The sequence below is a fragment of the Burkholderia sp. ABCPW 11 genome (assembly GCF_001523445.1).
Classification (GTDB): domain Bacteria; phylum Pseudomonadota; class Gammaproteobacteria; order Burkholderiales; family Burkholderiaceae; genus Burkholderia.
The window spans coordinates 56773-112009 of sequence record NZ_LOVM01000073.1 but is presented as its reverse complement, the minus strand read 5'-3'; the positions used below and the strand labels follow the sequence as shown (position 1 = coordinate 112009).

Here is a 55237-nt window from a genome sequence, read left to right as displayed (position 1 = left end):
TGCTGATCGGCGCGCATGCGAGGCTGCGTGCGGCGCGGCCCGGCTGGCCAGTGTTCGGTGCGGCCGCCGAAGTGCTGCGCGCGCTCGTGCGGCCGGCTTCGGTGCGGCGCGAGGAGGCCGAGCTGCGCGAGGAGGCGCGCGCGATCGTCGCCGGGTTCGGTGAACGGCTCACGCCGCGCATCGATCATCCGGCACACAGCCTGTCGTATGCGAACCGGCGGCGCGTGGAGATCGGCCGCGCGCTCGCGCTGCATCCGCGCCTACTGCTGCTCGACGAGCCGACGGCCGGGATGAACGAGACGGAGACCGCCGAGATGCTGCAACTGATCCGGTCGCTGAAGGCGCGCGGCCTGACGATCCTGCTGATCGAGCACAAGCTCGAACTCGTGATGCGCGTGTCCGACCGTGTGATGGTGCTCGACAACGGCGTGAAGATCGCCGAAGGCGTGCCGCGCGACGTACGACACGATCCGCGCGTGATCGAGGCCTATCTCGGCCGCCGTCATGCGGGCGGCCCGTCGGCCGATCGTGCCGTGCAGGCGGCTGCATGAGCGTACTTTCTTCGAGACCCGATACGACCATGACGGACGCGCTGCTGAAACTCGAACACCTCGACACGTTCTATGGGCCCGTGCAGGTGCATTTCGACGTGAACGTCGAAGTCGGCCGCGGGCAGATCGTCAGCCTGCTCGGCGGCAACGCGAGCGGCAAGTCGACGACGATGAAGCTGATTCTCGGGCTGATGCGGCCGAAACGCGGCGTCGTGCGTTTCGACGGCGACGACGTGACGGCGCTCGCGACGCCGCAGCGCGTGCGGCGCGGGATCGCAGCCGTGCCGGAGGCGCGGCGGCTGTTCGGCGACATGAGCGTGCGCGAGAACCTGCTGATGGGCGCTTACACGCGTGGCGATCGCGCGGCGGTGACCGACGACTACGAACGCGTGCTCGAGCTGTTTCCGCGTGTGCGCGAGCGGCTCGCGCAGCGCGCGGGCACGCTGTCGGGCGGGGAGCAGCAGATGCTCGCGATGGCACGCGCACTGATGGCGCGGCCGAAACTGATCTGCATGGACGAACCGACGATGGGGTTGTCGCCGCTCTACGTCGACAAAGTGCTCGAACTGATCGACGCGATCAACCGGCAGGGCGTGACGGTGTTCATGGTCGAGCAGAACGCGAGCCTCGCGCTGGAGATCGCGCACTACGGATACGTGCTGCAGACGGGGCGCGTCGTGCTGGAAGGGCCGGCGAAGGCGTTGCTCGACGATGAGCGCGTGCGCGATGCGTATCTCGGTGGGGAGGCGGTGGCGGTGTAGGGAAGGCGAACCCCACGCGTCCGCCGTGCGGTTTCATCGCTTCCTGTACGACCGCGGGGCGAACCCGACCCGGTGCGCCGTTCCTTGCCGTCCGGTGCGATCCGTACGAACGGCTGCAAAGCGGCGTCCCAATGCTCGCGCGGAATGCCTGGGCCGTCGTCGGTGGCGGTCAGCGTCACGGTATCGTCGACGTTGCCCGAGATCGCTATCGACATGGCGATGTCGTCCGCGTGCCCGTGCGGCCGCGCGTTCGGCTGCGTTTCGTATTCCCGGGCAGCCGTACTCACCACGCGAACGACAGCAGGGTCAGAAGTTCGACGGAGGGCAGCGTGACGACGAGAAACAAAACGATCATCGATCGGTTCCGCTTGTCGGATACGGCGAATGCGATTGCGAGTACTACCGTTGCGAGCCATCCTGCAAGGCAGTAGAAGGATAATCGTATGATGAGCGACCAATCCCCGGGGCCGTCGAGAAAGTCGATGTCTGGCCAAGCCAGGCGCCTGAGCCAGCCTGCGGTTGCAATCAACAGCATTTGCACGAGCCCGAGGGTGATGTAGCGGACGGTCATTGATCTGTGCGCTTCGGATAGTGATTTTTCTTCGCCAGCCGCTTTGATTTTTCGAGCGCTGCCAGTAATTCGGCTGGTGTCACAGGTGTCGGCAGCCAGCGTGGGTCATGGGCGAGAATGCCGATCGATTCAAGCACGTCGGCGACGTTGGATGAGCAACTGTTGTCGAAGACACTATAAGTGCTGGAATGGGGGTGTGTGCTTTTGAACGCTCGATCAACGGCGACACGTCGTTCGAGTTCCTTCCGGACCTTCTCTTTTTCAACGGGCGAAAGTCTCACGATCAGACCAAGGTTATCCCGCCATAAATTTCCACCGGTTCTTATCGAGCCGTTTGCCAGCGACACGATTCCACCATGCAAGTAGGTACGCTTGTCGATCTTGACGTATTCTTCATGCGCGCGGCTATACACGATTCCGTCAATTTCGATTGCCACGTGACCCCATTGAGAACCTCGACTGCGCAGGCGTGAATCGCTGACGATGACTTCGACGCTTGTCGTGTCGGCGATCACCTTTTTGATGGCTTTGTCCGTGGTAGGCGTAGTCTCCTCGATTGCGATCAGCCGATATTTCACGCCATCCGGAGATATGTGTGTGCGATTCCCCATGGTTATCCTGCTACGTACAGTTTGATTCGTTCTGGCTGCGGTCCGGATTCGATTTGCTGGGTACGTCCAGAGTGATCCGTCGTGCCGTACACGAGGCTGCCGTTTTCGAACTGCATGGCATACGCGGTATGAGACAGAATTACTCCGGTCGGATCGCATAACACGAATCGCTCATTGAACGATTCGGCGCCCCCGAACGACGAACTTGCCTCCCTGAAGGCCGCCGTGTCTGGGAGATCCGATGAGCGTCGGCTCGATCGCAGAAAAATGCCGGGATTGCTTCCGACAAGGACACGGTTATCCCCACAAGGGCACATCACGATGTCTCCATCGACGGCGACATTGCGTCCTTTATCCGAGATACCCTTCCCGGTGGCGACTATCTTGAATGCTCCCTTGCAAGTGCCGCAGGTTGCTTTTTCTCCGTCCAATGCGACCTTTTTCCTACCATCATAGATGGAGGACGCGTGAGCGATCACCGATCCGCGAGTCGTAGTCGGATCGCCGTCACGTACGGCTGCTTTACGCATAATCAGAACCTATGTGTCACCAATGTAGAGACGGTGGCGCTATGTTTGAGCGTTTATCACGCACTCGTCTGGCAGCGCGAATTGGTAACGGCATCATGTCAGTTCGAAACGGCTACACGCAATAAGACGAATTCGAATATTTGATTCAGATCGCGATGATTTCATACTCGTTTAGCGAATCATCGAGAGCAGTGAAAAAATTGGATGTCGCATTGCAGTACGGCTGGATAACTTCAGACGTGTGTACGTCAGGGCAATTCGCCCGCATGTCCGTCGCCATCCGTTCCGGTACCACGCGGAAACGTCAACACCACCGCGAACCCGCCCGTATCGGGAAACGCGAACCCCACGCGCCCGCCGTGCGCCTTCATCACTTCCTGCACGATCGCGAGCCCGAGCCCCGACCCCGTGCGGCGCTCGCTGCCGTCCGGCGCGATCCGCACGAACGGTTGCAGGGCCGCGTCCCAGTGCTCGCGCGGCATCCCGCGCCCGTTGTCGGTGACGGTCAGCGTCACCGCCCGATCCGCGTTGCCGATGGTCGCGACCGACACGACGATGTCGTCCGCATGGCCGTGCAGCAGCGCGTTGTGCAGCACGTTCGACAGCGCTTCCTGAAGACTGATCGCATCGCCGTCGATCCATGCATGCGGCGCATCGCTCGCGAACGCAACGGCCACGTCGCGCTCGCCGGCGAGCGGAATCGTACGGCCCAGCACCTCTTTCGCGAGCGCGACGAGTTCGACGGGTTGCAGCGGCACGGCCTCGGTGCGATGAATCACCATCGCATGATTGAGCAACTGACCGGTGAGCCGGCCGACGTCCGAACAGGTCGCGCGCAGCGCATCGAGTCGCGCCGCACGGCGCACGGGATCGGCTTCGCCGTCGAGCAGCTCGATCTGTGCATCGAGCCGCGCGAGCGGCGTGCGCATCTGGTGGGCGGCGTCGGCGATGAAGCGCTGCATCGCGTTGATCCGCTCCGCGAGCCGTCGCATCAGCCCGTTGATCGACCCGATGATCGCGTCGATCTCGCTCGGCGTATCGACGGCCACGGGCCGCAGGTCGGCCGGGTCGCGCGCGGCGATGATCGTGCCGATCCGCGCGAGTGGGCGCAGGCCGCGCCGGATCGCGAGGCCGCTCGCACCGATCGCGAGCACGCTCATCAGCAGGATCAGCGTCCACACCTTGATGCTCATGTCGTTCGTCAACTGCTGGCGCGCGTTGGTTGTCTGCGCAACCGTCACGAGCGCCCAGCCCGGCGTGCTTTCCTCGGGCATGTAGCGGGCGATCGTCGCGGTGCGGATCGGGTGCCCCTGGTAGACGGCATTCGCGAACGCGGGGCCCTGCTTCGCGGCGGCGAGCGTCGCGGCGCTCGCGAGATCGTTGTAGCCGGCCACGACCACGCCGCGCGAATCGACGACCTTGTAGTAGACGAGGTCGTAGCGCGACAGCGTCGACAGCGCGGCGACCGGCGGATTCAGCGCGAGCACGCCGCCTTGTACATAGAGGTTTTCCGCGACCTGGATCGACGCGCCCGCCAGCAACTGGTCGTACGCGCGTTCGGCCGCGACGCCCGCGTAGTAGCGCGCGATCGCCGCGAGCGCGAGCGCGCCGGTCGCGACGACGAGCGCGATGAACAGCAGCGTGCGCCCGAACAGCGTCTTCGGGAACCAGTCAATGCGCGGCAATCTGATACCCCATCCCGCGCGCGGTGCGGATCTCGACGGAGCTGCCCTGCAGCTTCCGGCGCACGCGCGTCACGTATTGCTCGACCGCGTTCGCGGTCGGTTCGTTGCCGAAGCTGAACAACTGATTCAGCAGTTCTTCCTTCGAGAAGATGCGTTGCGGTCGGCTCGCGAGGATTTCGAGCAGCGCGAATTCCTGGCGCGACAGCGACAGCGGCTGCCCGTCGAGTTCCGCGAGGCGGCTGCTGCGGTCGATCACGAGGCCGCCGAGCGTCAGCACGTCGTTTGCGTGACCGCTGTTGCGGCGCAGGAGCGCTTGCACGCGCGCGTCGAGTTCGCGATAGTCGAACGGCTTCACGAGGTAGTCGTCGGCGCCGAGGCCGAGGCCGCTCACGCGGTCGTCGATCGCCGAGCGGGCGGTGACGAGCAGCACGGGCGTCGTGCTGCCCGACGCGCGCAGGTTGCGCAGCACGGTGAAGCCATCCATGCCGGGCAGGTTCGCATCGAGCACGACGAGATCGAAGCGCTCGACGCGTAGCAGCCCGTTCGCGGTCGCGCCGTCGGTTTCGAGATCGACGGCGTGGCCGAGCCGGGCCAGGCGGCTGCGGATCGCCGCGCCGATTTCGGCATCGTCCTCCACGACGAGAATGCGCATGGTGCCGTTTGCAGGTAGGTGGATTAGGGGTTTTCCCGGGGCCGGGATGTCAGCATTTTCTCAGACTCGGTCGATAACCTGTGTCGAGCCGGAAGCAGGATGCAAGGACGGCATTAATACCAGAAATATTCAAGGAGACGGCAACATGCAGCATGTCACGGGCACGACGAACGCGCGCCGCGGCGCCACGCCGGCCTGCGCGTGGCCGCTGGCCGCGCGCCGCACGGCGGCGCGCGCATGACGGCGTCGCCGCGCCGCCGCGCACTGATCGCCGCCGGGTTCGGCGTGCTCGCCGCGCCGGCGCTGGTGCGCGCGAAGCCGCGCACGGTGCGGATCTCGAAAGGCTATGGCGTGCTGTACCTGCCGCTGCTCGTGATGGAAAAGCAGCGGCTGTTCGAGCGGCATGCGGCGCGCCACGGCGTGCGCGACGTCGCGGTCGAATGGGTGCTGCTCGACGGCGGCAATTCCGTCAACGACGCAATGATGGCCGGCACGCTCGATTTCGCGGGCGCCGGCGCGCCGGGGTTCATCGAACTGTGGGCGCGGGCGCGCGGCATTCCGAACGTCGAGGTGATTGGCATCAGCGGGCTGTCGACTACGTCGCTGTCGCTGAACGCGAACCGGCCGGGCCTCGTGTCGCTTCGCGACTTCACGCCGTCGGACCGGATCGCGGTGCCGGGCATCCGCACGTCGCTGTCGGCGGTCGTGCTGCAGATGGTCGCGAGCCGGCAGCTTGGCGCCAGGCATTTCGCGCAGCTCGATTCGATCACCGTGAACCTGCCGCATCCGCAGGCGATGCAGGCGCTGATCCGCCGCGAGAACGGCGTGACCGCGCATTTCACGTCGCCGCCGTTCTCGACGCTCGAATTGCGGCAGCCGGGCATTCATCGCGTCGTGAGTTCGGTCGACGTGCTCGGCCCGCTGACGCTCGACGTCGTGTTCGCGCCGAAGCGGCTCGTCGATGCGCAGCCTGCGCTGGCCGTCGCGTTTCTCGGCGCGCTCGACGAAGCGAACCGCCTGATCGCGCAGGACCCGCGCGCGGCGGCCGCGCTCTACGCGGCGTCGTCGGGCGTCGGCGTGTCGCACGACGACGTGATGCGAATGCTCGCCGCGCCCGACACGCGGTTCTCGGTGCTGCCGAACCAGCTGATGGACTACGTCGAATTCCTGTACCTGGCCGGTACGATCAAGGCGAAGCCGCGCGCGTGGCACGAGATGTTCGCGCCGATGCTCGACGACTACCGGTCGGGTTGAGCCGCGTTTGCCGCGATCCGATGCCATGCATCGAACCACCCGACGCCAGCGCGTTCGTCGCGCGCGACGCCGTTTCAACCGATATACAACCGATACGCAACCGATTCACGCAAGGAGCCTGAAGTGAACGCTACCGATACCCTGGACCCCGCGTCCGCCGAAGAACGGCGCATCATGTCGAAGATGGCGCGGCGCCTGATGCCTATCCTCGTCGTGATGTTCCTGATCGCGTTCATCGATCGGCAGAACGTCGGGTTCGCGAAACTGCAGATGGTGCACAGCCTCGGCATGACGGAAGCCGCGTTCGGGCTCGCGTCGTCGCTGTTCTTCATCGGCTACCTGCTGTTCGAGGTACCGAGCACGCTCGCGCTGCATCGCTACGGCGCACGCGTGTGGCTCGCGCGGATCATGCTGACGTGGGGGCTCATCACGGTGCTGATGGGCTTCACGACGTCGATGCCCGTGTTCTGCTCGCTGCGCTTCCTGCTCGGCATCGCCGAGGCCGGCTTCTATCCGGGCGTGATCTATTACCTGACGCTGTGGTTCCCGCAGAGCTACCGCGCGAAGGTGCTCGGCATCTTCACGCTCGGCAGCGCGCTCGCGAACATGCTCGGCTCGCTGGTCGGCGGCGCGCTGCTGAGCCTGAACGGCGTGTGGGGGCTGGCGGGCTGGCAGTGGGTGTTCGTCGCGACGGGCATTCCGGCGGTGATCGTCGCGATCGTCGTGTTTCGCGTGCTGCCCGCGTCGTTCCGCGAAGCGCCGTTCCTCGACGAGCGCGAGAAGCAGATCGTCGCGGCCGCGCTGGAGCGTGAGAAGCCGGCACAGGCCGAGCACGGTCAGCCGTGGAAGGCGCTGCTCGATCCGCGCGTGATGCTGTTCGCGGCGACCTACATGCTGATGTCGACGTCGCTGTACGGCGTCACGTACTGGCTGCCGACGCTCGTGAAATCGTTCGGCGTGTCGAGCACGACGAACGGGTTCCTGAGCATGCTGCCGTGGGCGCTCGCGGTGTTGCTGCTGCTGTGGCTGCCGGCGAAGCTGCGTCGCGCGAAGAGCATCCTGCGTACGATCGCGATCGTCGCGGCGCTGGGCGCGCTCGGCTTCCTGTTGAGCCTCGTGCTGCCGTCGACACCGCTGCGCTTCATCGCGCTCGTGCTCGGCGGCGCGTGCATTCCGCTGTTGTACCCGTGCTTCTGGTCGATGCCGCCGCGCTATTTCACCGGCGCGCGGGCGGCTGCGAGCGTCGCGGCGATCAACTCGATCGGCAACCTCGGCGGCTTCTTCAGCCAGAACCTGATGCCGTTCGCGGGCAAGATGACGGGCACCGCGTTCGGGCCGATGATCGTGCCGATCGTGTGCCTCGCACTGCTCGGCATCGGCGCGCTGGTCGCGTGGACGCGGTCGGAGCGCGGGATGGTGGCGGCGCAGGCTTGATGGGGCCGGGTCGATCAGCCATTCGAGATCGTTCTTCAGCGTCGCGAGCGTCTGCGCCAGTTCGTCGTGCAGTTCGCGCGCGATGCGGCGCTGCTCGGCTTCGCGCGCGCTGGCGCTGATCGCGGCGATCCCGCGCAGCTCGTCGCGCGACGCCTGCAGCGCCCGTTCCGCGCGCACGCGCTCCTCGACTTCGCGCCGCAGGTCGCGGTTCGACGCGCTCAGTTGCGCAGTGCACGCGGCAGCGCGCTGTTCGAGCCGTTCGTTCGCATCGTTCAACTGCGCGCTTTTCTGGATGTGACGCAGTCCGTCCCGCATGACCACGTGATCGTCAGCCAGAATTACCTTGATCATCTTCCAGCGACCCTCTTCGGGATGACGCGCGTTGCCGTCCGGTTGTCGCCGCGGCCGTTCTTCTGACCAATATGTGCCTCCGAACCCGAAAACGGTACGCGTTCGCGAAATCCCCGGGAAAGGGTACGGTGCGACGCGCATCCGAACAGGGTATTCCGTGGTGATCGCTGTACCAGATCGCGGCCGGCGCGGCATCACGGGAGCCGTCCCCCGACCCGTTCCGATTCGGGACTAAACTGGTGCCCGATGCCACCCGCGCGAACCGAGGAGCCCCGCAATGATCGACCTTGCCGATATCCTGCCGTCCGCACTGCCCGCCGCCGTCGCATGGGCCGAAGCGGAGGCGGCGCGCGGGCTCGCGCTGGGTGCGCCGCTGACGCCGGCCCAAGCTGACGACGCGCGCACGGTGGGCGTCGTGCAACCGGACCGGATCCGCGTGGTGGCGGTCGATCGCATGCCGTTTCCCGACACGCAGACGCTCGCTGCGATCGCCCGCGACACGGGGCTGCTGTCGCCCGGGACGATCGGCCTCACGCTCGGTCACGCGGTGTACGTGCTGCGCGGGCACGACACGCGCCGCCTGCTGACGCACGAATTCCGGCACGTGCATCAATACGAGGCCGCCGGCTCGATCGGCGCGTTTCTTGCGCGCTATCTGCACGAGATCGCGACGGTCGGCTACCACGACGCACCGCTCGAGGCCGACGCGCGGCAACACGAGTTCGATTGATCCCTGACCCCGCCACCGGCGCGAGCGTGCGCATGTCGCGATGAACGTCTCCAATCCCCCTGCCGGCCCGCCGTTCGCGCACCGGGCCGCCCCGTCCGGGAGTATGCGATGAGCGACACGATCCACGCGTGGATCGGCGCGATCGGCGCGCATCCGCTGCTCGTGCTGGCGATCGTGTTCGTGGCTGCCTGTGCCGAGGCGATCGCGCTGATCGGCACGATCGTGCCGGCCGGCGCCGTGATGTTCGCGGCCGGTGCGTTGATCGGCGCGGGCGCGCTCGACGCATGGGCGACGATCGGCGTCGCGGCCGTCGGCGCGGTGATCGGCGACGGGATCAGCTACGAACTCGGGCGACGTTACCGCGGGATGATCCGCAACGCGTGGGCGCGCTTCGGCTACGCGAGCGCCTACGCGCGCGGCGAGGAGTTCGTGCTGCGTCACGGGACGAAGAGCATCGTGCTCGCGCGCTTTCTCGCGCCGGTGCGTGCGGTCGTGCCGGTCGTCGTCGGCTGCGCGACGCTGCCGCGCCGGTCGTTCTATCCGGTCAACGTGATCTCGGCGCTCGTGTGGGCGCCTGTCCACATCGCACCCGGCATCCTGTTCGGCGCGTCGGCCGCGCTCGCCGCGGCGATCAGCGTGCGGGTCGCCGCGATCCTGCTGGTCGTGGCTGCGCTGGTCGCGCTCGTGTGGATCGGCGTGCGCGTCGCGCTGCGGCGCGGATGGCCGTTGTTGTGCCGCGCGCTCGCCGACGCCGTGCATGCATGCGCGCGCCGCTGGCCGCGGTTCGGCGCGCGGCTGCACGACGGCATCGCGTACCTGCGCGGGTTGCCGGGCGCGGTGCCCGTGCTTGCGCTGTTGTTCATCGGCTGCGTGTGGCTGTTCGCGGGGATCGTGCAGGACGTCGTCGCGAACGATCCGCTGATGCATACGGACATCGCGCTGTATGCGTTCCTGCAGAACCTGCGCACGCCGCCCGCGGACGCCGCGATGAGTGCGCTCGCCATCCTGCATGGGCACGACACGGGGCTGATCGTCGCGGCCGCGTTGCTCGTCTGGCTGATGATCCATCGCTGCTGGCTGACGGCCGCATGGTGGCTCGCGACGGTCGGCGTCGCCGTCGTGCTCGTGCCGGTGTTCGGCCCGGGCGTGCCCGGCGCGACGCCCGCGAGCCTGCCGCCCGGTGCGCTGCACGTGCCGCTGCCCGATGCCGACGCCGCCTTCGCGATCCTCGCGAGCAGCGGCCTCGGCTGGCTGATCGCGCGCGACCGGCCCGCGCTGTGGCGCATTCCGGTCGTGACGGCGGTCGTGCTGTGGATCGTGCTCGGCGGCTTCGCGCGGCTGTACGTCGGCGATACCTGGCTGTCGGGCCTGCTGGGTGGATGGAGCCTCGGGCTCGCGTGGTTCGCGTTGCTCGCCGGCGCCCATGCGTACTGGCGCGTGCGCGAGCACGTGCAGCCGCGAGGCGCGCTCGTCGCAGTCGTCGTCGTGCTCGCGACGGCCGGCGTATGGACGGTGCCCGCGCAATGGCAGCGCGATCGCGCGGCGCGTCCGCATGTCGGCGATGTGGTCGCGATGACCGTCGACCAGTGGCTGCGCGGCGGGTGGCAGCGCGTGCCGACGCGGCGCACCGAGATCGGCGGCGACCGCGAGGAATATCTGCCGCTGCAATGGAGCGCGACGTCGGACACGCTCGTCCGTCATCTCGCGCAGGCCGGCTGGCAGCGCGCGACGCCGTGGTCGCCGGCCACCGCGCTGCGCTGGCTGGCGCCGCAGGCGCCCGTCGACACGCTGCCCGTACTGCCGCGCTATACCCATGGCGAAAGCACGCGGCGCGTGTTCGTCCGCGTCGATCCGGCCCACCCGGAAAGCCGCTTCGTGCTGCGGTTGTGGCGTTATCCGTACGTGTTGCAGGATGCGCTCGGCATGCGGCCGCTGTGGTACGGCGCGCTGTATCGCGAAACGCTGCGCCGGCCGGCGCGGCTGATGACGCTCGTGCACACGACGACGATCGACGATGCGGCAGCGATTGCGCACGCGTTGGCGGTCGAGCCTAGGATCGAGCATCCGCCGGCGGGGACGACGGCCGGGCCGGACGAGATATTGCTGGTCTGGATGGTGAAGCCGTGAATGGGCAGGGCGTGACGTGCGGCCCTCAAGCGTGCGACGGCTGCGCGGGAACGACGGACAGGCGCAGGCCGACGGTCTTGAGCACCGCGAGCAGGGTTTTCAGCGTCGGGTTGCCGCTCGGGGACAGCGTGCGATACAGCGATTCGCGGCTGATGCCGGCCTCGGCCGCGACGGCGCCGAGCCCGCCATACGCTTCCGCGACCGTGCGCAGCGCGAGCAGCCCGGCCGCGCGGTTCTCCGGATCGTCGAGCGATTCCATCGCGACGCGCAGATAGGCGACCGCGAGCTCGCGATCGGCGCCGAGTTCGGCGACTTCCGCGTCGTGGTGCGATACCGCGCCTTTGAGCTTGTTCATGTTTGCCTCCGTTTCCAGTTCGACCAGTGTTCCTTGGCGCGCCTGATGTCGTCGGACTGACTGGCCTTGTCGCCGCCGGACAGCAGCAACACCAAGGCGCTGCCGTGCCGACCGAAATACACGCGGTAGCCGGCGCCGACATGGACGCGCAGTTCGATCACGCCTTCGCCGACCGGCTCGCAGTCGCCGAAATTGCCGGCCTGCACACGGCGCAGGCGTTCGCGGATTCGTGCCTGCGCGAGCTTGTCACGCACGGCGTTCAGCCATTCGGTGAAAGGCTCGCGACCGTCGTCGCGCTGATAGCGAAGCAGTTCGAACCTGGAAGGCATTGTAACTTATAAACTACAAATAAGTAAATGGAGTGAGACGTCGCATCGCAATGGCTGGGTGGCCGACGCGCATGCGGCGTCTCCATGGCTCGGGATGTCAGGGCATGGCGCTCGCTTCCCGGCCGACGATCATTTTTTCATCCGGTGTGGCGCGTGACGATTCGGCCAAACGGCCGGTATCGATGGTGCGATGAAGGGGCGCGCGCCGCGGCCGAGCGGCTCGGCTTCGGCGATCCGTCCAGCTTTTCGCAGGCGTCCACGCGCTGACACGGCGTGCCGCCGGGCGCGTATCGCGGTGCGGCGCAGCGCGGCGCTGAGAGCACGCGACCCGCGATGAATCGCGGTACGATCGCTCGTTTGCCGTCTTGCCCGTCTACATCACCCTCACGAGAGCCCCCGCATGATCACCATCCGCCCGATGACTGACGACGATTTCGCGCGTTTCTTGCCGACCTACCGCGCCATCGTCGCTGCTCAGGAAACCTACGCATTCGATCCCGACCCGACACCGGAAGCGGCACGCGCATTGTGGCTCGACGCGCCGCTCTGCACGTGGATCGCCGAGGAGGACGGCGTGGTGCTCGGCTCGTATTACCTGAAGGCGAACGCGGCCGGCCCCGGCAAGCACGTGAGCAACTGCGGCTACATGGTGAGCGAGGCCGCGCGCGGACGCGGCGTCGCGCGCCTGATGTGCGAGCACTCGCAGCAGGTGGCGCGCGAGCGTGGTTTTCTCGCGATGCAGTTCAATTCGGTGGTTGCGACGAACGAGGTCGCGGTCGCGCTGTGGCAGAAGCTGGGATTCGAGATCGTCGGCCGGTTGCCGCGCGCATATCGTCACGCGCGGCTCGGCTTCGTCGACTGCTTCGTGATGTTCAAGTGGCTCGGCGACGCGGCGGCCGCCGAAGCCTGAGCAATCCGCCGCTGAGTCAGACGGCGAACGTGCCGTCGAACACGATCCGTTCGTCGAACGCGAGCGTGCCGCGTGCGAAGATCAGGTCGAGATGGTGGCTGCCGTTTTCGCCGCCGCCAAGCCCCAGATGCAGCCCCGGGTGGCGTTCCTCGAACCCCGCGTTGCGGCCGTACAGGCCGCGTATGCCGAGGTTCGTGCCGATGCCGAATTCCTCGATCCGCCGGTGATTCGCGTGCCGATCGAGATAGGTCGAGAAATCGCGCCGGAAGCCCGCATCGTCGGTGTCGAAATCGACGATCATGCTGTGTTCGACATGCAGCGTGGCGAGCCGCTCGGCCACCTTGTACTTGATCGCGAACGGCACGGTGCCGAGAAACGTGCCGCTGAATACGACCGAGCCGTTGAGGTCGGTCACGTGCGTCGCGATCTCGCCGGGCACGACGTCGAGGTTGCCCATGCCGTCCACGCTCGTCCATTTCTGGTCGGGCGCGAGCGAGCCCGTCAGCGCGTTGCCGGCTTCGTCGACGAAGCGGATCTGCGATGCGCGCGCGGCGGCCTCGATCAGCCGGCCGTTGCGTGCGGCGATGTCGTCGAGCGATTCGGCGAACGCCTCGTCGAGATGCGGGCCGTAATCCTTGAACAAAACCGACTTGCTCCAGTGCTCGACGATCGCGGGGCGGATCGCGGCGAGGAACGGCGGCCCGCTCGGCGACGGCGTCGGCAGGCACGACGAGTCGTACAGCAGCACGAACAGGTCGGCGTCGACGAGCGCGGCGGCGATGTCGGCGGGCGGGGTGCTTTCGAGGCAGAGGGTGGTCGCGGCGAGTGAGTCGGGCAGGGCGGAAAAGGCGCGCAACGCGACGTCGCGATTGCGGGTGTCGTAGCCGACCAGCAGTTTTCCCGATTCGCCGCGTGCCAGCTTGTCGCGCAGCGCCGGGTGAAAGCCGAGCGCGCGGTGCAGGTTCAGCATGCGTATCTCCGGAAGCGGCGGAAGGGCCGCGGCCCTTCCGCGAGAACGGGTGGCCCGCTCAGACCGGCCAGAGCGCGGTGCCGAACGGCACCACGGCGTCCTCGACCATCATGTCGACGGCCTCGGGGTGCGTGTCTTCCTGCATCCAGTCAAGCAATTCGATCTGCTGAGTTTCCTGCATGTCAATTCTCCTGTGGTGAACATGAGTGATTCAACATGAAAGCGCGGCAAAAAATATTGCCGCTCCTCGTTCGGGATTTCGTGAATGCCGGACGAGTGGCGTCGATATTAGTCTGATGATTTTTCGAATGCAATGCGTTGCAATGTTTTTAGCCGTGACGTGCTAAACATGAGTCATTTGCGGTTCAAATATTGGAAAAACCGGATAAAACGAGCGACAGATCGCGCATCATTTTTTTATTTGAAGAAATCCGGATCGACGAAATCAATTCGGTTATTTTTAATTTGAATTCAATTGCCCGGATTGCTGCGCTTTATGTCATTCGCGAAAATCGCGTGCGCGATCGCCTGACGCTCGAACCGGTCCGCCGATTCATGTGTCACGCAGCCTATCCGCACGTCATCCCAGCAACGCCTTTCCGATCGCTTTGGTCGGTTCGGAGCGCAGCACCAGCGAAGTCGTGACCGCGCCGAAGCGGGCAATCGCGTCGATGAGGGTTTCGAGCTGGCCCGGTGTCGGCACCAGCACCTTCAGCAGAAAGCAGTCGTCGCCGGTCATGCGGTGGACTTCGATGACATGCGGCATCTCGGCGAACGTGCGCAGCGCCGGTTTGATGTGCTCGTGAGTCGTTTTGAGCCGGATGATGGCCATCATGCCCAACCCCAGCGCCGCCGGATCGATCCGTGCGCCGTAGCCGGCGATGATGCCGCGTTCTTCCAGCCGCTTGACGCGCTCCGAGGTCGCGGGCTGCGACAGCCCGATGCGCCTGCCAACCTCCGATAGCGGCGTTCGCGCGTTCTCCTGCAGCGCTTCGAGGATCGCAAGATCCAGGCGATCCAGTACTTCATCCGGCATGACGGTCCTCCGGTACCGTTGATTCATCGGCATTTTGTCTCAATAACCGATGACTTGCCATTCCGTGCCGGCCGGCGCGTGGTCACACTCTGGCTTTTCGTTGACGGAGGGTGTGATGGATCAGGCGATCGTGATCGTGCCGGGTATCGGCAATTCGGGAGCGGATCATTGGCAGAGTCATTGGGAGACGATGTTTCCCGGCGCCGCGCGTATCGCGCCGGCTTCGTGGGATGCGCCCGACCTGGCCGACTGGACAGCGGCGCTGGACGCGGCCGTGGCGAGCGCGGCGGCGCCCCCGCTCGTGATTGGTCATTCGCTGGGCTGCTTGTTGTTCGCGTATTGGCATGCGGTTTCGGCGCGCCCGGTGCGCGGCGCGTTTCTCGTGGCCGTGCCCGATCCGGCAGGGCCGCGCTTTCCGGTTGCCGCCGCCGCGTTCGCGAACCTGCCGAGCGGTCGGTTCGGGCGCATGCCGGTGCTGGCGATCGCGAGCACGGACGATCCGTACGATCCGTCGGGGCGCGCGCTGGAATGGGTCGCGGAACGGGGCGCGACGCCGCTTCTGCTTGGCGCACGCGGCCATCTGAACGCGGCGTCGGGGTTGGGCGGGTGGCCCGAAGGGCGCGCGCTGTTCGAGGCATTCGTGGCCGGACTCGGGCGGTAGTGCGTGCCAGCGTCGGCTGACGGGTTTTTGCCGGCAGCGCATGCCGGCTTCACGGCGGCTCAAGTATGATCGACCGACGGCGGCGAAAGCCCCGGAATCGAACAACGATGGAGACACTCCCGATGCCCGCAGTGCCGCAACCGGAGCGTGCCGGCCGCTCGCGGCCGGACGCCGGCGCAACCGATCCCGGCCGCATGGCCGCGTGGCGGCTCGCAATCCGTCTGTCGCTCGGCAGCGCGATCGCGCTCGGCCTCGCGCGCTTTTCGTATGCGCTGCTGCTGCCGCCGATGAAGGCCGATCTCGGCTGGACGTTCGCGCAGGCCGGCGCGCTGAACACGGCGAATGCGGCCGGCTACCTGATCGGTGCGCTTGCCTTTCCGCTGCTGTCGCGCCGCTGGCGCGCGGGCACGCTGCTCGCGGCCGGCTGTGTGTTGACCGCCGTGCTGATGGCCGCGGGCGGGCTCACGTCGGACATGCACGCGCTGCTCGCGCAGCGGCTGGCGACGGGTATCGGCAGCGCGTCGATCTTCATCAGCGGCGGCGTGCTGGCCGCGCGGCTCGCATCCGCAGCGCCGCGCGACGCAGGGCTGCTGCTCGGCCTCTATTACGGCGGCACCGGATGGGGCATCGTCGCGTCGTCGCTGCTCGTGCCGGCGACGCTCGTGCACCGTGTACACGGCTGGCAGCCGGCGTGGTTCGCACTCGCGGTCGCGTGCGTGCTGTTCTCGGCGGTGGCCGTGTCGGCCGCGCGCCGCATCGAGCATGGACATGCGGCGCCGGGCGGGCAGGGCGACGGCGCGAAACCGGCAGCGACCGCGAGCCCCGCCCGCTTCTCACTCGCGCTGGCCGGCTACGGCCTGTTCGGCGTCGGCTATATCGGCTACATGACGTTCATCGTCGCGCTGCTGCGTGGTGCGGGGATGAGCGGCACGGTCGTCGCCGCGTTCTACGTGATGCTCGGCGTCGCGACCGTCGTGTCGGCGCGGCTGTGGTCGGGGCTGCTCGACCGGATGCGCGGCGGCCAGGCGCTCGCCGTGCTCAACGCGCTGCTCGGCGTCGCGACGCTGATGCCCGCGCTGTTCGTGCATCCGGCGGCCGCATTCGCGTCGGGCTTGCTGTTCGGCGCGACGTTCCTGTCGGCGGTTGCCTCCACGACGGCCTTCGTGCGGCACAACCTGCCGCCCGACGGCTGGGCGAAGGGCATCAGCGCATTCACGACGGTCTTCGCGTTCGGGCAGATCGCGGGGCCGGTCGCGATCGGTTGGGTGTCGGACAGTGCGGGGCTCGCACGCGGGCTCGTGTATTCCGCGCTGACGCTATTCGCGGGCGCTGCATTCGCGGCAGGGCAGCGCGCGCTGCGGGCGTCCGCGTAGTCCGCTCGAACGCGCATGCCGTGCCGCGTGCCGCCATCGACGTACCGCGAACGATGTCGTCCGGTGTGTCGCGCCCGTTTGCACCGAATGGCGTTTTTTGAGGGTTATACGACCTTTGCGCCATCGGCCTCCCGTTCCATACTTCACCTGGACGATCAAGCCGGAACCAGCCTGCAAACGCCATCGCGCGTCGCGTATTCGGCCCGATCGATCACGGACATGAAAAGGAACGGAAGATGAGGCTCGAGAACAAGTCGGCGTTGATCACCGGTGGCACCAGCGGCATCGGTCTCGCCACCGCGAAGCTGTTCATTGCGGAAGGTGCGCGCGTCGCGGTGACGGGGCGCGACGAGACCGTATTCGAACGCGTGAAGGCGGAGCTCGGCAAGCATGCGGTCGTGCTCAAGGGCGACGTGCGGTCGCTCGACGACATGCGCGCGATTGCTGCCGAGGCCAACGAGACGTTCGGCGGTCTCGATGTCGTGTTCGCCAATGCCGGCTGGGCCTTCCCGTCCGCAGTCGACGACATCGACGACACGCTCTATGACGACATCATGGACGTCAACGTCAAGGGCGTGGTGTACACGCTTCGAGCAGCGCTGCCTTACCTGCGCGAAAGTTCATCGGTAATCCTAAATACATCGTTCGTCGCGCAGACCGGCAAGCACGGCATCTCGCTGACCGCGGCGGCGAAGGCTGCCGTGCGATCGTTGGCTCGCAGTTGGTCGTACGAATTTCTCGACCGGAAAATCCGTTTCAACGCAATCGCGCCCGGCCCGATCGATACGCCGCTGCTCTCGAAGTGGGGCAAGCCTGACGAATGGGTGCGCGACCGCAAGACCGAATTCGCGGAAGCGAATCCGGCGGGCCGAATGGGCAAGGCCGACGATATCGCATACGCGGCGCTCTATCTCGCCAGCGACGAATCGTCGTACGTCGTCGGCACGGAGCTGGTCGTCGATGGCGGCGCGTCGCAGCTTTGAGTTTGCGCTTCGCGCTTCCCGGGCCCGGCACGCCATCCCGGCTCATCCCCATCCCGATTTCACGTTCGCCGCGCCGTTCGCCGTGGCGGTTATTTCATCCGGCCCGGCGAGGTTGCGCTCGCCGATGGGCCGAAGTGCAAGGAGCAATCATCTTGACCGACAGTAGCGATAACCATGCCTCTGCCAGGCAACTCACGCGGGCAGGCCGTTCGCGCCGCGATGTCCTGAAGTTCGGCAGCGCCGCCACCCTCGGCGCCGCACTGGGCGGCGGCGCGTTGCTCGGGCACGCCACGCCTGCGCTGGCGCAGACGGGCAGCGCAGGGCTGCTCGCGCCGAACGAGCCGTTCGATATCCTGATCGTCAATTATGACGGCGGCACGCTGCTCGACTTCGCGGGCCCCAGCGAGATTTTCCACCGGTTACCGAATACGAACGTGCGCTATGCGAGCCTCGATGGCGGCGACGTGACGCTCGAATTCGGCGTCGTGTACGGCAAGACCGAACGGCTGGCCGACATCGACAAGACCGACATGATTCTCGTGCCCGGCGGGTCCAATTTGTCGGCGCCGATGCGGCCGGCGTATCAGGCGCAGATCCGGCGCCTGGCGGAAAGTGCCAGACATGTGACGTCGGTGTGCAACGGCTCGCTCGTGCTCGCCGCGACGGGTGTGCTCGACGGCAAGCGCAGCGCCTGCCACTGGGCCTTCCTCAACAAGCTGTCCGAGTATGGCGCGATTCCCGTGCCCGATCGCTTCGTCGAGGACGACGACGGCCGCTTCATGAGCGGCGGCGGCGTGACGGCGGGCATCGATTTCGCGCTGCGCGTGGCGGCGAAGCTGCGCGGCCGGCAGGCGGCCGAATACACGCAACTCGTCGTCGAATACGATCCCGATCCGCCGTTCCACTCCGGTCATCCGAGAGATGCGCGGCCCGAACTCGTCGCGATGGTCGACAAGAAGCTGCCCGGCGCATCGAAGGGACTCGCACGCGTTCCCGGCGTTCGTTGACGCGCTTGCGGGCCATGCGTGCGAATCACCTCCTCTTCAATTCAAACCCGATTCGGAACTCACTCGATGCGACAGATTCATCTTCGTACTGCTGCGTTTGCAGCGTGCATGTCCTTCTTTGCATTCACGGCGCCGGCTATCGCCGGTGGCGCGCAACGCCCGCCCGAAGCGGCCATCAAGGCCGAGAACACGCGCTGGGCGGATGCCTTTGCGCGAGGGGACTACGACGCGATAAGCCGCCTCTATACCGACGACGGTACGCTCTTGCCGCCGGGAGGCGACAAAGTCACGGGCCGCCGCGCGATCGCCGAGTACTTCACCAACGGGTATGCCGGATCGAAACCCGGCACCGTATCGTTCAGCAACGACGAGTTCTACGGTGACGACCGGGTCGTGACGGAGGTATCGGACGTGGAGGTTCGAGACGGTGAGGGAAAGCTCAAGATCCGCGCCAAGCAGACGCTCGTCTTCCTGAAGCAGGGCGGCACGTGGAAACTGCATCGCGACATGTGGAACGCTTACCCGCCGGTCAAGGACTGACTATCGCTGACGGCCGGCGAATTGGCGCGCTACGTGCTCACGCGCCCATAGCCGGTTAGCGGGAAGTGGGCCATGCAGCGCGCCGATCGGCAGGCGACCGATCAGCGCGCTGCGTTCGACCTGCTCTCGCGACGAACCGCTTGCGGCGGGTGTCCAAGCAGCTTGACGAACGCTCGGCGCATCCGTTCCGGATCGGTGAATCCCACCGCCAGCGCAATCTGTTCGATCGGTTCGCTGCCGCCCTGAAGGCGCAGCCTCGCTGCTTCGACGCGCAAACGCTCGACGGCCCTCGCCGGCGTTTCGCCGGTTTCCCGGCGAAACGCACGCCCGAACTGCCGCACACTCAAGCTGGCGGTATCGGCGAGCCGCTCGACCGGCAACGCTTCGGCCAGATGTTCCCGGGCGAAATTCAGCGCGATGCGGATGCGATCCGATTCCGGCTCCATCCGCGACATCGCGGAGAATTGCGACTGCCCGCCGGGCCGCCGATACGGAACGACCAGCAGCCGCGAGACCTCGCGCGCGATCTCCGCGCTCATGTCCCGTTCGATCATGCCGAGCGCGAGGTCGATGCCGGACGCGATGCCCGCCGACGTCCAGACATGACCATCGACGACGTAGATACTGTCGCCGTCCACCCGCGTGCGCGGGAAGCGTGCCTGCAATTGCGCGGCGTAGCGCCAGTGCGTCGCCGCTCTCAAGCCGTCCAGCGAACCGGTTTCCGCCAGCAGAAATGCGCCCGTGCACACGCTGGCCACCCGCGACGCGTTGGCGGCCAGCTTGCTGGCGGCGGCGATATTTTCCGGTGTCTGCATCGGGGCGATATCGCCGCCGACGAACACGACGGTGTCGAACGCGCGCCTGCCGATCGGTTTCGTGTCGATCGAAAGGCCGGTATTGCCGGGAATCGGGCCGCCGGAGGGCGAGACGACGTGAAGATCGTAGGGCGTGTGGCCGGCGGCCGTGGCCACCTGATTGAAGGCCGACAGCGGCCCGCCGAGATCGAGCGCGTCGTAGCCGCGGCAAACGAAGAATCCAATTCGATGCATGACGAAGCAATGAGTCGATAGCGCCGGAGTGGCGGATTTTACCGGGAACCCTCGAATCGTGCCATTTGGCTCGAAACGACGGCAGGGCGTCGCTTACGCCGTCGTCGATCGACTGTATCGGTTTGCGCCGCGTTCACGCGATGCCGACAGGAAGCGCTGTCAGCGACGATAGATGAATTCGAGATCGGTCGATTCGCCGACCTTGAAATCGTACGTGCCGACACGCTTGAAGCCTGCCTTTTCGTAGAACGCGATGGCCTTCGCGTTGCCCGACCACACGCCCAGCCATACCGGGCCGGGGCGCGTCGCGGCGAGATACTGGAGCGCGGCGTCGAACAACGCCCGTCCGGCGCCGGTTCCCTGCGTGCTGCGGCGCAGATAGATCTGATGGATCTCGCCCGCACCGTCCGCCACGTCCGGGTGGGGAAGCTTGCACGGCCCGGCATGCGCGTATCCGACCAGCGAGCCGTCGTCGCCTTCCGCGACCCACGTCCGGCACTGCGGGTCGCCGAGCTGCTCGGCGATCGCCGCAACCGAGTACGTCCGGGCTTCGTACTCGGCCAGATCGTCCGGCGGATAGTCGATGCCGAACCCGTCCTGCAGAAAGGTTTCGCGAAACGTATCGCGCTTCAATTCGGCGAGCGGGACGGCATCGGCCAGTGTCGCAACGCGGATCAACATCGAGCATCTCCAGGTTCGGTGTCGGGCCGACAGTTTATCCCGGGCGACCTCGGGCAGACGCGTCGTCCGCTAGCCCGCGACCGTCGCGGTCGGACGCACGACGATCTCGTTCACGTCGACATCGGCTGGCTGCGCGATCGCATACGCGATGGCCGCCGCGATCGCGTCGGGTTCGAGCGCGATGCTGCGGTATCGCGTCATCGCTTCGGCGGCGACCGGGTCGGTAATCGTGTCGGCCAGCTCGGACGTGACGACACCCGGGCAGATGCACGTGACGCGCAGCTTGTCGTTCTCCTGCCGCAAGCCTTCGGAGATCGCGCGTACCGCGTATTTCGTCGCGCAATAGACGGCGGCCGTCGGCGATACCCGCAATCCGCCGATCGACGACACGTTGACGATCTGGCCGAAGCCCTGCCGATTCATCACCGGCAGGGCGGCCGCGATGCCGTACAGCACACCCTTGATGTTCACGTCGACCATGCGGTCCCACTCGTCGACCTTCAGCGACGCCATCGGAGACAGCGGCATGACGCCCGCGTTGTTGACGATGACGTCGATCTGCCCGTACTCGGCGAGCGCGGCGTCGACGAAGGCGACGCTGTCGCTGCGCTGCGTGACGTCGAGCGCGCGCCAGGCCGCGGTGCCGCCGTCGGCGCGAATGTCGTCGGCGAGCGCGGCCAGGCGTTCGGTGCGGCGCGCACCGAGCATCAGGCGCGCACCGCGCGCGCCCAGATAGCGGGCGGTGGCTTCGCCGATGCCGCTGCTCGCGCCGGTGATCAGGATTACTTTCTGTTCGATGTCGTGGCGGGTCATGTCCGTTCCTCGGTGGGAGATGAAGAACCGACAGCATCGCGCGGAAGCATGCGTGACCGTTATTCCGCAAGTCCGCATTTCTTGCACGATTCTCCGAGAATGCGTGGGGCACGATCCGGCGCGCGGTCGCGCCTGCTACTTCCCGATCCGGGAAACATGCCGATTTTGCAGTGCAGCGGAAGGCGGCGACGCTCCCGCGGCCGGGCCTCCGTAACCCGCCGAAACCCCGGCGCGGCAATCATGCGGATGCCGATGGTTGACCGCCCGCGGACATGCTAGGATTTCCGACAAACAACTCCGGAGACTGCGATGCCGTTCATCTGCGAAAACGTCGAATGTCGTGCCGTGCTGGCTCGCGGGCAGGTCAGGCACCATCAGGAGGACGCAGGCTGGTGCTTCTACTGCCCCGACTGCAACGCCAGGAACGAGTTGATGAATATCGGCACGGCCAGCGGCCCTGTCGAGCTGGTTCAGCCGGAGCGGGCCAGCCCGCCGCACAAGGTCGTCGCGAAGGCCCGGCCGCTGGACGATGGCCGGTACGCGGCGCAATTGAGCGTCCAGCGGGCGCTCGCCGTGAAAGGCACCTACGCGGCCGAAGAGCACTGGGATCAGCTCGGCGTATTCGGCGACGCGCAGGAAGCCGTCGCGCATGCGAAGTCTTTCGCCACGGACCTGCTGCAGCGCGCGGCATAGTCGGTACTTTTCCGTGAATGAACCAGGGGCGTCGCGCATCCGCGCGCGACGCCCCTTTGCGTTTTCCGCGCGCGTTCGTCAGTGGTCGATATCGAACGGCACATACTACTTCGCGATCCGTCGATCCGTGTCGTGCGGAATCAAGCCCCCGGGAAAGCAGTGCGCGGTCACACGGCCGGCGCTTGCACCGTGCTGCGTGCCCGTTCGCGGGCCGTGACGAGCGCCCGGATCCGCGCGCGGTCGTCCTGCGTCGCCGGCGTGAAGATCACGAGGCTCAGATCCGGGCGGCCGGTGACCGTGAACGCCGAATATTCGAACGCGATCCGGCCGGCCTGCGGATGGCGGATCTCCTTCGTGCCTTCGTGCTGCGAATGGATTGCGTGGTCGCGCCACATCGCGTCGAATTCGGCGCTCGTCGCGCGCATCTCATCGACGAACGCCTGCACGGCCTGCGTCGCGCCGCTGCGCGCGACGTCCGCACGAAACGCACCGACCGCGAACCGCGCGATGCGCTCCCAGTTCGGCTGCACGGCGCGCACGCGCGCGTCGACGAAGATCAGCCGCAGGATATTGCGTGCGGCCGGCGGCAGTGTCGCGTAGTCGGTCAGCGTCGCGGCCGCTGCGTCGTTCCACGCGACGACGTCCCAGGTCGCCGTGCGGATGATCGCCGGGCTCGCGTCGAGCGAATCGAGCACGTGCTGCAGGCGCGGCGTCACGCTGGCCGGCGCGTGATAGCGCACCTCGGGCGGGTGGCCGACGCCGAGCAGGAACAGGTGCTCGCGCTCGGCCTCGTTGAGCATCAGCGCGCGGGCGAGCCGGTCGAGCACGTCGGCCGACGGCGCGCCGCCGCGCCCCTGTTCGAGCCAGGTGTACCACGCGGCGCTCACATGCGCGCGCTGCGCGACTTCCTCGCGCCGCAGGCCCGGCGTGCGGCGGCGCGTGGCCGGCAGCCCGAGCGCGGCCGGGTCGAGTTTCTCGCGGCGGTCCCGCAGGTACGCGCCGAGCAGGTTGTCGGGGGCGTCAGCCATATCCTGTTAGTTCGTTTACCGGTAAACCGTCACGGCTTCACCGCGAGCGGCCATCGGCACATAGTAAGCCTCCATTTCATCCGGAGGTGCTGAACATGCGTGTCTTTGTTACGGGAGCATCGGGATTCGTCGGCTCGGCCGTCGTGGCCGAACTCGTGGCGGCCGGGCACTCGGTGCTCGGGCTGGCGCGGTCCGATGCGGCCGCGGCGTCGGTTGCCGCGGCCGGCGCCGACGTCCATCGCGGGTCGCTGGAGGATCTCGACAGCCTGACGCGCGGCGCCGAGGCCGCCGATGCGGTGATCCATACGGGATTCAATCACGACTTCTCGCGTTTCGCGCAGAACTGCGAACTCGATCGCCGCGCGATCGAGACGATCGGCGCGGTGCTCGCCGGCTCGGCGCGGCCGCTGGTCGTCACGTCGGGCCTCGCGCTCGTCGCGCCCGGCCGGGCGGCGACGGAGGACGATCCGCACGTGCCGGTGTCGGCGAGCTATCCGCGTGCGTCCGAAGCGACCGCGGTCGCGTTGGAAGCGCGCGGCGTGCATGCGTCGGTCGTCCGCCTGCCGCCGTCCGTGCATGGCGACGGCGATCACGCGTTCGTGCCGCGCCTGATCGCGTTCGCGCGGGAGAAGGGCGTATCGGCGTTCATCGGCGACGGTGCGAACCGCTGGCCGGCCGTGCACCGGCTCGACGCGGCGCGCGTGTACCGGCTCGCGATCGAACGCGGCGCGGCCGGTGCGCGCTATCACGCGGTCGACGATACGGGCGTGCCGTTCCGCGAGATCGCCGAGGTGATCGGCCGCCGGCTGAACGTGCCGGTCGTCGCGAAGTCGGCGGCGGAAGCCGGCGAGCACTTCGGCTGGTTCGCGATGTTTGCGGGGATGGATGCGCCCGCAACCAGCGAGCGCACGCGGGCATCGCTCGGCTGGGCGCCGACGCAGCCGCGGCTGCTGGCCGATATCGACCGGCCGCGGTATTTCGAAAGCTGACGAGCGGCTCAGACCGTGACGACGATCTTGCCGACCTGCGCGCCGGCTTCCATGTAGCGGTGCGCGTCCACGATGTCGTCGAACGCGAACGTGCGATCGATTCGCGGCTTCAGCGTGCCGGCCGCGAGCCCGTCGACGATGAAGCGCTTCGCGCGTTCGAGCCGTTGCGCGCTGCCGGTGATCTCGAACAGCTCGTAGCCGCGCAGCGTCAGGTGGCGCGCGAGCAGGTCCATTACCGGCACCGGGATGTCGCGCGTGTCGAGCGCGCCGTACTGGAAGAACGTGCCGCCGGTGGCCAGCGCACGCAGCAGGTTCGCCGCGTCGGGGCCGCCGACCGGGTCGAACACGAGACGCGCGCCGATGCCGCCCGTGATTTCGGCCACCTGTTGCGGCAGGTCGGCGGGGCTGCCGACGATCACGTGCTTCGCGCCTGCATCGAGCAGCGCCCGACGCTTCGATTCGCCGCGCGTCAGCGCGATCGGCACCGCGCCGATCTGGTTCGCGACCTGGATCGCGGCCTGCCCGACGCTGCTCGACGCGGCGCCGACCAGCACCGCATCGCCGCGCTGGAGCCCGCCGAGTTCGATCAGCGCGCCGTAGGCCGTCACGAACATCATCCACGTCGCGGCCGCTTCCTCGAACGACAGGCTCTCCGGATGCCTGACCACCGCATGCGCGGGCACGTTGACCACCTCGCCGTACATCCCGTAGTCGGCGAACGAGAACGCCGGCACCACGCTCACCGCGTCGCCTTCGGCGAACGCCGTCACGTTGCGGCCGACCGCCGCGACCACTCCCGACGCCTCGTAGCCGAGCGACGCCGGAAAACGCGGCATGAACGTGTATTCGCCGCGGCGGAACATGACTTCCGCACGATTGAGACCGATCGCCTTCACGCGTAGCTGGATGTCGTCGGGGCCCGGCGCGGGCACGTCGACGGTGTCGATCTGCAGTACGTCGGGGCCGCCGGTGCGGTGGAAACGAACGATGCGGGCCATGGAGTGCTCCTTCGATGAACGGGTGTCGATGAAGCAGCATCGTAGGCGGGCGCCCGCGCCGGATAAACGCGCGGCCCGATCATTGATTGTTATTCGACGAATAACAATCGGCGCGAACCCGTGTTATGCCGGATAGCGTCGCGCGAACAGTTCGGTCAGCCAGTCGATGAACGCGCGCACCTTGTCGGGCAGATGCGCGCGGTTCGGGTACAGCACCGACACCGGCTTCGGCACGGCCGGCACGCCGGGCAGCAGCTCGATCAACCGACCCGAATCGATGCTCGGCTGCAGCGCGGGCCGCAACGCATGCACGATGCCGAGGCCGGCGAGCCCGCACGACAGCAGCGCTTCCGAGTTGTCGGTGAGCACGCCGCTCGCGAGTTTCACCGCGACGGTTTCGCCGTGCGGGCGGAACGTCCACTCGAGCACGCGGCGATTGCGGCCGGTGAAGAAGTTGACCGCGCGATGCGTACGCAGCTCGTCGAGCGTGCGCGGCAAACCATGGCGTGCGATATAGGCCGGCGACGCGCACGTGGCCATCTGCACCGCGCCGACGGTGCGCGCCACCATGCTCGAATCCTTCAGCGTCCCGACCCGCACCGCGCAGTCGATGCCTTCGCCGATCAGGTCGGCCGGCTGGTCGCTCGTGCCGAGCACGAGTTCGATCTGCGGATAGCATTGCTGGAAGTCGGGCAGCGCCGGGATCACGACCGTCTTCGCGAGCGCGAGCGCGATGTCGATCCGCAGCCGGCCCTTCGGCACCGCGCGCTGCCTGGGGAACGACGCGAACGCGTCGTCGATGCTGCCGAGCAGCTGTACGCAGCGCGCATGGAACGCCTCGCCCTCGGCCGTCACGCTGACGCGGCGCGTGCTGCGGTTCAGCAGCCGGACGCCGAGCTCCTGTTCGAGCTGCTGCACGGCTTTCGTGACGGCCGGCCGATGCAGTTGCAGCGCGTCGGCGGCCTGCGTGAAGTTGCCGCGTTCGACGATCTGTACGTAGATCTGCATCGCTTGCAGGCGGTCCATGGCATTTCCGGATGACGTGGCGAGCGGCCATCTTCGCATACCGCCGCAGCGCGGTGCGCGGCCGCCCGCCTGCCGTGCGTCATTCGACCGGATGCAGATCCTGCAGCAGCGTCGGCACGAGCTCCGACACGGTCGGGTGGATATGCATCGCACGGCTGATCGTCGTGTACGGCGCGCCGGCGGTCATCACGTCGAGGATCCCGTGCACGACTTCGTCGCCGGTCACGCCGAGGATCGCCGCGCCGAGGATCGCGTGGCTGTCCGCGTCGACGATCACCTTCATGAAGCCCTGGCTTTCGCCTTTCTCGACCGCCCGGCCGACGCGCGTCATCGGGCGCGTGCCGACCAGCAGCCGGCGGCCCGTCTGCTTCGCTTGCGCGAGCGTCATGCCGGCGCGGCCGAGCGGCGGATCGATGTACATCGCGTAGGCCGCGATGCGGTCGGACACCCTGCGCGGATCGTCGTCGAGCAGGTTGGCCGCGACGATCTCGTAGTCGTTGTACGCGGTGTGCGTGAACGCGCCGCGCCCGTTGCAGTCGCCGAGCGCCCAGATGCCGGGCACGTTGGTGCGCAACTGGTCGTCGACGGTGATGTAGCCGCGCGCGTCGGTGTCGACGCCCGCGCGGTCGAGCCCCAGATCGTCGGTGTTCGGCACGCGCCCGACCGCGAGCAGCAGGTGCGAGCCCGCGACCTCGCGGCCGCCGCCCGCGCAGTCGAGGCCGACCACGATGCCGTCGCCGTCGCGGCGCGCGCTCAGGCAGTTCGCGTCGAGCTGCACGTCGATTCCTTCGTTCTCGAGGATCTCGCGCACGGCCTGCGACACGTCTTCGTCCTCGCGCTGGATCAGGCGCGAGCCTTTCTCGACGATCGTGACCCGCGAGCCAAAGCGGCGGTACATCTGGCCGAATTCGAGCCCGACGTAGCTGCCGCCGACGATCACGAGATGGTCGGGCAGGAAGTCGACGTCCATCATCGTCGAGTTGGTCAGGTACGGCACCGAGTCGAGGCCCGGCATCGCGGGCACCTGCGCGCGTCCGCCGACGTTGATGAAGATGCGTCCGGCCTCGAGTACTTCATCGCCCACGCGCACCGCGTTCGCGCGTTCGAATCGGGCATGACCCTGAAAGACGGTCGTGTTGTCGAGGCCGCGCACCCATTGCTCGACGCCGTGGTTCGAGCGGCCGGAGATCTGGTCCTTGCGGGCCTTCACCGCTTTCATGTCGACGGTGACGGGGCCGCCGACCGACACGCCGTATTCGCCGGCGCGCCGGGCGAGCTGCGCGGCGTACGCGCTCGCGATCAGCGTCTTGGTCGGGATGCAGCCGGTGTTCACGCAGGTGCCGCCGAAGCGGCCGCGCTCGACGATCGCGACTTTCATGCCGGCGCCGGCGAGCCGCGCGGCGAGCGGCGGCCCGGCCTGGCCGGTGCCGATGACGATCGCATCGAAGTGTTGCGTCATGACGTCCTCCTGTGCGGGGGCAACGAGGAAAGGGGCAGGCGCAAGCCGCATGCCGTGCCGGCGATCGCCCATGGGCGACGAGCGCCTATGGTAGACCCGTTGGCCGGGCGTCGCGAGCGACGCGCGGGCGACGCGCCGGATTGAAAATCGGCGCCGCCGCGGCGTGGGCGCGTACCGGGAGGCTAGTCCTTGCGTTTCCATTGCCCGAACGGCACCGGACGGTGCGCGTCGGCGCGCGTGACGGTGACGTGGTCGGGCTTGTCGTCGAGCGGAAACGATTCGGTGACGATCTGGCTCGAAAACAGCCAGCCATGCGTGCGCGGGTCGTAGCGGAACGTGACGTAGTCGGTCCAGTGCTGCCCGCACGCGACGACATTCTGCACGGTGAAATAGCGGCCCTTCACCGAAAGGCCGTTGTCGGCCGCGTCTTCAGGATCGAACGGATCGCACTGGCCGCCTTCGTTCGCGCGCAGCACGGCCTGGTCGTTGCGCGTGGCGAGCCGGTAGGTGTGGTCGGCCTCTTCCTCGTAGATCAGCAGCGGGCGCGGCGACGGCTGCTCGCGTGTATCGACCGCGCGATGCACGACGACGAGAAAGCTGTGCCGCCCGGTGTCGAGATCGGGGCCGGCTTGCGCGAGCAGCGGCTGGTAGCCGGGCGGCAGTTGCGCGGCGATCGACTTCGGCAGGCCGCTGGCGCGGGCGCCGAGCGAAAGTGCGGCGAGGAGCGGGAGCAGCAGGGCAGAAAGGCGAAGAGCGCGCATGGCGGGCGGTCCGGTTGAAAGGGGAAAAGGGGGCGGTCGCGCGGCGTTACGAATCGCGCCCGGGAAACGCGGCGCCGGGCGCCGGATTGCCGGGCGCGTCGTCGTCGAATCGGAGGCCGGCCGTCGGCCGCGCGACGTACGCGCGAAAGATCGCTTCGACGGCGGCGGCATCGTCGGGATGGCGGGCGACGCGGGTCTCGATCATGGGCGGCGCGGAATGACGGGAAAGAGGGCCAGCATAGCAGCGCACAGCCGCTTCCGGCCACGCGCGAAGCGTGCCAGAATCGACGGCCCCACCGTCGGAAACGACACGCAGGCGCCGGCGCAGCGGCGTCGCTGACCAAGGAGACGTCGATGACCGCATCGGCTGCCGTACTCGCCATCCTGGCTGCGCTGTTTCTCGGCGCGATGATTCCGGGCCCGAGCTTCGTGCTGGTGGCCCGCAATTCGATCGGGCTGTCGCGTCGCGACGGGCTCGCCACCGCGCTCGGCATGGGCATCGGCGGCATCGTGTTCGGCGGCGTCGCGCTGGCCGGGCTCTATACGCTGCTGCAGGCCGTCGAATGGCTGTATGTGGGCCTCAAGATCGCGGGCGGCGTTTACCTGATCTACATGGCGTCGAAGATCTGGCGCGGCGCCGATCGGCCGATCGCGATGGACGATCCGCGGGCGATGGCCGGCGGCAGCGCGCGCAAGTCGTTCTGGACCGGCCTCACGACCCAGCTCAGCAACCCGAAGACGGCGATCTGGTACGGCAGCATCTTCGCGGCGCTGCTTCCGCAGCATCCGCCGTTGTGGTGTTACCTCGTGCTGCCGCCGCTCGTGTTCGCGGTCGAATTCGGCTGGTACACGCTCGTCGCGCTGTGCTTCTCGACGCGTCGGCCGCGTGAACTCTACCTGCGCGCGAAGAAATGGGTCGACCGCATCGCGGCCGGCGCGATCGCGCTGCTCGGGCTGCGGCTGATCCTGAATGCACCGAAAGCGGGGATCTGAGCGCTGCTTCATCAGCGCATGGCAGCGGCCGGCCATGGCCGTCGCCGGTTAGCAGCGGGAATCGCCCGGGCCGCCCGGGCCACTCGCCCCAGCGCGCGTCGGCGTGTCGCGAACGCGTGGCGTCCCGATGGCGCGGCCGCCCACCGGCCGCAGCCGAGCCTGTGTCCCGCCCGTTGCCGCCGCCCGTCGAGCCTTGCGCGACGGGCGTTGGCGCGGGGCGCACGGCGCGCCGAACCGCGCTGCTTTCCCGATTCTGGCGGTCGACTGCCCGACGACGTGTAAACTGCTGCCTTTTTTGACGGTTTGCAGCATGGTGCAAGCATCTCCGCGCCCGGCGTTGAGCGGTCCGACGCTCGTCCGGCTGCTCGCGCGCCTGGCCGATGCCGACGTCGCGGAATCCCGGCAAACGTTGTCCGACCGGCTGAGCCAGTGGCTCGGCTGGACCGACGCGATCACGCTGTCGTCCGCGCTGAACGCGAGCCCGCCGGGCGTCGCGACCGGCGTGCGCGGCTACGACGCGGAGCGCGACTGCGCGCGCGTGCGCCACGACCTCGCGCAGGCGATCACGGCCAGCCACCGGCCGCGTGCGCGGCGGCGGCCGGGCGACCCGCCGCCGCCGGCCGCCGACACGGCCGATTTCGCGGACTTCCGCCAGCGTTATCTGACCCTGCAGCAGGACATGGAAATGGCGATCGGCCAGTTGCGCGGCCGCCTGCGGGTCGCGCTCGCCGCGCGCTCGTCGGGGATGGCGCGGCTCGCGACGCTCGACACGATCATGGAGCGCGTGCTCGGCGCGCGCGAGCGCAGCCTGTTGTCGGCCGTGCCCGCGCTGCTCGGCACGCGCTTCGCGCGGCTGCGCGACGCGGAGCGGCAGGCGCTGGCCGACGCCGAATCCGCGGCCGCGACGGCCGCCGGTTCTGATACGCCCGACGCATCCGCGCCTGCCGCAGAAGGCACGGCGGCCGACACCGCGACCGTCGCGGCGATCGTGCCCGGCGCCTGGCTCGATACGTTTCGCGACGAGATGCAAAGCATCCTGCTAGCCGAACTCGAAGTCCGGTTTCAAACGGTAGACGGGCTGCTCGCGGCCCTTCGCACCTGCTAATCAACACGCTATGTCCAGAATTCGCCTTGATCTCGTTGTCTTCGTCGCCGGTCTGCTCGCAGTGGGCTGGATCGGCGCCGGCTATGTCGCGTCGAACCCGCTGGCGTCGGCCGTCACGCTGCTGATCGGCGCGTGCTACGTCGCCGGCGCATGGGAGCTGCTGCGCTACCGGCAGGCGACCGCCACGCTGTCGCACGCGGTCGCCGGCCTGACTGCCTCGCCCGCGAAGCTCGACACGTGGCTCGATACGTTGCATCCGGGCCTGCGCGGCGCGGTGCGCGCACGGGTCGAAGGCGCGCGCGTCGCCCTGCCGGGCCCGGCGCTCACGCCTTATCTCGTCGGCCTGCTGGTGCTGCTCGGCATGCTCGGCACGCTGCTCGGGATGGTCGTCACGCTGAAGGGTACGGGCGCCGCGCTCGAGAGCGCGACCGATCTCGATGCGATCCGCGCGTCGCTGATCGCGCCGGTGAAGGGGCTCGGGTTCGCGTTCGGCACGTCGATCGCCGGTGTGGCCACGTCTGCGATGCTCGGGCTGTTGTCCGCGCTCGTGCGCCGCGAGCGGATCGAGGCGGCGCAGCAGCTCGACGCGAAGATCGCGACGACGTTGCGCGTGCATTCGTCCGCGCATCAGCGCGACGAATCGTTCCGGCTGCTGCAGCGCCAGGCCGATGTGATGCCAGCGCTGGTCGACCGGCTGCAGACGATGATGACGACGCTCGAGGCGCGCAGCGTCGCGCTGCACGATCGCCAGCTCGAAAGTCAGCAGGCGTTTTTCGAGCGGACCGAGCGGGCGTACGCGGGCCTTGCGTCGAACGTTGGCGACGCGCTGAAGGAAAGCGCCGCCGAAAGCGCGCGCGTGGCCGGTGCGGCGCTGCAGCCGGTCGTCGCCGCGACGATGACGGGGCTCGCGCAGGAGATGGCCGCGCTGCGCGACACCGTGACGGGCGCGGTGCAGCGTCAGCTAGATGGGCTGACGGACGGCTTCGAGAAGACCGCCGGCAACGTGACGGCCGTGTGGAACCGCGCGATCGACGAACAGCGCCGCGCGAGCGATGCCGTCGCGCAGCGGTTGGAGACGACGCTCGGTCAGTTCGCCGACACGTTCGCGCAGCGTTCGTCGGATTTGCTCGACGGCGTCGCGACGCGCCTCGAATCGACCGAAGGCCGCCTGTCGGACGCATGGCGCGAGGCGTTGTCGCGCCAGGAGCAGGCCGGCGAGACGCTGGCCGGCCAGCATGCGCGCGCGCTGGGCGAAGCCGCCGCGACGTTCGAACGCCATTCGGCCGCGACGCTCGCCGCGATGCGCGAGTCGCACGCGGGTTTGCAGACGCAACTGGCGGCGCGCGACGAAGCACGTCTGTCGGCATGGAATGATTCGCTCGCCGCGATGGCCGCGAAGCTGGGCGACGAATGGCAGCGTGCGGGCGTGCACAGCGCGGGCCGTCAGCAGGAAATTTGCGACGCGCTCGCGCAAACGACGCGCGACCTCGCCGCGCAGGCGTCGACGTTCGAACAACGCTCGAATGATTTGCTGTCGACGATTCGTGATTCGCATACCGGTCTGCAATCGCAACTGGCTGCGCGCGATGAGGAACGTCTGTCGGCGTGGAACGATTCGCTCGCCGCGATGGCCGCGAAGCTCGGCGACGAATGGCAGCGTGCGGGCGTGCACAGCGCGGGCCGTCAGCAGGAAATCTGCGACGCACTCGCGCAAACGACGCGCGACCTGGCCGTGCAGGCCTCGACGTTCGAACAACGCTCGAACGATCTGCTGACGACGGTCCGCGAGTCGCACACCGGCCTGCAATCGCAACTGGCTGCGCGCGATGAGGAACGTCTGTCGGCGTGGAACGATTCGCTCGCCGCGATGGCCGCGAAGCTCGGCGAAGAATGGCAGCGTGCGGGCGTGCACAGCGCGGGCCGTCAGCAGGAAATCTGCGATGCACTCGCGCAAACGACGCGCGACCTGGCCGCACAGGCGTCGACGTTCGAGCAGCGCTCGAACGATCTGCTGGCGACGATTCGCGAATCGCACGCTGGCCTGCAATCGCAACTGGCCGCACGCGACGAAGAGCGCCTCGCTGCCTGGAGCGATTCGCTCGCGGCGATGGCGGCCGCGCTGCGCGACGAATGGGCGCAGACGAGCGCGCAGGCCGCGGCGCGCCAGCAGGACATTTGCGACACGCTGGCCCGCACCGCGAACGACATCACCGCGCAGGCGCAGGTTCACGCGAGCGACACGATCAACGAAATCTCGCGCCTCGTGCAGGCCGCGTCGGAGGCGCCGAAGGCCGCGGCCGACGTCGTCGCCGAGCTGCGCCAGCGCCTGTCCGACAGCATGGTGCGCGACACCGCGACGCTCGAGGAACGCAGCCGCCTGCTCGCGACGCTGGAGACGCTGCTCGGCGCGGTCAACCACGCGTCGACCGAACAGCGCGCCGCGATCGACGCGCTCGTCAGCACGTCGGCCGATCTGCTCGATCGCGTCGGCGCGCGCTTCAACGACACCGTCGACGCCGAGACGCGCAAGCTCGATTCGGTGGCCGCACAGGTCACGGCCGGCGCTGTCGAAGTGGCGAGCCTCGGCGACGCATTCGGGATGGCCGTGCAGGTGTTCGGCGAATCGAACGACAAGTTGCTGACCCATCTGCAGCGCATCGAGGCCGCGCTCGAGAAATCGCTCGCGCGCAGCGACGAACAGCTCGAGTACTACGTCGCGCAGGCGCGCGAGGTGATCGACCTGAGCGTGATGTCGCAGAAGCAGATCGTCGAAGACTTGCAGCAGCTCGCCGGCCGGCGGGCGCCCGTCGGAGCGTAACGCATGCACGACGAAATCGACGGCGGCGCGCAATCGGCGCCGGTGTGGCCCGCGTTCGCCGACCTGATGTCGGTGCTGCTCGGCGCGTTCGTGCTGATCCTCGTCGGCGTGATCGGCATGCAGCTTCAGCTCACGGCGAAGCTCGAGGAAGCGGTGCGTGCACGCCAGCTCGAGGCGCAGCAGCGCAAGTCGCTCGAACAGGCCCTCGCCGGGCCGCTCGCGGCCGGCCGCGTGACGCTCGTGAACGGACGCATCGGCATCAGCGGCAACGTGCTGTTCGCGCTGAACTCCGACCAGTTGCAGCCCGCGGGCCGCGACCTGCTGAAGACGCTGGCCAGCCCGCTGGCCACGTACCTGAAGACGCGCGACGAGATTCTGATGGTCAGCGGCTTCGCGGACGACCAGCAGGTGCACGCCGGCAACCGCCTGTTCGCGGACAACTGGGAACTGTCGGCCAAACGCGCGTTGACGGTCACGCGCGCGCTGATCGATGCCGGCGTGCCGGCCTCGTCGGTGTTCGCGGCCGCGTTCGGTTCCGAACAGCCGGTCAGCTCCAATGCAGACGACGAAGGCCGCGCGAAGAACCGCCGCGTGGAAATCGCGCCGGTGCCGCGCAAGTCGGCGTCGAACGGAGGAAAGGCAAAGTGACGGGCGACGCGACGCACGTGCGCGCGACGCTCGACGCATGGCGCGAGCAGGGCGCCGACCGGCTCGATCCCGTGCGCTTTCACCGGATCGACGCGCTCGAACGGCGCGCGGCCCTGCTCGACGGCGCTGCCCGCACGCTGGTCGATGCGCGGCTGGCGACGCTGATCGAAGGGTTCGCGGAGATCGTCGCGCGCGGCAATGACGCCGGCACCCCGCGCGAGACGGGGGAAGCCGCTGCGGAGGCGCCCGCGCGCGGCGCGCTTGCCGCGCTCGTCGAAGGGCTCGCGCGCGATGCGCAGGCCGACCGGCGCGGGCTCGATCCCGAACTCGTCGACTACTTCCGCGCGACGTGGTCGAAAGTCCGCACGGAACAGCAATACCGCCAGTCGCTCGACCAGGTGCCGCGCAACGCGGGGCCGCTCAATTCGAACAGCCTCGTGCACCGCTCGCTCGCGACGATGCGCGAGCTGTCGCCGGACTACCTGCAGCAGTTCCTGTCGTACGTCGATGCGCTCGCATGGCTCGAGGATCTCGTCGGCGGCGGCGCGCAGCCCGAGAAGGAAGCACCGCGCGCGAAAGCGGCCCGGCCCGCGAAGAAGACGACGCGCGCGAAAGTGCGATAACGCCACGCCGCACGCGTTCGGCGTGCGGATCGCCTACCGGCCGGCGCTCGTGACGTCGATCGCCGTGCGCAGCGCGTGCAATGCGCCGACGAGCGCCGACGCGAACGGCGGATGCGCGGCGATGCCCGCCGCGTCGAGCCGGCTCCCGAGGATCGGCAGCGCGATCGACGCGGGCTCGACGATGCGCGCCGACATCACCGACAGCGTTTCGCGCAGCGCCGCATCCGCATGCGTCGCGCGCGGCGACGCGTTCAATACGGCCACGGACTTGTACACGACGGCCTCGCATCCCACGATCCAGTCCAGCGCGTTCTTCATCACGCCGGTTACGCCGTGCGCGTATTCCGGGCTGGCGATCAGCACGCCGTCGGCCGCGTTCAGGCGGTCGATCAGATCGCGCACCGCGGCGGGCGTCGGATATTCGGCATCGGGATTGAACAGCGGGAATTCGCCGAGACGATCGAAGCGTGCGATGCGCATGCCGGGCGGGGCGACGAGCGCGGCTGCGTCGAGGAGTGCCGCGTTGTACGACTGCGCACGCAGGCTGCCGCACAGCGCGACGATGTCGAGCGGGCGGGTGACGTCGGTTCGGGGATCGGCGGTCATCGAAGGGCGTTTTTCGATTGGCGGGTTGAGCCGGCGCGTCGCGTGGGTTCGACGGATTATCGCATCGGCGGTTGGACCGCATCGTTCATCCCGGCCGCCTGCGCGAATTCGCCGATTCCCCACCCGCGCCCGAGCAACAGCCGCCGCGTATGCAGCGCACCGTGCACGTCGTCGGCAACGGTTTCGCCGAGATAGCGCAGCGCGCGGCCTTCGACATCGACGAAGCCATGCCGGTAATCCTGCGCGAGCGCCGTCCACAGCTGCGCGGCGCCGACCGACTGGCGCGCGCCGCTGATCAGGCACAGGCCTGCATCGAGCCCCCAGCGATACAGCGTCGTCGCGAGGCCCTTGCGTTGCGCCGAGCCGCGCAGCCGCGTATGCGGCGCGCGCAGGTAGCGGTCGGCGCGGCGCGGCAGTTCGGGCAGGCGGTTGAACACCGTATAGCCGGCGAGCTGGCGCGCGGCCGGATCCTCGACATACAGGAAGTATTCGCCGTCCGCTTCGCGGTGGCGGACGATCAGGCCCGAGCGGCCGAGTGCGACGGCCGGCAGCCCGTGCAGGCGATGGCCCGGCTGGTGGAGACGTTCATAAAGGGTGTCGAGTTCGTCGTCGATGTCGTGCTGGGAATGCTGTACGTCGATACGCATGGCAAAAGCCGCCCGTCCCGGGCGGTTCGGGAAAGAGGTTCATCGCAAAAGGGAACGGAAGCGGGTGCGGCCCCCGGGCTCGGCGAAGCGAGCCGGGGCCGCGAATCAGCTGGGGATGTGCTGGAAACCGGCGGCGATCGCGGCGAGGCCCGCGATGCAGAGTGCGAACAGGATCAGGACTTTGTGGATCACGCCTCTTTCCTCATGAACGCGCGGCGCCAGGTGGCGTCGCGGAGACGGTGAGCGGCGGGCACGGCCCGCACGGCCGTCGTGCGGGACGACGGTCGGGTGTCCGGCGACGGATCGTGCGCGGACGGCCAGCACCATACGCGACGCGTCGGAGTCGGGCAATCGGACTGACGGAGAAAGGCGACGAAAAGCGGAGAATCGCGGCGTTTCGCGACAATTGGCCGCATGGGGCGTGCCGACACGTTCGGGAGTTATACGCGAAAGCGCATCGTCGAGCGCTGGAGGGCATGCGTGGAAAAGTGTCGTTGCGGGTGCGAAGCCCGCGACAGGCAGGCCGACGCCCATGCGAGGGACGGGAGCGGCATGGAGGCCGCTCCCGGTCGCCACGTCACACCGCCTGCCGCGCGCCGAACGCTTGCCTGATCCGCGCGAACAGCCCGTGCCGTGCGATCCATTCGGCATACGCGCGATAGTCGGGATCGCGCATGAGGTGACGCTCTTCCGTCTTCGCACGCGTGTAGTAGATCAGGTTGACCGCGACGAGCCCCGCGCAGTGCATGAGCCCGATCTGCCAGCCGAGCGGCTCGACGAACGGCACCGATACCATCCAGTACGACAGGTTCTTCGTGATGTAGGCCGGATGCTTCGTGAAGCGGTACGGGCCCGACGTGATGATCCCGCGGTTGGTGAGGTTCGAGAACCGCAGCCCGAACGAGATCGTGCACAGCGCGTAAGTCAGCAGCAGCAGGATGATCGTCGCGCCCCAGATCACGCGCAGCGTCGGCGCCGACAGCAGCCAGTTGTCCCAGAACACCGAGCCTTCGTAGCGGATGTAGTTGTTCGAGATCAGCGACCAGAACGGCTGATAGCAGATCAGCGCGGCCACCCAGCCGAGCGTCGTCGGCTCGACGGTGCGCACGTGGCTGTCGAGGATGCGGAACGTGCACAGGTAGCCGACGGTGCCGAACATCAGGTCCATCGTGAACGAAAGGTCATACATGAACACGAAGGTCGCGATCGTCATCGGCGCATGCATCGCGTTCGCGAGCGACGCGCTCAGGTGATCGGCGTCCTTCGACAGGTAGACGGTCATCAGCGGCAGGAAGAACGCCTTCACGCCCCAGCCGGCCAGCATCTCGCGCACCGGCTTCCAGCTCGCGGGCTGCTCGCGGCGGAACAGGAAGCGGCCCCACAGCAGGTACGCGTCGTCGGTCTCGCGCTGGTGGCGGTCCATCCACGCGAAGTAGAACGGCGCGGCGACGATCACGTACGGCGCGAGCGAGCGCAGCAGCGACCAGAACGGCAGGTAGAACGCGCCGTGGTATTCGGGCAGCAGCCAGTAGATCGCGCCGATGCCCGCGTAGACCGACGCGAGCGCGCCGAGCCGCGTCGCCACGCGCGCGATGCCGAGCGGCCGGACGGCCTGCCGCGACAGCCCCGCGCTCGGACGCAGGTAGACGCGCGAGACGAAGAGTTCGTGCAGCGCGATCGTGCCGATGATCGCGAGGCTCGCGATGACCGCGCGGGTGGCCGCGTCGAGGGCCGGGTGGTCGCGCGTGATCCACAGCGCGAAGAGTCCGGCCGTGATGCCGAGGAGGCCGGCACGCAACGGCGTGGCGGAGCGGGGTGGGTGGTCCGGAGCAGCGACGACGCCGTCGAGCGTGGAGTTCATGATCGGATCCTCGTGGGGATGAGGGCCGGCGCCCCCGCTGGGCGGGTGACGCCGGCCGTCGGCCGGGCTGTTTATGGATGCGCGCCCGGCCATTGGCCTGTCGTTCTGATACGTGATGCGTTGACGCTTACTTCTTGGTGCCGCCGCCCAGCAGACCGCCGAGCAGGTTGGTCACCGGCGACAGCAGGTTGCCGGTGCCGGCGGCGGCGCCGCCGCTCGTGCTGCCGGTCAGGCCGGTCACCACGGAGCCGCTGCCGCCCGGCGTCGTCACGGTGCCGGCTGCGCCGCCGGAGCCGACCGTGCCGGTGGCGCCGGCCGAACCGGTCGGCGTTCCCAGCGCACCCGTGAGCGTGCCGACCGGGCCGCTCGTCAGCACCCCGCCGAGCGTGCCGGACAGGTTGCCGCCCGGCGTCGTGACGGTGCCGGTGAGGCTCGCGCCGAGCGGCGTCAGCGCGTTGACGAGATTGGTGACCGGCGCCAGCAGGCCGCCGAGGCCTGCGCCACCGGTGCCGCTGGTGCCGCCGGTCCCGCTCGTCCCGCCCGTGCCGCTGGTGCCGCTCGAACCGATGCCGCCGAGCGCGCCCGTCACCGTCCCGAGCAGGCCGGTGATCGGCGCGAGCGGGCCGCCGCTGGTGCCGCTCGTTCCGCTGGTGCCGCCCGAACCGCTCGAGCTGCCGCCGCCGAGGCCGCCCGTCAACGTGCCGAGCAGGCCCGTGATCGGGGCGAGCGGATTGCTGCCGCCCGTGCCGCTGCTGGAACTGCCCGCGTTGCCGGCGTTGACGAGGCCGCCCGTCGCCGTCACCGTGTTGCCGAGTTGCCCCAGCGCGCCGCCGAGACTCGTGCCGACCGGGTTGTCGGTCGCGCCGCCGACCTTCGTGCCGGCGAGCGCGATGCCGTTGCCGAGCGTGCTCAGCAGGCCGTTGAGCGGCGTGCCGAGCAGCGTCACGCCACCGAGCGTCTGCGTGACGCCCGGCGTCGTGACGCCGCCGGTCAGCGTATTCGTGATCGGGTTGATCACCTTGCCGAGCTGCGTTTCGAGCTGCTGGACCGGCGAGCTGTTCAGCGCCGTGTTCAGCGCCGATGCCGTCGAATTGACCGCGGTGCCGACCGTGTTGACGAGACTGCCGACCAGGGTCGTCGCCGGCGCGAGCGGCGACAGCGGGCCGGTGCCGAGGCTCGTCACCGCATTGCCGAGGTTGTTGACCGCACCGCCGGCGCCGGTCAGCAGGCCGGTGGTCGACGTCAGCGTCGGTCCGAGCGGGTTCGCCGACACGCCGATCGAACCGAGGCCGGCCGCGACGCCGTTGCCGAGCGATTGCACGCCGTTGCCGAGGCTGCCGACTGCGTTGCCGATGCTGGTGGCCGTCGTCGGGTTCGTGCCGGGAATCTGCACGCCGCCGATCTGAGCGCCGCCGTTCACGACCGTCGTGCCGAGCGCCGTCACGAGATTGCCGGATTTCTGCAGGACGTTGCCGAGGGGAGTGACGCCGGTGCCGGAGGTGCCCGACGTACCGGAGGTGCCCGAGGTGCCGGAAGTACCGGAGGTGCCGGAGGTGCCGGAGGTGCCGGAGGTGCCGGAAGTACCTGAGGTGCCGGAAGTACCTGAGGTGCCGGAAGTACCTGAGGTGCCGGACGTACCCGAGGTGCCCGACGTACCCGAGGTGCCCGAGGTACCGGAAGTGCCCGACGTACCGGAAGTGCCCGACGTACCGGAAGTGCCCGACGTACCGGAAGTGCCCGATGTACCGGAAGTGCCCGAGGTACCGGACGTACCCGAGGTACCGGACGTACCCGAGGTACCGGACGTACCCGAGGTACCGGACGTACCCGAGGTACCGGAAGTACCCGAGGTACCGGAAGTACCTGAGGTGCCGGACGTGCCTGACGTACCGGAGGTGCCCGAGGTGCCGGAAGTGCCTGACGTACCCGAAGTGCCCGAGGTACCGGAAGTACCCGAAGTACCGGAAGTACCCGAAGTACCGGAAGTACCCGAAGTACCGGAAGTGCCCGAAGTACCGGACGTGCCCGAAGTACCGGACGTGCCCGAAGTACCGGACGTGCCCGAGGTACCGGACGTACCCGAGGTACCGGACGTACCCGAAGTACCGGAAGTGCCCGAGGTACCGGACGTACCCGAGGTACCGGACGTACCCGAAGTACCGGAAGTGCCCGAGGTACCGGAAGTACCCGAAGTACCGGACGTGCCCGAGGTACCGGAAGTGCCCGAGGTACCGGAAGTGCCCGAAGTACCGGAAGTCCCCGAAGTACCGGAAGTCCCCGACGTACCAGAAGTCCCCGACGACCCCGAGCTACCGCCACCCGACGTCCCTGACGAACCGCCGCCCGACGTGCCGGAAGTCCCCGACGTGCCGCTCGTCCCGGACGTGCTCGGCTTGATCGTCGGCGGGGTCGTCGGTCCGTCGACCGAGCCGCAGCCGTACAGCGCGAGCAGTGACGAGACGGCCATCGTTACCGTCGTCTTCTTGAAAAGAGTGTGCATGTTGGCCTCGACATTGGAAGTGTGTCGAGGTCTTCACTGCAAATTCCGCGCCATGACAGGCTTCGCGAAATGGTGTCGCGATTTGTTGCGAGAATCGGGAATATCGATGCGATTTAAACGGAGGAATGACGGTTTCGCGCGACAGGCACGCGCGGTGCGCAAACGTCGCGGCTGCGATGTTCCCGTAAGGCGCCGTAACGCGCGGCCGGATGTTACGTAGCGTTCGGGCCGTCCGCGACGCGAGCGGCCGCGAACCGAGCGCCGCGTCTTTGACGAAACCCCGCCGCGCGCACGAACATGGCAGGACATCTCCCGGCTGCCGGCGACGCCGCAGCGGCCCCGACTCCAACCAGGACACGGACATGAGCGAACAGGACAGGGAATACGGCAAGGCGCGGCGGATCGACGTGATGGGCGAGGCGTTCGTCGAGCGCGCGATGCGCGACCTCGACGGATTTTCGCGTCCGCTGCAGGACTGGCTGAACGAACATGCGTGGGGCAGCACGTGGCAGCGGGGCGGGATCGACCTGAAGACGCGCAGCCTGTGCACGTGCGCGATGCTGGCGGCGCTCGGCCGCGGCACGGAGCTGAAGGGGCATATTCGCGGTGCGCTCAACAACGGCGCGAGCCTCGTCGAGATCCGCGAGGTATTGCTGCACAGCGCGCTGTACGCCGGCGCGCCGGCCGCGGTCGAGGCGTTCCGCAGCGCGCGCGAGGTGCTCTCGGATCTCGGGTTGTCGATACCCGACGACGAAGCCTGATTCCGTCGCGGCGCCGGCTCCGACTGCCCGGCACGGAATCCGGCCCGCTTCGTTGCCGCGATCTACGCGATGCGTACTGGCTGCGCGGCGGCATCGACCGACGCGGCGGCCACTTCGAGCAGCCAGTCGGCCGTCGCGTCGGGAAGCGTGACCGGCAGCATATGCCCGCCCTCCACGACCTTCAGCCGCACGCGTGCCGATTTCCTCGCGAGCGCTTCGCCGTGCGCGCGCCAGTTCAGGATCGGATCGGCGCGGCCGTACAGCACGTCGACCGGCAGCGCGAGCTCCGCATAGCGACGCTCCATCGCGGGCAGGTCGACGGGCGCCGACAGCAGGTCCGTCGCCGTCGCGTAGAACACGTGCGGGCGCATCCCGAGCAGGCCGCCGCCCTTGACCGGGAAGTCGCGCGGCACGTCCTCCGGCGCGAACACCTGACGCACGGCGTTGCGACCCGTCAGGATCGTCAGCGGGATCGCGAAGGTCCACGACACGAAACGGCGCACGAGCGGCGACGGCAGCATCAGCGGCTTGAACGGCGCAGGCGGCTCGGTCTGCTCGTGCGACAGCGGCGCGATCAGCGCGAGCCGGCTCACGCGGTCCGCATGATTGAGGCCGACCGCGAGCGCGATCGCGCCGCCGAGCGAGTGGCCGACCAGCACCGGCTTGTCGAGCTTCAGCGCGTCGATGAACGCGGCGACCGTGCGAGCCTGCGCGAACACGTTCGCCTGCGAGGCCGCGCCGCGCAGCGAGCGGCCGGCGCCCGGCCGGTCGATCAGGATCACGCGATGCCGCTGCGCGAGCCGCGTGAGCGGCAGGTACGCGAAATTGCGCCATTGCCCCGCCAGCCCGTGGACGAACACGATCGGCGGGCCGTTGCCGTATTCGACGTAGTGGATGCGGTCGCCGTCGATGTCGACGAAGCGGCCTTCGGGCGGAAACGCGCGCGTCACGCGACGGGCCACGTAACCGGTAAACAGCGCGAGCGCGGCAAGCACCGCGACGACGCCGAGCAGCACGTTCTGGATCAGATGGAGCGTAGGGGTCATGTCGGCCTCAGCGGGTTTCGAGTGCGGGTTCGGCAGCCGGTGCGGCGGCTGCCTGGCCGGTTTGGGCGCGGCGTTCGAAATGCATCGCGGAATCGGCGAGCGGGCTGAACTTCAGCGACGCGAGATCGAGCACGTAGTTCTGGTGGAATTTCCACGGCTTGCGGTGCCCCTGCTTCGGCAGGATGCCGGCCGCACGCTGGATGTAACCCGAGCTCAGGTTGACGGCCGGCACGTCGCCGAGATCGCCTGCGCCGAGCCGCGGCACGCACGTGTCGTACCCGTTCGCGCGCATGTGATTGAGCAGCCGGCACACGTAGCGCGCGATCAGCTCGGCCTTCAGCGTCCACGACGCATTCGTGTAGCCGAACGACGACGCGAGGTTCGGCACGTCGCTGTACATCATCCCCTTGTACGACACCGTCTCCGGCAAATCGACCGCGCGGCCGTCGACCGTGATCCGCGCACCGCCGAGCATCTTCACCTTCAGCCCGGTCGCGGTGACGATCACGTCCGCGTCGAGTTGCTGGCCGCTCTTCAGCTCGAGGCCGGTCGGCGTGAAGCGCTCGATCTCGTCGGTGACGATCGATGCTCGGCCCGCGCGAATCGCCTTGAACAGGTCGCCGTTCGGCACGAGGCACACGCGCTGGTCCCACGGCATGTAGCGCGGCGTCAGGTGCTTCGCGACGTCGAAGTCGGGGCCGAGCTGCTTGCTCGCCGCGCGGATGATGAACCGTTTCGTCCGGTCGGGCTTGCGGCGCGACACGTTGTACAGGTACATCGTCAGCAGGACGTTCTTCACGCGCACGAGCCGGTGCGCGAGCCGCGACGGCAGCACGCGGCGCAGCGCGTTCGCGATCCTGTCGCGCGCGGGCAGCGACACGATGTAGGTCGGCGAGCGCTGCAGCATCGTCACGTGTCGCGCATCGGCCGCCATCGACGGTACGAGCGTGACGGCCGTCGCGCCGCTGCCGATCACGACCACGCGCCGGTTCGCGTACGACAGATCCTTCGGCCAGTGCTGCGGATGCACGAGCGTGCCCTCGAACGTGTCCATGCCTGCCCAGTCGGGCAGGTAGCCGGCGTCGTAGTCGTAGTAGCCGCTGCACATGAACAGGAAGCGGCAGGTATGGACGAGCGTGTCCGTTGCGCCGTCCCGCGTGCGTTCGATGCGCACCGTCCAGCGCGCGCGGTTCGAATCCCAGTCGGCCGCGACGACCTTCTGGCCGTAGCGGATCGTCTCGTCGATGCCATACGTGCGCGCGGTGTCGCGAATGTAATCGAGGATCGTCTGCCCGTCGGAGATCGCCTTGTCGCTGTGCCACGGGCGGAAGCTGTAGCCGAGCGTGAACATGTCGGAATCCGAACGAACGCCCGGATAGCGGAACAAGTCCCAGGTGCCGCCGATCGCGTCGCGCGCCTCGACGATCGCCACGCTCGCATGCGGGCAGCGCTGCTTCAGGTGATAGGCGACGCCGATGCCGGACAGGCCGGCGCCGACGATCAGCACGTCGAGGTCGTTGCCGTTACGCCGGTCGCGGCGGGCGTCGGGAGCAGGCGGCGCGGCGCGCCGGTCGGTCGTCGTCGAGCTCATGCGGGGTCCTTCGTCGGTGTGGTGGGGCGCGCGGCCGGCGCGTAGGCGCACTCTCCCGCGGAGGCTTCCTTCGGGCGGAGATTGCGTGCGCGGGCACGGCGCACGTGGCGCAGCATCAGCCACTGATAACCGGCGCCGAGCAGCCGCGCGATCCTGTCGAGCCGGCGCGCGTCGGCGCCGACCAGCACGCGGCGCGCATTGCGCTCGACGCCCGCGAGGATCTGCCGCGCGGCCTCGTCGGCCGTCGTCGCGTTGATCAGGCGATTGGCCTGGCGGCGATGGGTCGCTTCGTCCTGCCCCGTCAGCGCGTGGATGCTGGCATCGACGCGGCCCGCGTCGACGATGCTCGTCGCGACGCCGCCCGGATGCACGCAGGTCGCGCTCACCGGCGCGCCGTCGAGTTCGAGTTCCATCCGCAGCGCCTCGGTGAAGCCGCGCACCGCGAACTTGGTCGCGTTGTACGCGCTTTGCGTCGGCATCGCGACGAGCCCGAACAGGCTCGAGGTGTTGACGACGTGCCCGTCGCCCGATGCGCGCAGATGCGGCAGGAACGCCTGCGTGCCGTGCACGACACCCCAGAAATTGATGCCGACGATCCATTCGAGATCGGCGAGGCGGGCGGTTTCGGCGCTGGCGGCCAGCGATACGCCCGCGTTGTTGAAGATCAGATTGACCTTGCCGTGCTCGGCGCGCACGAAATCGGCCCACGCGAACATCGCGTCGCGGTCGGCGACGTCGACCCGGCGCGTGCTCACGCGCACGCCGTGCCACGCGCACGCGGCCGCCGTGCCGGCGAGCCCGGCTTCGTCGACGTCGGCGAGCGCCACCTCGCAGCCGCGCCGCGCGAGCTCGATCGCGAGGCTGCGGCCCATGCCCGAACCGGCGCCCGTGATCGCGGCGACCTTGCCGGAAAACCCCTTCATCCGTCGTTCCTCCCGTTCCGCTTGCGCTGCATCGGCGGCGCGTCTATTGTGGTGTTGGTCGTCACCACTTTAGTTTTCGGGTGTCCTGATGTCAAATAGCGGAATGGAGAAAGCACTCGAAACGGAAAAAAGAGGCCGGTCGTATGGCGGCGTGGCGCCCGAGGTACGGGCCGCCGAGCGGCGCGATGCGTTGATCCGCGCGGCGACGCGCGTGTTCGGCACGGTGGGGTTTCGCAAGGCGACCGTGCGGTCGATCTGCCAGGAAGCGAAGCTGAACGATCGCTATTTCTATGCGGCGTTCGACAGCACCGAGGATCTGTTGCGCTGCACCTATCTGCATCACGCGCAGCAGTTGCATGACGCGGTCGCGCAGGCGGTCGCCGCGCGCGGCGGCGATCTGCGCGAGCGCGTCGACGCGGGGCTCGCCGCGTTCTTCGCGTTCCTGCGCGACCCGTGCGCGGCGCGCGTGCTGCTGCTCGAGGTGATGGGCGTGAGTGCGGATACCGACATGACGTATCAGCGCATGCTGATCGACTTCGGCAAGCTGATCATGGCGATCGGCGTGCCGCGCGAAGCCGTGACGCCGGCGGAGCGCACCGAGCAGCGGCTGATCGGGCTTGCGCTGGTGGGCGCGATGACGAACGTCGGCGCCGCATGGCTGCTCACCGGCTATCGCGATCCGGAGGCGCAGATGATCGCGAGTTGCAGGAAGGTGTTGCTGGGGACGTTGGGGGCGGCGGGATAGGTGCGCGGGACTGGGGCCGGTCGCCCGCGATACGGGATGGTTGTCGATCAATAACAAGGAACTCATGCAAGTACGGAACCGATGGTGGCGCCGCGCGACGTCGGCGGGAGCGGTTGTTTCCGTCCTGATGCTGACGGGCTGCGGCTGCTGGCCGTTGAGCGAAACCACGCGCTACGAAACCGAGTGGAAATCGCAAACGGTCGCGGCGCTGTTCAGGGATGCGGACCGGGCAGGCGACGTCTGCCGCGATGCCCTCTATACACAGCACCTGAAGGACACAGTGGCGGCCTGCAAGGACGGGGCGTATGAAAAAATCCGCAATCGCATCAGCGGGGAACCCGTCACGCTCTCCTTCGCGAAGGCGACCTGCGCGGAAGCGCAAGCCCAACTGGACCAGGGTATCCCCGCCAGCATCCAGGACAGGATCTTCAATCTGAATCCGTTTCCGGACGAGTTTGCTTCGTGCATGAGCGATAAAGGATTCAAGCGCGAGGAGGTCGCCAAGAAACAGTGCTACCTGAAATTCATGTGACGGACGGCTAACCGCTCAGTCCTCCGCGCGCTTCGGTCGCGGCGCACGCGCGGGCGGCGCGACCGGCGTTTGCCCGAACCGCGCCTTCATCGCATCGATGAACGCCCGCACCTTCGGCGACGGCAGCCGCGTGGACGGATACACCGCATGAATCCCGGCCGGCGCCGTGCGCCAACCTGGCAGCAGCCGCACGAGCCGGCCGGCCGCGACGTCGTCCGCGGTCGAGAAATCCGTCAGCAGCCCGAAACCGCCGCCCGCGAGCACGATCGCGCGGCACGCGGTCGCGGTGTTCGACACCACCGGCGCGACGCAGCGCACCGACGCGCGGCCGCCGCGCGCGTCGTCGAGTTCGAGCGTTTGCGGGCGCGGCAGCGACGACAACATCACGAACGGCAGCGCGGCGAGCGCATCCGGATCGCGCGGCAGCCCGTGGCGGGCAACGAACGCCGGGCTCGCGACCAGCCATTTCTCGTAGGTGCCGAGCTGTACCGCGCGATGGTTCGAATCGGCGAGGCGGCCGATGCGGATCGCGACGTCGAGGTTGTCCGCGACGAGATCGACGACGCGGTCGTTCGCGACGAGTTCGACGGCGAGCGCCGGATGCCGGTCGCGCAGCGCGACGACGGCCGGCGCGACGACCATCGCACCATAATCGATCGGCACGCTCACGCGCAGCGTGCCGCGCAGCGGCCCGGCGTCGGACGACACCGCGTCGAGCGCGGCTTCGGCGGCGCGCACGATGTCGCGGCACGCGTCGTAGAACACGCGCCCGGCATCGGTCACGCTCAGCCGCCGCGTCGTGCGCACCAGCAGGTTCGCGCCGACCTCGGATTCGAGGCGCTGCATGTGCGTGCTGACGACCGTCTTCGCGAGGCCGAGCCGCTCGGCCGCGGCCGTCAGCGAGCCGGCCTCGACCACTGCGACGAAGATCGCCAGCCGGTTCAGGTTCACGTCGCGCAAATCGGCCATCGTCGATTGTCCTATGGAAGCGGATAATGTTTCAGCAATTATCCGTCTTCTGGCGACGAACCGCGAGCGCTACGCTGGGGCCGTTCGTCGCCGATCCCCGGCGGCGCGAGATTCCGGAGTGTTTCCATGTCTGCCGCCAGCAAGCCTGCTTCGCCGATCCGCGTTTATTCGTTCCTGTTGTCCGGGCACGCGCACCGTGTCCGGTTGTTCCTGTCGCTGCTCGGGCTGCCGTCCACGACCATCGACGTCGATCTCGCGGCCGGCGCGCAGCGCGAACCGGCGTTTCTCGCGCTCAATCCGCTCGGGCAGGTGCCGGTGATCGACGACGGCGGCACCGTGATCGCCGATTCGAACGCGATCCTCGTGTACCTCGCGAAGCGCTACGGCGACGCGCACTGGCTGCCCGACGATCCGGTCGGCGCGGCCGTCGTGCAGCGCTGGCTGTCGTACGCGGCCGGCCCGATCGCGTCGGGGCCGGCCGCCGCGCGGCTCGTGACCGTGTTCGGCGCGCAGATCGACCCGGAAGCGGCCAAGCGCACGGCCGCGAAGGTGCTCGACGTGATCGATCGCGAGCTGGCCGGCAAGCCGTTCGCGGCCGGCGCGCAGCCGACGATCGCGGACATCGCCGCGTACACGTACATCGCGCACGCACCGGAAGGCGGCGTGTCGCTCGAACCGTATCCGCACGTGCGCGCGTGGCTGGCGCGTATCGAGGCGTTGCCGGGCTTCGTCGCGATGCCGACGACGCGCGCGGGCCTGCTCGCCGCTTGACGCTCGCGGCCACCGTGCCTGTTCAGGAGAACGCAATGAATACGCCGAGCGCCGTCGTACCGGGCTGGGAACTCGAGGTCACGCCGTTTCACGCGGGCGAGCTTGCCGTGCAGCGGCGCGCGGGCGTGACGGACGCGGCGGGCGCGGCCGGCCGGCGCGGCATCCGGCGATTCATGCCGGACCAGCACCGGACCTTTTTCGCGCAACTGCCGTTCTTCGTGCTCGGCGGCGTCGATGCGCAGGGCCAGCCATGGGCGACGCTGCGGGTCGGCGCACCGGGTTTCGTCACGTCGCCGGACGCCCGCACGCTGCGCATCGCGGCGCGCGCGCTGCCGGGCGACCCGCTGGCCAGTGCGTGGCGGGCGGGCGCGCCGCTCGGCGGGCTCGGGATCGAATTCGATACGCGGCGGCGCAATCGCGTGAACGGCGTCGTGCGCGCGGCGGACGGCGATGTGCTGACGATCGCGGTCGAGCAGAGCTTCGGCAATTGCGCGAAGTACATCCAGGGCCGCAAGCCGACCTTCATTGCGCGGGACGTCGACGCATCCGTCGCGCCCGACGTGTCGGACGCGCTGAGCGATGCGGACCGCGCGCTGCTCGCGCAGGCCGACACGTTCTTCGTCGCGAGCGCGAACACGTCTCCCGACGCGGGCGCGGCGCGCGGCGCGGACGTGTCGCATCGCGGCGGGATGCCGGGCTTCGTGCGCGTCGACGATGCACGCACGCTGACGACCCCCGATTTCAGCGGCAACCGGTTCTTCAACACGCTCGGCAACCTGCAGCACGATCCGCGCGCGGGGCTGCTGTTCGTCGATTTCGACGGCGGCGACGTGCTGTATGTCGCCGCGCACGCGGAGATCGTGTGGGACGGGCCGGTCGTCGCGTCGTTCGACGGTGCGCAACGCGTCGTGCGCTTCCATGTGCGGGAAGTGCGACGCATGCGCGCGGTACTGCCGTTCCGGTGGTCGGCGGTCGAGCGCGCGCCGCAGTTCGCGGCGATGGCGTCGGCGGCGGGCGGCGCGGCAGCACCGGCCGCGCCCGCGCCCGCGCCGTCCGCGCCCGCGCCGGCCTCGGCGCCCGCATGGCGGCCGCTGCGCATCGCGAAGATCGTCGACGAGGCGCGCGCGATCCGGTCGTTCCATTTCGAGCCGGCGGATGGCGGCGCATTGCCTGCGTACGAAGCCGGTCAACACCTGACGCTACGCGTCGCGCTGCCGGGCAGCGACGCGCCGTCGATGCGCAGTTACACGCTGTCCGATGCACCGGGCGGCACGCATTACCGGATCACCGTGAAGCGCGAGGGGCGCGTATCGGCATGGCTGCACGATCATGCGCGGGTAGGCATGACGCTCGACGCGCAGATGCCGCGCGGCCGCTTCGCGTTCGATCTCGCGAGCCCGCGCCCGGCCGTGCTCGTGTCGGCCGGCATCGGCATCACGCCGATGGTCGCGATGCTGCGCCGGGCGCTGGCTGACGACGCGCCGTCGCGCCGCGTCGTGTTCGTGCACGGCGCACGCGAAGCGGCCGACCGGCCGTTTGCCGCGGAACTGGCGCGCATCGCGGCCGCCGATGCGCGCGTGTCGCTTCACTGGTTCGACAGTCGTCCTCACGAAGGGGCGGCCGCGCGGGCAGGCCGCATCGACGTCGGGCAACTGAAGCGGGTCCTGTCGTTCGACGACTACGATTTCTACCTGTGCGGGCCGTCGGCATTCATGCGCGACCTGTACGACGGCCTGCGCGCACTGAACGTGCCGGACGAGCGCATCCGTTTCGAGGCGTTCGGGCCGTCGAGCGTTTCGCGCAGTGCGACCCGCACGGCTGCTGCGCCCATGGCGGCAAGCGTGCCGGTGGTGTTCCGGCGCACGGGGCGCGAAGCCGCGTGGACGCCTGCCGACGGCACGCTGCTCGAATTCGCGGAAGGGCAGCGCGTGGCCGTGCCGTCCGAATGCCGCGCCGGTTCGTGCGGCACGTGCGCGACGCGCGTGCTGTCGGGCGCGGTCGACTACGCGCAGACGCCCGATGCGCCGGTCGCACCCGGCTGCGCGCTGCCGTGCGTCGCGCGGCCCGCGCGAGGGGCCACGGAGCCGCTCGTGCTCGATTGCTGACGCGCTTGCGACATGTGACCGCGGACGGCTTGCCGCGCAAAAAGCGCGCGCAACTGCTGCTTTTTTTCGGATGCCGTCCGGGTCGACGAGAGCGTCGACCGATTTGATGAACGAGCCCGTCGTGAAACTGCCCGGCATGGAGGTGACGATGCGGGGGGGGGGCTAAAGCGAACGGGCTAACGAACCGGTAGCAGGCGCCCATTCCCGCGCCGGTTCCAGGCACGTTCTGCCCGGCGCACGACGACGCGGCGTCGGGGCCGGCACGCGCGACGCGAATCGCGCCCGCATCTTCGCCGCCGTCGTGCCGCCCGAACCGCGATTCCGGTTGCCGCCTTCTCCGTTTCCCGTTCCGTCCGATTCCTCGGCCCTGTGCCCCGCCCGGGGTAAAATGCGCGCCACGCCGCGATGTCGCGCGCCGGGCAGGCCGCCGTTCCGACGAACGGCCGGCGCGAGTGCCCGCCGCCCGCACCGGGGCGTTCGAAGCGTCCCCCGCATGACACGATCGCGCGAGGCGCCGGCCGGCCGACAGGCACCCGACGGACCCGTTGGCCGCTGCATCGTTTCCGGCGCGTCATCCGAATCCGATGCCCCATCCTGCGCTGTTCCGACCGGCCGGCCCGCTCGCGCGCCGCATGGTCCGGTTCGTCCGATGAATACCGCGTCGACGCACGCGTCCGGCGACGGCGCGGCGGCGGGTGCACGCTTCGCAGCTTCCAACGGGTTTCGACAGGGTCGAGTGGCGAGTTTTCCATCCAGAACAATGACGGTGAATAGAACAACAGCGGCGCCCGAACGGCGGCGGCGCACGAAGGTCGGGCTCGGTGTCGGTCTCGGCGTCACGCTTTTCGCGGTGCAGGCTGCCGCGGCACCGGGCGACCCGCCCGCGCCGGGCGCCGACGCGACCGGCAGCGCGACGCTGCCCGCGATCACGGTGAGCGGCGAGCGCGGCCACCCGCTGCGGGCGCGCGAAGCGTCGGTCGCGGGGTTCGACGACGCGCCGCTGCGCGACACGCCGGCGTCGGTGAGCGTCGTCACGCGCGCGCTGATCGACGATCAGCAGGCGAAGCGCTTGAGCGACGTCGTGCGCAACGATGCGTCGGTCGTCAACGACTATGCGCCGGTTGGCTATTTCGAAGGCTTCGCGATCCGCGGCTTTCCGGTCGATCTCGCGAGCGCGATCCGGATCGACGGGCTGACGGTGTCCGGCGAGCAGAACGTGCCGCTCGAGAACAAGGAGCGCGTCGAGATCCTGAAAGGGCTCGCGGGCATCGACGGCGGCGTCGTCGCGCCGGGCGGCGTGATCAACTTCGTGACCAAGCGCTCCGCGAACGTCGCGAGCGTGACGGGCGGCGTCGACAGCCGCGGCTCGACGTCGGCGGCCGTCGATCTCGGCCGCCGCTTCGGCCCCGACCATCAGTTCGGGTTCCGGATCAATGCGGCGAAGGAGAACATGCACTCCTATATCGACGGCACGAACGGGCGGCGCACGTTCGGCTCGATCGCCGCCGACTGGGACATCGGCCCGCGCGCGAGCCTGCAGTTCAACGCCGAATTCCAGCAGTGGATCCAGCGCTCCGCGCCCGGCTACCAGTTGCTCGGCGGCACCGTCGTGCCGTCGGTCAAGACGACGTCGAAGGCGCTCGGCACGCAGCCGTGGGCGAAACCGGTGACGACCGATGCGCTGAACCTGAACGCACGCTTCGACTATCGGTTCAACGACGACTGGAAGGCCTACGTCGCCGCCGGCCGTAGCCGCACGATGATCGACGACAACAGCGCGTTCGCGTACGGCTGCTCGTACGCGGCAAGCTGCGCGGCCGGCGCGACGTCGCCGTTCTTCTTCGGCGCGAACGGCGACTACGACGTATACGACTTCCGCAGCCCCGGCGAATACCGGCGCAACGACGATCTGCGCGCGGTCACGACGGGCAGGTTCGCGACGGGGCCGCTGCGGCACGAGCTGACGCTCGGCGTGAGCGTGCAGCGCCGCGTCGTGCACATGGCCGACGCCGTGTACGACTACGTGGGCAGCGAGAACGTCTACGGGCCGGACCTGACCTTCTCGCCGTCGCCGAATTCGCCCGGGCCGTCGTATCCGCGCCTCGATGCGTGGCAGTACGGCGTGTTCGGGCTCGACCGCATCGGCATCGGCGAACACTGGCAGGTGCTCGCGGGCGGCAAGGAAGTGCTGCTGCGCCAGCGCAGCTGGAGCAGCCTCGACGGCGATACGACACATACCGACCGCTCGGTGTTCCTGCCGCAGGTCGCGCTCGTCTACAAGCCGGTGGACGTGCTGTCGCTGTATGCGTCGTACAGCAAGGCGCTGTCGCTCGGCGATCAGGCGCCCGTGCGCGCGACCAACGCGTATGCGTTCCTGCCGCCCGTCGAATCGCATCAGTTCGAGGTCGGCGCGAAATACGACTGGCTCGACCGGCTGAGCCTCACGGCCGCCGTGTTCTCGATCAGCAAGCCGTTCCAGTTCGCCGATCCCGACGCATCGGGCACGACCTACACGTTCGTGCAGCGCGGCACGCAGCGGCACCAGGGAATCGAGCTCGGCGCGGCCGGGCGCGTGACCGAGCGGCTGGGGCTGACGGCCAGCGTCGCGGCGATTCGCGCCCGCGCGGTCGATTCGGGGTCGCCGGCCTACGAAGGACACCAGATCATCAACGTGCCCGCGCTGCGCGCGTCGCTGTATGCGGACTACGCGGTGCCGGGCATCGCGGGCCTGAACGTGCTCGGCGGCGTGGAATACAGCGCGGCGCGCAACGCGAACGAGGAAGGCACCGCGCGCGTGCCGTCGTGGTTCGTGTTCAATCTCGGCGCGCGTTATACGACGAAGATCGGCGGCCATCGCACGGTGTTGCGCGTATCGGTGGACAATCTGTTCAACAAGTTCTACTGGCGCGACGCAGGCGAGCAGCAGGGCGATGCGTACCTGTTCCCGGGTGCGCCGCGCACCGCGCGCGTGTCGTTGACCTATGATTTCTGACCGACCGGAATCGGCCGCGTGACGCGCGGCCCCGGCAGCCCACCAGGAGAGCACAGACGATGTCCCCACTCGAAATCGCCGGCGTGATCGTCAGCGCGCTCGCGATCTGGCTGACCGCGAAACGGCGCATGCTGTGCTGGCCGGTCGGCCTCGCATCGGTCGCGCTGTACGGCTGGATCTTCTTCGACGCGAAGCTGTATTCCGACATGCTGCTGCAGGGCGCGTTCGCGGTGCTGCAGGTGTACGGCTGGCAGCGCTGGCTCGCGCAGCGCGCGAGCGAGGCCGCCGGCGGTGCCGACGGCGAGGCGGCGCCGGCCGGCGATGTCGCACCCGTGACCGGCGTGCGGCCCCGGCAGATGCTGCCCGACCTGATCGCGGCCGTCGTCGGCAGCGCGCTGCTCGGCGGGATGATGGCGCGCTGGACCGATGCGGCGCTGCCGTTCGTCGATGCGTCGCTGACCGCGTTCAGCCTCGTCGCGCAATACTGGACCGCACGGCGCTACATCGCGTCGTGGGGACTGTGGATCGTCGTGAACGTCGTGTACGTCGGGATGTTCGTGTTCAAGGAACTGTATCTGACGGCCGGACTCTATGCGCTGTTCATCGGGCTGGCCGTCGTCGGCTGGCGCGACTGGAGCCGGACGGCCGCCGCATTGCGTGCAGCCGCCGGCGGCCCGCTCGCATCGGGCGGCGGCGCGCGCTGATTCGCGCACGGATTCAACTACGGAGCAACGCCGTTCATGTCATTCCCCCTCGAGCCGGACGGCCCCCTGTCGCGCGACGTCGCGCCGCCGCAATTCGGCGTCGATGGCGAGCAGGCCGAACGCGACTGGCCGCTGATCACGCACGACGAAGTGGCGGCCGTGCTCGCGCGGATCGACGGCGCGGGCGAACCGGTGCGGCTGACGTGGCACAGCCCGCGGCAGTTCGCGGCCGCCGTGCTGGTGCGGATGGCCGACGGGCGCGGGTTGTTCGTCAAGCGTCATCACGCGAGCCTGCGCGATGTCGCCGGGCTCGAGGAAGAGCATCGCTTCATCGCGCATCTGCGCGCGCGCGGGATGCCGGTGGTGGACGTGCTGGCCGATCGCAACGGTGCGACCGCGTTCGCGTCCGGCGAATGGACGTACGAGGTGCACGTGCTCGCACCCGGCGTCGATCCGTATCGCGGCGTGATGTCGTGGCAGCCGTTCACGCATCCATCGCATGCGTATGCGGCCGGCCGCGCGCTGGCCGAGCTGCATCGCGCGTCGGCCGGCTACGATGCGCCCGCGCGGCCCGTGCGCACGCTGCTGTCGAGCTTTCGCGTGCTGTCGTGCGCCGATCTGGCGGGCGCGCTCGAACGCTGGGTCGACGCGCAGCCGCTGCTCGTGCGTGCGCTCGGCTCGCGCGACTGGCGTGGCGACGTGGCCGACGCGATCGGCCCGTATCACGCGCGCCTCGTGCCGCTGCTGCCGGCGTTGCCGCCGCTGTGGACGCACGGCGACTGGCACGCGTCGAACCTGTTGTGGACGGAGGCGGGGCCCGGCGCGCAGGTCCGGACCGTGCTCGATTTCGGCTTGTCTGACCGCACCTGCGCGGTCATGGACCTCGCGCTCGCGATCGAGCGCAATACGGTCGACTGGATGGCGCCGGCCGATGCGCGGCGCGTCGAATACGACCAGATCGACGCGCTGCTCGACGGCTACGAATCGCTCGAACCGTTGAGCGACGACGCGTATGCGGCGCTGGTCGCGCTGCTGCCGATCGTGCATACGGAGTTCGCGCTGTCGGAAGTCGCGTATTTCGGCTGCATCATCGATGCGCCGGCGATCGTCGACATCGCGTACGACGGCTACCTGATCGGGCACGCGCGCTGGTTCGGCGAACGCGACGGGCAGCAACTGCTCGACTGGCTCGTGCAGCGGCGGCGCGCGAAGCAAGGGCTCGCCTGATCCGAGTGCGCGGGCCTGCCGCGCACGCGTACCGATTCCTCGACAACCTGCAATCTTCCGTGCGCGCGTCGCGCGGTACGTTCAACCCGTCCTCCCGATCTTCGACGCGGCATGCCGTTCCCGCAGGGCGGTCGCACGCCTGCGTGCCGCTG

55 protein-coding genes and 2 pseudogenes (1 of these 57 cut by a window edge) are annotated in these 55237 nt (G+C 68.6%); 27 read left to right on the top strand and 30 right to left on the bottom strand.

Features of this window, described 5'->3' with window-relative positions:
* Positions 1-551 carry the 3' portion of an ABC transporter ATP-binding protein gene (locus WS61_RS24435; protein ID WP_059504371.1) on the top strand. It extends 307 nt beyond the left edge of the window, so the window shows 551 of its 858 coding nt (coding positions 308-858); its start codon lies beyond the left edge, outside the window; it ends in the stop codon at positions 549-551.
* Positions 548-1312 (top strand): ABC transporter ATP-binding protein, encoded by a 765-nt coding sequence (locus WS61_RS24430; protein WP_059504264.1) that lies wholly within the window; start codon positions 548-550, stop codon positions 1310-1312. The genes WS61_RS24435 and WS61_RS24430 overlap by 4 nt, the downstream gene beginning before the upstream one ends.
* Here WS61_RS24430 and WS61_RS35820 read toward each other — a convergent pair.
* The 6 genes and pseudogenes from WS61_RS35820 to WS61_RS24415 form a co-directional block, all read right to left on the bottom strand.
* Positions 1311-1563, bottom strand: a pseudogene (locus tag WS61_RS35820) (ATP-binding protein); the annotation flags it as partial. The gene WS61_RS24430 and the pseudogene WS61_RS35820 overlap by 2 nt on opposite strands.
* A gap of 32 nt (positions 1564-1595) precedes the next feature.
* Positions 1596-1883 carry a hypothetical protein gene (locus tag WS61_RS24425; protein WP_059504262.1) on the bottom strand — a complete coding sequence of 96 codons (288 nt, stop codon included), beginning with the start codon at positions 1881-1883 and terminating at the stop codon, positions 1596-1598.
* Positions 1880-2494: a hypothetical protein gene (locus tag WS61_RS34190; protein ID WP_082741980.1), complete on the bottom strand. Its 615-nt coding sequence runs from the start codon at positions 2492-2494 to the stop codon at positions 1880-1882. The genes WS61_RS24425 and WS61_RS34190 overlap by 4 nt, the downstream gene beginning before the upstream one ends.
* Before the next feature lie 2 nt (positions 2495-2496).
* Positions 2497-3024: a PAAR domain-containing protein gene (locus WS61_RS34185; RefSeq protein WP_082741979.1), complete on the bottom strand. Its 528-nt coding sequence runs from the start codon at positions 3022-3024 to the stop codon at positions 2497-2499.
* Between the two features lie 248 nt (positions 3025-3272).
* The gene (locus WS61_RS24420) at positions 3273-4709 is read right to left on the bottom strand and encodes a sensor histidine kinase (protein ID WP_059504260.1); all 1437 of its coding nucleotides are present in this window, start codon (positions 4707-4709) and stop codon (positions 3273-3275) included.
* Complete coding sequence (locus tag WS61_RS24415; protein WP_027782307.1) at positions 4696-5361, bottom strand: response regulator transcription factor; 666 nt, start codon at positions 5359-5361, stop codon at positions 4696-4698. The genes WS61_RS24420 and WS61_RS24415 overlap by 14 nt, the downstream gene beginning before the upstream one ends.
* A 237-nt stretch (positions 5362-5598) precedes the next feature.
* On the opposite strand from WS61_RS24415, the gene WS61_RS24410 reads away from it, so the two are divergent.
* Positions 5599-6615 (top strand): ABC transporter substrate-binding protein, encoded by a 1017-nt coding sequence (locus WS61_RS24410; protein ID WP_059504368.1) that lies wholly within the window; start codon positions 5599-5601, stop codon positions 6613-6615.
* Between the two features lie 123 nt (positions 6616-6738).
* Positions 6739-8049: an MFS transporter gene (locus WS61_RS24405; RefSeq protein ID WP_059504257.1), complete on the top strand. Its 1311-nt coding sequence runs from the start codon at positions 6739-6741 to the stop codon at positions 8047-8049.
* Here the strand turns inward: WS61_RS24405 and WS61_RS35815 are convergent.
* A pseudogene (locus WS61_RS35815) lies at positions 8050-8343 on the bottom strand (histidine kinase); the annotation flags it as partial.
* Positions 8344-8677: 334 nt separating this feature from the next.
* Here WS61_RS35815 and WS61_RS24395 point away from each other — a divergent pair.
* Entirely contained in the window at positions 8678-9130 is a 453-nt protein-coding gene (locus tag WS61_RS24395; RefSeq protein WP_059504254.1) for a hypothetical protein, read from the top strand.
* Between the two features lie 108 nt (positions 9131-9238).
* A complete protein-coding gene (locus WS61_RS24390; protein ID WP_059504253.1) occupies positions 9239-11257 on the top strand; it encodes a VTT domain-containing protein in 2019 nt (672 codons plus the stop codon).
* Between the two features lie 25 nt (positions 11258-11282).
* Here the strand turns inward: WS61_RS24390 and WS61_RS24385 are convergent, their stop codons facing one another.
* Positions 11283-11612, bottom strand: a complete 330-nt coding sequence (locus WS61_RS24385; protein WP_034205450.1) for a DNA-binding protein — start codon at positions 11610-11612, stop codon at positions 11283-11285.
* Positions 11609-11941, bottom strand: a complete 333-nt coding sequence (locus WS61_RS24380; protein ID WP_059504252.1) for a type II toxin-antitoxin system RelE/ParE family toxin — start codon at positions 11939-11941, stop codon at positions 11609-11611. The genes WS61_RS24385 and WS61_RS24380 overlap by 4 nt, the downstream gene beginning before the upstream one ends.
* A 400-nt stretch (positions 11942-12341) precedes the next feature.
* Here WS61_RS24380 and WS61_RS24375 point away from each other — a divergent pair, with 400 nt between their 5' ends.
* Positions 12342-12851 (top strand): GNAT family N-acetyltransferase, encoded by a 510-nt coding sequence (locus tag WS61_RS24375; RefSeq protein WP_059504251.1) that lies wholly within the window; start codon positions 12342-12344, stop codon positions 12849-12851.
* A 16-nt stretch (positions 12852-12867) separates the two neighbouring features.
* Here WS61_RS24375 and WS61_RS24370 read toward each other — a convergent pair whose 3' ends face one another.
* The 3 genes from WS61_RS24370 to WS61_RS24360 all read right to left on the bottom strand — a co-directional run bounded on the left by WS61_RS24370 (position 12868) and on the right by WS61_RS24360 (position 14857).
* The gene (locus tag WS61_RS24370; RefSeq protein WP_059504250.1) at positions 12868-13821 is read right to left on the bottom strand and encodes a hypothetical protein; all 954 of its coding nucleotides are present in this window, start codon (positions 13819-13821) and stop codon (positions 12868-12870) included.
* Between the two features lie 58 nt (positions 13822-13879).
* The gene (locus WS61_RS35810) at positions 13880-14002 is read right to left on the bottom strand and encodes a hypothetical protein (RefSeq protein WP_006479692.1); all 123 of its coding nucleotides are present in this window, start codon (positions 14000-14002) and stop codon (positions 13880-13882) included.
* Positions 14003-14401: 399 nt separating this feature from the next.
* Positions 14402-14857, bottom strand: coding sequence for an Lrp/AsnC family transcriptional regulator (locus WS61_RS24360; protein ID WP_059504248.1), 456 nt, complete (start codon positions 14855-14857; stop codon positions 14402-14404).
* Between the two features lie 115 nt (positions 14858-14972).
* On the opposite strand from WS61_RS24360, the gene WS61_RS24355 reads away from it, so the two are divergent.
* From WS61_RS24355 to WS61_RS24335, 5 genes are all read left to right on the top strand, one after another.
* Entirely contained in the window at positions 14973-15518 is a 546-nt protein-coding gene (locus tag WS61_RS24355; RefSeq protein ID WP_059504246.1) for an alpha/beta hydrolase, read from the top strand.
* A gap of 122 nt (positions 15519-15640) precedes the next feature.
* Positions 15641-16891 (top strand): YbfB/YjiJ family MFS transporter, encoded by a 1251-nt coding sequence (locus WS61_RS24350; RefSeq protein ID WP_059504244.1) that lies wholly within the window; start codon positions 15641-15643, stop codon positions 16889-16891.
* Between the two features lie 236 nt (positions 16892-17127).
* On the top strand, positions 17128-17874 hold the full coding sequence (locus WS61_RS24345; protein WP_059504243.1) for an SDR family oxidoreductase: 747 nt from the start codon (positions 17128-17130) through the stop codon (positions 17872-17874).
* Between the two features lie 152 nt (positions 17875-18026).
* Positions 18027-18881 (top strand): DJ-1/PfpI family protein, encoded by an 855-nt coding sequence (locus tag WS61_RS24340; protein ID WP_059504241.1) that lies wholly within the window; start codon positions 18027-18029, stop codon positions 18879-18881.
* A gap of 66 nt (positions 18882-18947) precedes the next feature.
* Positions 18948-19421: an SgcJ/EcaC family oxidoreductase gene (locus WS61_RS24335; RefSeq protein WP_059504239.1), complete on the top strand. Its 474-nt coding sequence runs from the start codon at positions 18948-18950 to the stop codon at positions 19419-19421.
* Positions 19422-19522: 101 nt separating this feature from the next.
* Here the strand turns inward: WS61_RS24335 and WS61_RS24330 are convergent, their stop codons facing one another.
* The 3 genes from WS61_RS24330 to WS61_RS24320 form a co-directional block, all read right to left on the bottom strand.
* On the bottom strand, positions 19523-20470 hold the full coding sequence (locus WS61_RS24330; RefSeq protein WP_059504237.1) for a GlxA family transcriptional regulator: 948 nt from the start codon (positions 20468-20470) through the stop codon (positions 19523-19525).
* A gap of 159 nt (positions 20471-20629) precedes the next feature.
* Positions 20630-21151 carry a GNAT family N-acetyltransferase gene (locus tag WS61_RS24325; RefSeq protein ID WP_059504235.1) on the bottom strand — a complete coding sequence of 174 codons (522 nt, stop codon included), beginning with the start codon at positions 21149-21151 and terminating at the stop codon, positions 20630-20632.
* A gap of 69 nt (positions 21152-21220) precedes the next feature.
* On the bottom strand, positions 21221-21964 hold the full coding sequence (locus WS61_RS24320) for an SDR family oxidoreductase (protein ID WP_059504233.1): 744 nt from the start codon (positions 21962-21964) through the stop codon (positions 21221-21223).
* 309 nt (positions 21965-22273) lie between these two features.
* Here WS61_RS24320 and WS61_RS24315 point away from each other — a divergent pair, with 309 nt between their 5' ends.
* Complete coding sequence (locus WS61_RS24315; RefSeq protein WP_059504231.1) at positions 22274-22657, top strand: hypothetical protein; 384 nt, start codon at positions 22274-22276, stop codon at positions 22655-22657.
* Between the two features lie 167 nt (positions 22658-22824).
* Here WS61_RS24315 and WS61_RS24310 read toward each other — a convergent pair whose 3' ends face one another.
* A complete protein-coding gene (locus WS61_RS24310; RefSeq protein ID WP_059504229.1) occupies positions 22825-23685 on the bottom strand; it encodes a helix-turn-helix transcriptional regulator in 861 nt (286 codons plus the stop codon).
* Positions 23686-23780: 95 nt separating this feature from the next.
* On the opposite strand from WS61_RS24310, the gene WS61_RS24305 reads away from it, so the two are divergent.
* The gene (locus WS61_RS24305; protein ID WP_059504366.1) at positions 23781-24674 is read left to right on the top strand and encodes an SDR family oxidoreductase; all 894 of its coding nucleotides are present in this window, start codon (positions 23781-23783) and stop codon (positions 24672-24674) included.
* An 8-nt stretch (positions 24675-24682) separates the two neighbouring features.
* Here the strand turns inward: WS61_RS24305 and WS61_RS24300 are convergent, their stop codons facing one another.
* The 5 genes from WS61_RS24300 to WS61_RS35805 form a co-directional block, all read right to left on the bottom strand.
* Entirely contained in the window at positions 24683-25672 is a 990-nt protein-coding gene (locus tag WS61_RS24300) for a zinc-dependent alcohol dehydrogenase family protein (protein ID WP_059504227.1), read from the bottom strand.
* A 123-nt stretch (positions 25673-25795) separates the two neighbouring features.
* Positions 25796-26698: a LysR family transcriptional regulator gene (locus WS61_RS24295; protein WP_059504225.1), complete on the bottom strand. Its 903-nt coding sequence runs from the start codon at positions 26696-26698 to the stop codon at positions 25796-25798.
* A 79-nt stretch (positions 26699-26777) separates the two neighbouring features.
* Complete coding sequence (locus tag WS61_RS24290) at positions 26778-28157, bottom strand: FAD-containing oxidoreductase (protein ID WP_059504223.1); 1380 nt, start codon at positions 28155-28157, stop codon at positions 26778-26780.
* Between the two features lie 182 nt (positions 28158-28339).
* Positions 28340-28918 (bottom strand): hypothetical protein, encoded by a 579-nt coding sequence (locus WS61_RS24285; RefSeq protein WP_059504221.1) that lies wholly within the window; start codon positions 28916-28918, stop codon positions 28340-28342.
* A 46-nt stretch (positions 28919-28964) separates the two neighbouring features.
* On the bottom strand, positions 28965-29123 hold the full coding sequence (locus WS61_RS35805; protein ID WP_257127358.1) for a hypothetical protein: 159 nt from the start codon (positions 29121-29123) through the stop codon (positions 28965-28967).
* Between the two features lie 149 nt (positions 29124-29272).
* On the opposite strand from WS61_RS35805, the gene WS61_RS24280 reads away from it, so the two are divergent.
* The 5 genes from WS61_RS24280 (at position 29273) to WS61_RS24260 (ending at position 35105) form a co-directional block, all read left to right on the top strand.
* Positions 29273-29911, top strand: coding sequence for a LysE family translocator (locus WS61_RS24280; protein ID WP_059504219.1), 639 nt, complete (start codon positions 29273-29275; stop codon positions 29909-29911).
* 310 nt (positions 29912-30221) lie between these two features.
* On the top strand, positions 30222-31016 hold the full coding sequence (locus tag WS61_RS24275) for a DUF3348 domain-containing protein (RefSeq protein WP_059504217.1): 795 nt from the start codon (positions 30222-30224) through the stop codon (positions 31014-31016).
* A 10-nt stretch (positions 31017-31026) separates the two neighbouring features.
* The gene (locus tag WS61_RS24270) at positions 31027-33834 is read left to right on the top strand and encodes a DUF802 domain-containing protein (protein ID WP_059504216.1); all 2808 of its coding nucleotides are present in this window, start codon (positions 31027-31029) and stop codon (positions 33832-33834) included.
* A 3-nt stretch (positions 33835-33837) separates the two neighbouring features.
* Positions 33838-34482 carry an OmpA family protein gene (locus tag WS61_RS24265; RefSeq protein WP_034205413.1) on the top strand — a complete coding sequence of 215 codons (645 nt, stop codon included), beginning with the start codon at positions 33838-33840 and terminating at the stop codon, positions 34480-34482.
* On the top strand, positions 34479-35105 hold the full coding sequence (locus tag WS61_RS24260) for a DUF2894 domain-containing protein (protein ID WP_059504215.1): 627 nt from the start codon (positions 34479-34481) through the stop codon (positions 35103-35105). The genes WS61_RS24265 and WS61_RS24260 overlap by 4 nt, the downstream gene beginning before the upstream one ends.
* A 33-nt stretch (positions 35106-35138) precedes the next feature.
* Here the strand turns inward: WS61_RS24260 and WS61_RS24255 are convergent, their stop codons facing one another.
* From WS61_RS24255 to WS61_RS35800, 5 genes are all read right to left on the bottom strand, one after another.
* Positions 35139-35711 (bottom strand): NADPH-dependent FMN reductase, encoded by a 573-nt coding sequence (locus WS61_RS24255; RefSeq protein WP_059504213.1) that lies wholly within the window; start codon positions 35709-35711, stop codon positions 35139-35141.
* 56 nt (positions 35712-35767) lie between these two features.
* Positions 35768-36358 carry a hypothetical protein gene (locus tag WS61_RS24250; protein WP_059504211.1) on the bottom strand — a complete coding sequence of 197 codons (591 nt, stop codon included), beginning with the start codon at positions 36356-36358 and terminating at the stop codon, positions 35768-35770.
* A 105-nt stretch (positions 36359-36463) separates the two neighbouring features.
* Positions 36464-36685: a hypothetical protein gene (locus WS61_RS35040; RefSeq protein WP_156441875.1), complete on the bottom strand. Its 222-nt coding sequence runs from the start codon at positions 36683-36685 to the stop codon at positions 36464-36466.
* Between the two features lie 250 nt (positions 36686-36935).
* Positions 36936-38219, bottom strand: a complete 1284-nt coding sequence (locus WS61_RS24245) for an isoprenylcysteine carboxylmethyltransferase family protein (protein WP_059504208.1) — start codon at positions 38217-38219, stop codon at positions 36936-36938.
* A 127-nt stretch (positions 38220-38346) separates the two neighbouring features.
* Positions 38347-40719, bottom strand: coding sequence for a collagen-like triple helix repeat-containing protein (locus WS61_RS35800; protein WP_157692783.1), 2373 nt, complete (start codon positions 40717-40719; stop codon positions 38347-38349).
* Between the two features lie 362 nt (positions 40720-41081).
* Here WS61_RS35800 and WS61_RS24230 point away from each other — a divergent pair, with 362 nt between their 5' ends.
* A complete protein-coding gene (locus WS61_RS24230; protein WP_027782376.1) occupies positions 41082-41480 on the top strand; it encodes a carboxymuconolactone decarboxylase family protein in 399 nt (132 codons plus the stop codon).
* A gap of 62 nt (positions 41481-41542) precedes the next feature.
* Here WS61_RS24230 and WS61_RS24225 read toward each other — a convergent pair whose 3' ends face one another.
* The 3 genes from WS61_RS24225 to WS61_RS24215 are packed head-to-tail and all read right to left on the bottom strand — an operon-like array spanning position 41543 to position 45040.
* Positions 41543-42526 (bottom strand): alpha/beta fold hydrolase, encoded by a 984-nt coding sequence (locus WS61_RS24225; RefSeq protein WP_059504202.1) that lies wholly within the window; start codon positions 42524-42526, stop codon positions 41543-41545.
* 7 nt (positions 42527-42533) lie between these two features.
* Positions 42534-44117 (bottom strand): NAD(P)/FAD-dependent oxidoreductase, encoded by a 1584-nt coding sequence (locus tag WS61_RS24220; protein WP_059504200.1) that lies wholly within the window; start codon positions 44115-44117, stop codon positions 42534-42536.
* The gene (locus tag WS61_RS24215) at positions 44114-45040 is read right to left on the bottom strand and encodes an SDR family oxidoreductase (RefSeq protein WP_059504198.1); all 927 of its coding nucleotides are present in this window, start codon (positions 45038-45040) and stop codon (positions 44114-44116) included. Before WS61_RS24215 ends, WS61_RS24220 begins: the two co-directional genes overlap by 4 nt.
* 88 nt (positions 45041-45128) lie before the next feature.
* On the opposite strand from WS61_RS24215, the gene WS61_RS24210 reads away from it, so the two are divergent.
* Together WS61_RS24210 and WS61_RS24205 are read left to right on the top strand one after the other, a co-directional pair.
* Positions 45129-45785, top strand: a complete 657-nt coding sequence (locus WS61_RS24210; protein WP_059504196.1) for a TetR/AcrR family transcriptional regulator — start codon at positions 45129-45131, stop codon at positions 45783-45785.
* Positions 45786-45825: 40 nt separating this feature from the next.
* The gene (locus tag WS61_RS24205; protein WP_257127357.1) at positions 45826-46317 is read left to right on the top strand and encodes a hypothetical protein; all 492 of its coding nucleotides are present in this window, start codon (positions 45826-45828) and stop codon (positions 46315-46317) included.
* Positions 46318-46332: 15 nt separating this feature from the next.
* On the opposite strand, the gene WS61_RS24200 is transcribed toward WS61_RS24205, so the two are convergent.
* Positions 46333-47286 (bottom strand): LysR family transcriptional regulator, encoded by a 954-nt coding sequence (locus WS61_RS24200; RefSeq protein ID WP_059504193.1) that lies wholly within the window; start codon positions 47284-47286, stop codon positions 46333-46335.
* A gap of 126 nt (positions 47287-47412) precedes the next feature.
* Here WS61_RS24200 and WS61_RS24195 point away from each other — a divergent pair, with 126 nt between their 5' ends.
* The 5 genes from WS61_RS24195 (at position 47413) to WS61_RS24175 (ending at position 55085) form a co-directional block, all read left to right on the top strand.
* Positions 47413-48057, top strand: coding sequence for a glutathione S-transferase family protein (locus WS61_RS24195; RefSeq protein WP_059504191.1), 645 nt, complete (start codon positions 47413-47415; stop codon positions 48055-48057).
* A 35-nt stretch (positions 48058-48092) separates the two neighbouring features.
* Complete coding sequence (locus WS61_RS24190) at positions 48093-50162, top strand: pyridoxamine 5'-phosphate oxidase family protein (protein ID WP_059504189.1); 2070 nt, start codon at positions 48093-48095, stop codon at positions 50160-50162.
* Positions 50163-50922: 760 nt separating this feature from the next.
* A complete protein-coding gene (locus WS61_RS24185; RefSeq protein WP_059504187.1) occupies positions 50923-53154 on the top strand; it encodes a TonB-dependent siderophore receptor in 2232 nt (743 codons plus the stop codon).
* Positions 53155-53213: 59 nt separating this feature from the next.
* Positions 53214-53858, top strand: a complete 645-nt coding sequence (gene pnuC / locus WS61_RS24180; protein WP_059504185.1) for a nicotinamide riboside transporter PnuC — start codon at positions 53214-53216, stop codon at positions 53856-53858.
* 36 nt (positions 53859-53894) lie between these two features.
* Entirely contained in the window at positions 53895-55085 is a 1191-nt protein-coding gene (locus tag WS61_RS24175; protein ID WP_059504183.1) for a phosphotransferase enzyme family protein, read from the top strand.
* Positions 55086-55237: the final 152 nt, after the last annotated feature.

Excerpts from the sequence above, each read along its gene's own strand:
- WS61_RS24430 (WP_059504264.1), top strand. The coding sequence starts at position 548 with ATGAGCGTACTTTCTTCGAGACCCGATACGACCATGACGGACGCGCTG.
- WS61_RS24425 (WP_059504262.1), bottom strand. The coding sequence starts at position 1,883 with ATGACCGTCCGCTACATCACCCTCGGGCTCGTGCAAATGCTGTTGATT.
- WS61_RS34190 (WP_082741980.1), bottom strand. The coding sequence starts at position 2,494 with ATGGGGAATCGCACACACATATCTCCGGATGGCGTGAAATATCGGCTG.
- WS61_RS34185 (WP_082741979.1), bottom strand. The coding sequence starts at position 3,024 with ATGCGTAAAGCAGCCGTACGTGACGGCGATCCGACTACGACTCGCGGA.
- WS61_RS24415 (WP_027782307.1), bottom strand. The coding sequence starts at position 5,361 with ATGCGCATTCTCGTCGTGGAGGACGATGCCGAAATCGGCGCGGCGATC.
- WS61_RS24410 (WP_059504368.1), top strand. The coding sequence starts at position 5,599 with ATGACGGCGTCGCCGCGCCGCCGCGCACTGATCGCCGCCGGGTTCGGC.
- WS61_RS24395 (WP_059504254.1), top strand. The coding sequence starts at position 8,678 with ATGATCGACCTTGCCGATATCCTGCCGTCCGCACTGCCCGCCGCCGTC.
- WS61_RS24390 (WP_059504253.1), top strand. The coding sequence starts at position 9,239 with ATGAGCGACACGATCCACGCGTGGATCGGCGCGATCGGCGCGCATCCG.
- WS61_RS24385 (WP_034205450.1), bottom strand. The coding sequence starts at position 11,612 with ATGAACAAGCTCAAAGGCGCGGTATCGCACCACGACGCGGAAGTCGCC.
- WS61_RS24380 (WP_059504252.1), bottom strand. The coding sequence starts at position 11,941 with ATGCCTTCCAGGTTCGAACTGCTTCGCTATCAGCGCGACGACGGTCGC.
- WS61_RS24375 (WP_059504251.1), top strand. The coding sequence starts at position 12,342 with ATGATCACCATCCGCCCGATGACTGACGACGATTTCGCGCGTTTCTTG.
- WS61_RS24370 (WP_059504250.1), bottom strand. The coding sequence starts at position 13,821 with ATGCTGAACCTGCACCGCGCGCTCGGCTTTCACCCGGCGCTGCGCGAC.
- WS61_RS35810 (WP_006479692.1), bottom strand. The coding sequence starts at position 14,002 with ATGCAGGAAACTCAGCAGATCGAATTGCTTGACTGGATGCAGGAAGAC.
- WS61_RS24360 (WP_059504248.1), bottom strand. The coding sequence starts at position 14,857 with ATGCCGGATGAAGTACTGGATCGCCTGGATCTTGCGATCCTCGAAGCG.
- WS61_RS24355 (WP_059504246.1), top strand. The coding sequence starts at position 14,973 with ATGGATCAGGCGATCGTGATCGTGCCGGGTATCGGCAATTCGGGAGCG.
- WS61_RS24350 (WP_059504244.1), top strand. The coding sequence starts at position 15,641 with ATGCCCGCAGTGCCGCAACCGGAGCGTGCCGGCCGCTCGCGGCCGGAC.
- WS61_RS24345 (WP_059504243.1), top strand. The coding sequence starts at position 17,128 with ATGAGGCTCGAGAACAAGTCGGCGTTGATCACCGGTGGCACCAGCGGC.
- WS61_RS24335 (WP_059504239.1), top strand. The coding sequence starts at position 18,948 with ATGCGACAGATTCATCTTCGTACTGCTGCGTTTGCAGCGTGCATGTCC.
- WS61_RS24330 (WP_059504237.1), bottom strand. The coding sequence starts at position 20,470 with ATGCATCGAATTGGATTCTTCGTTTGCCGCGGCTACGACGCGCTCGAT.
- WS61_RS24325 (WP_059504235.1), bottom strand. The coding sequence starts at position 21,151 with ATGTTGATCCGCGTTGCGACACTGGCCGATGCCGTCCCGCTCGCCGAA.
- WS61_RS24320 (WP_059504233.1), bottom strand. The coding sequence starts at position 21,964 with ATGACCCGCCACGACATCGAACAGAAAGTAATCCTGATCACCGGCGCG.
- WS61_RS24315 (WP_059504231.1), top strand. The coding sequence starts at position 22,274 with ATGCCGTTCATCTGCGAAAACGTCGAATGTCGTGCCGTGCTGGCTCGC.
- WS61_RS24310 (WP_059504229.1), bottom strand. The coding sequence starts at position 23,685 with ATGGCTGACGCCCCCGACAACCTGCTCGGCGCGTACCTGCGGGACCGC.
- WS61_RS24305 (WP_059504366.1), top strand. The coding sequence starts at position 23,781 with ATGCGTGTCTTTGTTACGGGAGCATCGGGATTCGTCGGCTCGGCCGTC.
- WS61_RS24300 (WP_059504227.1), bottom strand. The coding sequence starts at position 25,672 with ATGGCCCGCATCGTTCGTTTCCACCGCACCGGCGGCCCCGACGTACTG.
- WS61_RS24295 (WP_059504225.1), bottom strand. The coding sequence starts at position 26,698 with ATGGACCGCCTGCAAGCGATGCAGATCTACGTACAGATCGTCGAACGC.
- WS61_RS24290 (WP_059504223.1), bottom strand. The coding sequence starts at position 28,157 with ATGACGCAACACTTCGATGCGATCGTCATCGGCACCGGCCAGGCCGGG.
- WS61_RS24285 (WP_059504221.1), bottom strand. The coding sequence starts at position 28,918 with ATGCGCGCTCTTCGCCTTTCTGCCCTGCTGCTCCCGCTCCTCGCCGCA.
- WS61_RS35805 (WP_257127358.1), bottom strand. The coding sequence starts at position 29,123 with ATGATCGAGACCCGCGTCGCCCGCCATCCCGACGATGCCGCCGCCGTC.
- WS61_RS24280 (WP_059504219.1), top strand. The coding sequence starts at position 29,273 with ATGACCGCATCGGCTGCCGTACTCGCCATCCTGGCTGCGCTGTTTCTC.
- WS61_RS24275 (WP_059504217.1), top strand. The coding sequence starts at position 30,222 with ATGGTGCAAGCATCTCCGCGCCCGGCGTTGAGCGGTCCGACGCTCGTC.
- WS61_RS24270 (WP_059504216.1), top strand. The coding sequence starts at position 31,027 with ATGTCCAGAATTCGCCTTGATCTCGTTGTCTTCGTCGCCGGTCTGCTC.
- WS61_RS24265 (WP_034205413.1), top strand. The coding sequence starts at position 33,838 with ATGCACGACGAAATCGACGGCGGCGCGCAATCGGCGCCGGTGTGGCCC.
- WS61_RS24255 (WP_059504213.1), bottom strand. The coding sequence starts at position 35,711 with ATGACCGCCGATCCCCGAACCGACGTCACCCGCCCGCTCGACATCGTC.
- WS61_RS24250 (WP_059504211.1), bottom strand. The coding sequence starts at position 36,358 with ATGCGTATCGACGTACAGCATTCCCAGCACGACATCGACGACGAACTC.
- WS61_RS35040 (WP_156441875.1), bottom strand. The coding sequence starts at position 36,685 with ATGGTGCTGGCCGTCCGCGCACGATCCGTCGCCGGACACCCGACCGTC.
- WS61_RS24245 (WP_059504208.1), bottom strand. The coding sequence starts at position 38,219 with ATGAACTCCACGCTCGACGGCGTCGTCGCTGCTCCGGACCACCCACCC.
- WS61_RS35800 (WP_157692783.1), bottom strand. The coding sequence starts at position 40,719 with ATGCACACTCTTTTCAAGAAGACGACGGTAACGATGGCCGTCTCGTCA.
- WS61_RS24230 (WP_027782376.1), top strand. The coding sequence starts at position 41,082 with ATGAGCGAACAGGACAGGGAATACGGCAAGGCGCGGCGGATCGACGTG.
- WS61_RS24225 (WP_059504202.1), bottom strand. The coding sequence starts at position 42,526 with ATGACCCCTACGCTCCATCTGATCCAGAACGTGCTGCTCGGCGTCGTC.
- WS61_RS24220 (WP_059504200.1), bottom strand. The coding sequence starts at position 44,117 with ATGAGCTCGACGACGACCGACCGGCGCGCCGCGCCGCCTGCTCCCGAC.
- WS61_RS24215 (WP_059504198.1), bottom strand. The coding sequence starts at position 45,040 with ATGAAGGGGTTTTCCGGCAAGGTCGCCGCGATCACGGGCGCCGGTTCG.
- WS61_RS24210 (WP_059504196.1), top strand. The coding sequence starts at position 45,129 with ATGTCAAATAGCGGAATGGAGAAAGCACTCGAAACGGAAAAAAGAGGC.
- WS61_RS24200 (WP_059504193.1), bottom strand. The coding sequence starts at position 47,286 with ATGGCCGATTTGCGCGACGTGAACCTGAACCGGCTGGCGATCTTCGTC.
- WS61_RS24195 (WP_059504191.1), top strand. The coding sequence starts at position 47,413 with ATGTCTGCCGCCAGCAAGCCTGCTTCGCCGATCCGCGTTTATTCGTTC.
- WS61_RS24190 (WP_059504189.1), top strand. The coding sequence starts at position 48,093 with ATGAATACGCCGAGCGCCGTCGTACCGGGCTGGGAACTCGAGGTCACG.
- WS61_RS24185 (WP_059504187.1), top strand. The coding sequence starts at position 50,923 with ATGACGGTGAATAGAACAACAGCGGCGCCCGAACGGCGGCGGCGCACG.
- pnuC (WP_059504185.1), top strand. The coding sequence starts at position 53,214 with ATGTCCCCACTCGAAATCGCCGGCGTGATCGTCAGCGCGCTCGCGATC.
- WS61_RS24175 (WP_059504183.1), top strand. The coding sequence starts at position 53,895 with ATGTCATTCCCCCTCGAGCCGGACGGCCCCCTGTCGCGCGACGTCGCG.